Source organism: Endozoicomonas sp. ALB091 (assembly GCF_049310265.1).
In the GTDB taxonomy this organism is placed as follows: Bacteria; Pseudomonadota; Gammaproteobacteria; order Pseudomonadales; family Endozoicomonadaceae; genus Endozoicomonas.
The window spans coordinates 775,346-833,016 of the sequence record NZ_JBLYNQ010000006.1 but is presented as its reverse complement, the minus strand read 5'-3'; the positions used below and the strand labels follow the sequence as shown (position 1 = coordinate 833,016).

The 57,671-nt window shown below is 49.1% G+C and carries 39 protein-coding genes, 2 tRNA genes, 3 rRNA genes and 1 pseudogene (2 of these 45 running past the window's edge); 28 read left to right on the top strand and 17 right to left on the bottom strand.

What is annotated here, in order from left to right:
- Nucleotides 1-369: the 5' portion of a hypothetical protein gene (locus ACO6UX_RS10620; RefSeq protein ID WP_422447401.1), read on the bottom strand. The gene continues 987 nt to the left of window position 1, outside the view; 369 of the gene's 1,356 nt are visible here — the first part of the coding sequence; the start codon lies at nucleotides 367-369; the stop codon falls past the left edge of the window.
- A gap of 185 nt (nucleotides 370-554) precedes the next feature.
- Here ACO6UX_RS10620 and ACO6UX_RS10615 point away from each other — a divergent pair, with 185 nt between their 5' ends.
- Entirely contained in the window at nucleotides 555-1,895 is a 1,341-nt protein-coding gene (locus tag ACO6UX_RS10615; protein ID WP_422447399.1) for a hypothetical protein, read from the top strand.
- A 287-nt stretch (nucleotides 1,896-2,182) separates the two neighbouring features.
- Nucleotides 2,183-4,870 (top strand): hypothetical protein, encoded by a 2,688-nt coding sequence (locus ACO6UX_RS10610; RefSeq protein WP_422447397.1) that lies wholly within the window; start codon nucleotides 2,183-2,185, stop codon nucleotides 4,868-4,870.
- A 337-nt stretch (nucleotides 4,871-5,207) separates the two neighbouring features.
- On the opposite strand, the gene ACO6UX_RS10605 is transcribed toward ACO6UX_RS10610, so the two are convergent.
- Nucleotides 5,208-5,672 carry a hypothetical protein gene (locus ACO6UX_RS10605; RefSeq protein ID WP_101746581.1) on the bottom strand — a complete coding sequence of 155 codons (465 nt, stop codon included), beginning with the start codon at nucleotides 5,670-5,672 and terminating at the stop codon, nucleotides 5,208-5,210.
- A gap of 367 nt (nucleotides 5,673-6,039) precedes the next feature.
- Here ACO6UX_RS10605 and ACO6UX_RS10600 point away from each other — a divergent pair, with 367 nt between their 5' ends.
- Entirely contained in the window at nucleotides 6,040-6,999 is a 960-nt protein-coding gene (locus ACO6UX_RS10600) for a LysR family transcriptional regulator (protein ID WP_422447395.1), read from the top strand.
- A gap of 47 nt (nucleotides 7,000-7,046) precedes the next feature.
- On the opposite strand, the gene ilvM is transcribed toward ACO6UX_RS10600, so the two are convergent.
- A complete protein-coding gene (gene ilvM, locus ACO6UX_RS10595; protein WP_422447393.1) occupies nucleotides 7,047-7,307 on the bottom strand; it encodes an acetolactate synthase 2 small subunit in 261 nt (86 codons plus the stop codon).
- On the bottom strand, nucleotides 7,304-8,959 hold the full coding sequence (gene ilvG, locus ACO6UX_RS10590) for an acetolactate synthase 2 catalytic subunit (RefSeq protein WP_422447391.1): 1,656 nt from the start codon (nucleotides 8,957-8,959) through the stop codon (nucleotides 7,304-7,306). Before ilvG ends, ilvM begins: the two co-directional genes overlap by 4 nt.
- A 321-nt stretch (nucleotides 8,960-9,280) precedes the next feature.
- Here ilvG and ACO6UX_RS10585 point away from each other — a divergent pair, with 321 nt between their 5' ends.
- The gene (locus ACO6UX_RS10585; protein WP_422447389.1) at nucleotides 9,281-11,062 is read left to right on the top strand and encodes a SufS family cysteine desulfurase; all 1,782 of its coding nucleotides are present in this window, start codon (nucleotides 9,281-9,283) and stop codon (nucleotides 11,060-11,062) included.
- A 10-nt stretch (nucleotides 11,063-11,072) separates the two neighbouring features.
- Here ACO6UX_RS10585 and tcdA read toward each other — a convergent pair whose 3' ends face one another.
- Entirely contained in the window at nucleotides 11,073-11,897 is an 825-nt protein-coding gene (gene tcdA / locus ACO6UX_RS10580) for a tRNA cyclic N6-threonylcarbamoyladenosine(37) synthase TcdA (protein WP_422447387.1), read from the bottom strand.
- A gap of 467 nt (nucleotides 11,898-12,364) precedes the next feature.
- On the opposite strand from tcdA, the gene ACO6UX_RS10575 reads away from it, so the two are divergent.
- Nucleotides 12,365-16,087, top strand: coding sequence for a hypothetical protein (locus tag ACO6UX_RS10575; protein ID WP_422447385.1), 3,723 nt, complete (start codon nucleotides 12,365-12,367; stop codon nucleotides 16,085-16,087).
- Nucleotides 16,088-16,145: 58 nt separating this feature from the next.
- Here the strand turns inward: ACO6UX_RS10575 and ACO6UX_RS10570 are convergent, their stop codons facing one another.
- On the bottom strand, nucleotides 16,146-18,479 hold the full coding sequence (locus ACO6UX_RS10570) for an ATP-binding protein (RefSeq protein ID WP_338063476.1): 2,334 nt from the start codon (nucleotides 18,477-18,479) through the stop codon (nucleotides 16,146-16,148).
- Nucleotides 18,480-18,764: 285 nt separating this feature from the next.
- On the opposite strand from ACO6UX_RS10570, the gene dacB reads away from it, so the two are divergent.
- The 6 genes from dacB to rrf all read left to right on the top strand — a co-directional run bounded on the left by dacB (nucleotide 18,765) and on the right by rrf (nucleotide 26,539).
- Nucleotides 18,765-20,174 (top strand): D-alanyl-D-alanine carboxypeptidase/D-alanyl-D-alanine endopeptidase, encoded by a 1,410-nt coding sequence (gene dacB, locus ACO6UX_RS10565; RefSeq protein WP_422447383.1) that lies wholly within the window; start codon nucleotides 18,765-18,767, stop codon nucleotides 20,172-20,174.
- Between the two features lie 588 nt (nucleotides 20,175-20,762).
- Nucleotides 20,763-22,331, top strand: a 16S ribosomal RNA gene (locus ACO6UX_RS10560).
- 138 nt (nucleotides 22,332-22,469) lie between these two features.
- Nucleotides 22,470-22,546: transfer RNA gene (locus tag ACO6UX_RS10555), tRNA-Ile, on the top strand.
- A gap of 40 nt (nucleotides 22,547-22,586) precedes the next feature.
- Nucleotides 22,587-22,662, top strand: a tRNA-Ala gene (locus tag ACO6UX_RS10550).
- 303 nt (nucleotides 22,663-22,965) lie between these two features.
- Nucleotides 22,966-26,268, top strand: a 23S ribosomal RNA gene (locus tag ACO6UX_RS10545).
- Nucleotides 26,269-26,423: 155 nt separating this feature from the next.
- A 5S ribosomal RNA gene (gene rrf / locus ACO6UX_RS10540) occupies nucleotides 26,424-26,539 on the top strand.
- The 16S, 23S and 5S rRNA genes sit together here with 2 tRNA genes alongside, the layout of an rRNA operon.
- 166 nt (nucleotides 26,540-26,705) lie before the next feature.
- On the opposite strand, the gene ACO6UX_RS10535 is transcribed toward rrf, so the two are convergent.
- Together ACO6UX_RS10535 and tenA are read right to left on the bottom strand one after the other, a co-directional pair.
- On the bottom strand, nucleotides 26,706-27,011 hold the full coding sequence (locus tag ACO6UX_RS10535) for a hypothetical protein (protein ID WP_422447381.1): 306 nt from the start codon (nucleotides 27,009-27,011) through the stop codon (nucleotides 26,706-26,708).
- A 68-nt stretch (nucleotides 27,012-27,079) separates the two neighbouring features.
- A complete protein-coding gene (gene tenA, locus ACO6UX_RS10530; protein WP_422447379.1) occupies nucleotides 27,080-27,775 on the bottom strand; it encodes a thiaminase II in 696 nt (231 codons plus the stop codon).
- Between the two features lie 297 nt (nucleotides 27,776-28,072).
- Here tenA and ACO6UX_RS10525 point away from each other — a divergent pair, with 297 nt between their 5' ends.
- The 3 genes from ACO6UX_RS10525 (at nucleotide 28,073) to ACO6UX_RS10515 (ending at nucleotide 30,687) form a co-directional block, all read left to right on the top strand.
- Nucleotides 28,073-29,035: a sulfotransferase domain-containing protein gene (locus tag ACO6UX_RS10525; RefSeq protein ID WP_422447377.1), complete on the top strand. Its 963-nt coding sequence runs from the start codon at nucleotides 28,073-28,075 to the stop codon at nucleotides 29,033-29,035.
- 143 nt (nucleotides 29,036-29,178) lie between these two features.
- On the top strand, nucleotides 29,179-29,880 hold the full coding sequence (locus ACO6UX_RS10520) for an IclR family transcriptional regulator (protein ID WP_422447375.1): 702 nt from the start codon (nucleotides 29,179-29,181) through the stop codon (nucleotides 29,878-29,880).
- A 114-nt stretch (nucleotides 29,881-29,994) separates the two neighbouring features.
- Nucleotides 29,995-30,687 carry an SDR family oxidoreductase gene (locus ACO6UX_RS10515; protein ID WP_422447373.1) on the top strand — a complete coding sequence of 231 codons (693 nt, stop codon included), beginning with the start codon at nucleotides 29,995-29,997 and terminating at the stop codon, nucleotides 30,685-30,687.
- Nucleotides 30,688-31,238: 551 nt separating this feature from the next.
- On the opposite strand, the gene ACO6UX_RS10510 is transcribed toward ACO6UX_RS10515, so the two are convergent.
- Genes ACO6UX_RS10510 through ACO6UX_RS10490 form a run of 5 tightly spaced genes read right to left on the bottom strand, consistent with a single transcriptional unit; the run spans nucleotide 31,239 to nucleotide 35,903 of the window.
- Nucleotides 31,239-32,021 (bottom strand): SDR family oxidoreductase, encoded by a 783-nt coding sequence (locus tag ACO6UX_RS10510; protein ID WP_422447371.1) that lies wholly within the window; start codon nucleotides 32,019-32,021, stop codon nucleotides 31,239-31,241.
- A 20-nt stretch (nucleotides 32,022-32,041) separates the two neighbouring features.
- On the bottom strand, nucleotides 32,042-32,755 hold the full coding sequence (locus ACO6UX_RS10505; RefSeq protein ID WP_422447369.1) for a histidine phosphatase family protein: 714 nt from the start codon (nucleotides 32,753-32,755) through the stop codon (nucleotides 32,042-32,044).
- Between the two features lie 13 nt (nucleotides 32,756-32,768).
- Nucleotides 32,769-33,845, bottom strand: coding sequence for a phosphotransferase family protein (locus ACO6UX_RS10500; protein WP_422447367.1), 1,077 nt, complete (start codon nucleotides 33,843-33,845; stop codon nucleotides 32,769-32,771).
- Nucleotides 33,842-34,663 (bottom strand): SDR family oxidoreductase, encoded by an 822-nt coding sequence (locus tag ACO6UX_RS10495; protein WP_422447365.1) that lies wholly within the window; start codon nucleotides 34,661-34,663, stop codon nucleotides 33,842-33,844. The genes ACO6UX_RS10500 and ACO6UX_RS10495 overlap by 4 nt, the downstream gene beginning before the upstream one ends.
- Before the next feature lie 28 nt (nucleotides 34,664-34,691).
- The gene (locus ACO6UX_RS10490; protein WP_422447363.1) at nucleotides 34,692-35,903 is read right to left on the bottom strand and encodes an acyl-CoA dehydrogenase family protein; all 1,212 of its coding nucleotides are present in this window, start codon (nucleotides 35,901-35,903) and stop codon (nucleotides 34,692-34,694) included.
- Between the two features lie 92 nt (nucleotides 35,904-35,995).
- Between ACO6UX_RS10490 and ACO6UX_RS10485 the strand changes: the two genes are divergently transcribed.
- The 10 genes from ACO6UX_RS10485 to ACO6UX_RS10440 all read left to right on the top strand — a co-directional run bounded on the left by ACO6UX_RS10485 (nucleotide 35,996) and on the right by ACO6UX_RS10440 (nucleotide 48,523).
- A complete protein-coding gene (locus ACO6UX_RS10485) occupies nucleotides 35,996-36,895 on the top strand; it encodes a LysR family transcriptional regulator (RefSeq protein WP_422447361.1) in 900 nt (299 codons plus the stop codon).
- 125 nt (nucleotides 36,896-37,020) lie between these two features.
- On the top strand, nucleotides 37,021-37,332 hold the full coding sequence (locus ACO6UX_RS10480; RefSeq protein WP_422447359.1) for a hypothetical protein: 312 nt from the start codon (nucleotides 37,021-37,023) through the stop codon (nucleotides 37,330-37,332).
- Entirely contained in the window at nucleotides 37,319-37,828 is a 510-nt protein-coding gene (locus ACO6UX_RS10475) for a hypothetical protein (protein ID WP_422447357.1), read from the top strand. Before ACO6UX_RS10480 ends, ACO6UX_RS10475 begins: the two co-directional genes overlap by 14 nt.
- A 5-nt stretch (nucleotides 37,829-37,833) precedes the next feature.
- The gene (locus ACO6UX_RS10470; protein WP_422447355.1) at nucleotides 37,834-38,823 is read left to right on the top strand and encodes an OmpA family protein; all 990 of its coding nucleotides are present in this window, start codon (nucleotides 37,834-37,836) and stop codon (nucleotides 38,821-38,823) included.
- Nucleotides 38,824-38,879: 56 nt separating this feature from the next.
- Nucleotides 38,880-40,871: a DUF6531 domain-containing protein gene (locus tag ACO6UX_RS10465; RefSeq protein WP_422447353.1), complete on the top strand. Its 1,992-nt coding sequence runs from the start codon at nucleotides 38,880-38,882 to the stop codon at nucleotides 40,869-40,871.
- A gap of 110 nt (nucleotides 40,872-40,981) precedes the next feature.
- A complete protein-coding gene (locus tag ACO6UX_RS10460) occupies nucleotides 40,982-43,180 on the top strand; it encodes an RHS repeat-associated core domain-containing protein (protein ID WP_422447351.1) in 2,199 nt (732 codons plus the stop codon).
- Complete coding sequence (locus ACO6UX_RS10455; protein ID WP_422447933.1) at nucleotides 43,078-44,076, top strand: phospholipase effector Tle1 domain-containing protein; 999 nt, start codon at nucleotides 43,078-43,080, stop codon at nucleotides 44,074-44,076. Before ACO6UX_RS10460 ends, ACO6UX_RS10455 begins: the two co-directional genes overlap by 103 nt.
- Complete coding sequence (locus ACO6UX_RS10450) at nucleotides 44,069-44,704, top strand: hypothetical protein (protein WP_422447341.1); 636 nt, start codon at nucleotides 44,069-44,071, stop codon at nucleotides 44,702-44,704. Before ACO6UX_RS10455 ends, ACO6UX_RS10450 begins: the two co-directional genes overlap by 8 nt.
- A gap of 649 nt (nucleotides 44,705-45,353) precedes the next feature.
- Nucleotides 45,354-47,909, top strand: coding sequence for a phospholipase effector Tle1 domain-containing protein (locus tag ACO6UX_RS10445; RefSeq protein WP_422447349.1), 2,556 nt, complete (start codon nucleotides 45,354-45,356; stop codon nucleotides 47,907-47,909).
- Nucleotides 47,910-47,911: 2 nt separating this feature from the next.
- Nucleotides 47,912-48,523 (top strand): hypothetical protein, encoded by a 612-nt coding sequence (locus ACO6UX_RS10440; RefSeq protein WP_422447347.1) that lies wholly within the window; start codon nucleotides 47,912-47,914, stop codon nucleotides 48,521-48,523.
- Nucleotides 48,524-48,573: 50 nt separating this feature from the next.
- On the opposite strand, the gene ACO6UX_RS10435 is transcribed toward ACO6UX_RS10440, so the two are convergent.
- On the bottom strand, nucleotides 48,574-49,293 hold the full coding sequence (locus ACO6UX_RS10435) for a complement resistance protein TraT (RefSeq protein WP_422447345.1): 720 nt from the start codon (nucleotides 49,291-49,293) through the stop codon (nucleotides 48,574-48,576).
- Between ACO6UX_RS10435 and ACO6UX_RS10430 the strand changes: the two genes are divergently transcribed.
- Nucleotides 49,293-52,190 carry a phospholipase effector Tle1 domain-containing protein gene (locus tag ACO6UX_RS10430; protein ID WP_422447343.1) on the top strand — a complete coding sequence of 966 codons (2,898 nt, stop codon included), beginning with the start codon at nucleotides 49,293-49,295 and terminating at the stop codon, nucleotides 52,188-52,190. The two genes, ACO6UX_RS10435 and ACO6UX_RS10430, sit on opposite strands and share 1 nt — an antisense overlap.
- Entirely contained in the window at nucleotides 52,183-52,818 is a 636-nt protein-coding gene (locus tag ACO6UX_RS10425; protein WP_422447341.1) for a hypothetical protein, read from the top strand. The genes ACO6UX_RS10430 and ACO6UX_RS10425 overlap by 8 nt, the downstream gene beginning before the upstream one ends.
- Nucleotides 52,819-53,443: 625 nt before the next feature.
- Here ACO6UX_RS10425 and ACO6UX_RS10420 read toward each other — a convergent pair.
- Nucleotides 53,444-54,283 carry an IS110 family transposase gene (locus ACO6UX_RS10420; RefSeq protein ID WP_422447339.1) on the bottom strand — a complete coding sequence of 280 codons (840 nt, stop codon included), beginning with the start codon at nucleotides 54,281-54,283 and terminating at the stop codon, nucleotides 53,444-53,446.
- On the opposite strand from ACO6UX_RS10420, the gene ACO6UX_RS10415 reads away from it, so the two are divergent.
- Complete coding sequence (locus ACO6UX_RS10415; RefSeq protein ID WP_422445567.1) at nucleotides 54,269-55,903, top strand: IS1634 family transposase; 1,635 nt, start codon at nucleotides 54,269-54,271, stop codon at nucleotides 55,901-55,903. The two genes, ACO6UX_RS10420 and ACO6UX_RS10415, sit on opposite strands and share 15 nt — an antisense overlap.
- Nucleotides 55,904-55,924: 21 nt before the next feature.
- Here the strand turns inward: ACO6UX_RS10415 and ACO6UX_RS10410 are convergent.
- Nucleotides 55,925-56,194: pseudogene (locus ACO6UX_RS10410) on the bottom strand (IS110 family transposase); the annotation flags it as partial.
- Nucleotides 56,195-56,481: 287 nt separating this feature from the next.
- On the opposite strand from ACO6UX_RS10410, the gene ACO6UX_RS10405 reads away from it, so the two are divergent.
- A complete protein-coding gene (locus ACO6UX_RS10405) occupies nucleotides 56,482-57,000 on the top strand; it encodes a hypothetical protein (RefSeq protein ID WP_422447337.1) in 519 nt (172 codons plus the stop codon).
- Between the two features lie 131 nt (nucleotides 57,001-57,131).
- Here the strand turns inward: ACO6UX_RS10405 and ACO6UX_RS10400 are convergent, their stop codons facing one another.
- Nucleotides 57,132-57,671: the 3' portion of a tetratricopeptide repeat protein gene (locus ACO6UX_RS10400; protein WP_422447335.1), read on the bottom strand. The gene runs 333 nt beyond the window's last position; the window shows 540 of its 873 coding nt (coding positions 334-873); the start codon falls outside the window, past its right edge — the gene reads right to left on this strand; it ends in the stop codon at nucleotides 57,132-57,134.

Here is a 57,671-nt window from a genome sequence, read left to right as displayed (position 1 = left end):
TACCAGTCTGTCCCCATCTTTCATTTCACTTCTGAACATGGGGAAAACGCTTGAGGGAATGATTATCTTGGCATTTTTAGCGATGTGGTAATCATAGGGATTATTGCTACTGGCACCGTCATAGATGACTGAATTTAAAGTACCCGTTTTAGTCATATACAGGTGAGGGGGGTGATAGATCGCCCGAACGGATACACCGTTGAGGGTGGTTTTAAGGCCTGTTATATCCGGGATGAATTCACTGCCGTCGGATGCTAATGGCTCAAGGTCATGATGTTTTTGATGTACCCCATAAACCCTGTCAACAGAGTCAGAGAGGAATATGGGGTTGGTTAAGTACATACTGGTAACTGGGGATTTTTCGGCCATTCAGTGATTGATCAGATAATGCCATATATATCCAATCACTGAATATCTTAGGCCATAAAACTGTTTTAAAGTTCCGTATTTTTTTCCTATTGTGTTGTTGATAGCTGATTGCCATCAACCCGTCATTATCGTTATGGTATACGCGCAATAAATTTAATAAAAACGTTACTTTACCGAGCCTGCCTATGCGTACCTTATGTTTTCTGCTGTCTTTGCTGATCTCTGCCCAGGCGTTTTCCTGGTCCAACCACACTCTGGTCACTCACCAGATGCTGGCGACACTGCCGCCGGTTCGGGATGCAGCCCCGGTGACAGTGGAAAGTCTGGAAAGCTTTCTGCTGGCTAATGAAGAGGCGCTGGAAGCGTTTCTGGATCAGCAGGAGCAGTGGATGCAGGAAAATTTATGGCACTATGCGCCCCGTCCGCAAGATCTGGCCTTCAGGGCGACGGGCAGCAAAGACGATATTCGTACCCGCTTTGCCCATGCCATTCGTGTTAACCCAAATACCAGATGGCCTCTGTATTTACAGCTTCTTCCCGGGGAAAAACGATTGTCTCCACCCATTAAGCCGCAGTCAGTGAGCACTCTGAAGAATTTTGATCATCTGGTGTCTGTGCAGTTGGTTCAGCTGCAACCGGGGGATAAGGCCTCAGCCATCGATATCGTCACAACGGCCACGGACGAACCGGATCACGGGCTGGATATAGGCCTGTTTACCGACAGCAATACCGACTACGGCAAGATCTATGGGTTTGGTAAGCAGCCGTTTGGTAATCCAAACCTGGAATATGGTACACAGGCACCTTTCCACATGGGCTTTTACCATGAGTCATCGTTGCTTTATGCCCTGGGTGGTTTTTTAAAGCAGACGTATCCGGAGTATCGCATCCAGTCTTTTAAGCAGCTATCCGAGTTTGCCTTCAGTCAGGGGCATGATTACTGGGGATGGCGTTTTATGGGATGGGGGCTCCACTATCTCAGTGATTTTTCCAACCCGTATCATGTGATGCCGGTACCGGGCAATAATACCGTGGCAACCCTGTGGGTTGGCTTAATGAACCTTGTGGGTTTTCCACAAGGGCAGAAAGAGGCGATCCAACTGGCATCCAACCGGCACACAGTCCTTGAAGACTTTCAAAGCCAGGTGATGAGTCAGGCTTATGCAGAGAAAAACCAGCAACACCCGACCATTCAGGCACTAACGAGACAAACAACCGCCAGAGTTTATGAGGATGATCATATTGTTACGGTCATTTCCAGGCAGGCTTATGAGAAAGCTCATGATATTCACGAGGTGCTGGAACAGACCATGCCGGAACACTACGTTGATGATCCCATGGTGGAATATTCTGAACTGAATACCAGGTCTTCGTTGCAGGCAACGGTGTTAAAGACTTCCGGGGAGGATGGCTATAACCGGTTGATAGCGGTTATCACCGATTTGCTGGGTGGGTTTTCTGAAAATGGCGCTTCTTATGTGGAGGCTATTCTGTCTGCCCAGAATGATCAGGCCAGGTTGGATTGAGTCGGCAGATATTTATCCCTATCACATCGGTGAGTTTTATACCGTTGCCACCTCCGGGGCCGCTGTCCTTCCATTGAGCCATTCAATTGGAAGGACAGACTTCATCAGAAATGCTGCAAAGATTTCAAATAATGTGAAAATCACGGAACGTTCTTGCAAAGTCATAGTCCAACCTGACTAACCGATCAGAAATTTTTGAAACATCTGTTCCACTACTTAACAAGAATTGAGTAAAGCTGCCTGACTCAGTGTGCAAGCCTGGCTGACCTCTCTAGTTGGATTTTATTATGATACCCGCTTCATTTGAAAATTCCCTTTCGACACACTATACAGAACAGCAAGAAGAACAAACGGCCAGCCCTACGCTCCCCCTTGTGAACATTGATTCATCGGAATTAATACCAGCACCACAAGGTATCGAGCTGTATAGACGCTCCAAAATAGAAGTGGTTAACAAATTTCCCTTGCGATACCTGCTTACCAAACCTTATCGATTGGATTTACTTCTCAGTGACAATAATCGCAAGATTGATACCTGTCGCCGTGAATTTGCAAATTATGCTGATCAGAATAATCCGTTAGATACTTATAGTAGCAACAAATCCAGGTTCAGATATCTGGAGTCCAAAACCAATAAAAACCTTCGGTTACCCATACTCAGGCATAATAACACAAGATACGAAGCGCTAAAGACCAGGGTTGTAGAGCAAACACAGAGAATAAATGCTCTTCTGGAAGATAATTTAAAGCGTGCCATTCAATCATTTTCCAATATTGTTCCCTTGCTTGACTTCGTCAAATCAGAGTTGTCTGAATTTATGGTATTGCCCAATACGTTCAGTTCGTTACAGGAGTCATTAATAACGTTATTTGACAAGGACCAGCACCCCGGTAATGCCGAGACTCTTCGGTTGATATACATTCTTTACTGGCGGATCAATCAGGAATCAGTGCGGGAACACAGCGAGTCAGGTGCTCCTCAGGGATTGAAGGAAGTACTGAGTGTCATGGTCGTCAAGACTATGGGCTGTGATCTTGATTCACTCGATACTACGGAGTCATTAAAAAAATTCGTTGAAAATAATCACTGTTATATCAGCATTCTGTCAACTTCAGGTCACAAAGCACTTATCCAGCATTTGATAAACAGAGTAGAGCGTTTACCCAAAGAGAAGGTGCGTGCTGATTCACTATTTTTACTTAATGAAAAAATGGAAAACCTTGTTAAAGATGATGAAAACGCAATACTCAAAAAGGCATTTTCTGTACTGTGCAATGAGGCCCAAACATTAGTTGATAGTAAGGCGGCTTTTTACAGAGTAAATATCGCTGGACTGGGTCAGGATGAGGTAGCTGAAAGAATATTCAGCAAAATGCATGCATCTATTAACAACTTTGATGATGCTCTGGAGGCATTTAAGCAATTCAGTCAATTAAGCCCCGGGATTCGTAAGGAGTTCTTTGATGGCTTATATGAAAAAGTGATGTCCTGTGTTGTCAGTGCCGATCATTTTTATCAGCTCGCCTTGAACCCAGCTTTTGATAAAGATCATAGCAAGTTATGCCTGGAAGGTTTAGCAAAGTATCCATGTCATATTGAGCTCAAAAAACTTCACAAGAATCTTATTGAAAAGAAAATCTTCCAGCAGTTTGATAAAGCTGCTGAGAAATCAGCAAATGATTTTATTGAAAAGTGTCAGTCACAGATTCAGGGGATTGTTGAATTGCACGAAACCGAGTACCACAATCAATATTGCGAAACAATCCATGAGTCAATTAAACTCTATGATGAAAAAATTATGAATGCTATTACTGCATTTGAAAATGCTAATTATTATTTCGGAGGTGTTATCGTTAGCAGTCGTGATGATAGCAGGCGTAATGATAATTGCATTCGTATGAAGGAAAAATTTCAAGAAAATTTAAAAAAAGCTGTTCGGCTTGTCATGGAGGCTATGATCTTAGCGCCCAAAGACGAAATGAGAGATAAAGGCGAAAAACTGATCAACTCATATTTTGATAAACCTCACAGGGCATGGGGTGGTTATAAAAAAAAGATCCGCAAGCCAATTGAAATAGTTGAAATCATTAATAAAATCAAAGATAGTCAAACTATAGAATGCAAATATCAGAATATAAAAACCACTGCTATTGGTAATCTTGAGGCCCAGTTAAACTCTGAGGTGTCAAATAAATTATGCGAAATCCATGAAAATGCGAAACGGAAAAAGGAAGAACTAAGTCTCTCATTACCGTTGTTCCACCAGCAACTTGACAGTTATTACTCTGACTTGACTCAAATAAAGCCCACCGAAAGATATTTTCTGGTAGACGGCTTTTGGATGCCGTATCTGTATGTTGCTTTATTCCTCACTCCGGAACGTATATTCAATACGGCTTGTGGATCTGAATCTGGTGAATTGCGTTTAGATCTTCCTCCGTCTACGTGTACAGAAAATTTATCCATACCCGCTTCCAGCTTTTCAGGTGATATTGATATTGGGGATTTTGCCCGCCTGCCACTTGATATAGGTGCAGGCTTATCATTAGACAACGTTGATATCTTTTCTGAATTAGTCGCTTCTTCGCCAGACATTGGAGACGTTGTAAATGATGTTGCTGGTTTCGATTCAGGAGGTGGTCTCGGTATAAGTAGTCTCAGCATAAGAAGTCTCGATAGAGATGGGAACAGTGGAGGTGGGCACAGTAGAGGTGAGTACAGTGGAGGTGGGTACAGTGGAGATGGGTACAGTGGAGATGGGTACAGTGGAGGTGGGCACAGTGGAGGTGGATACAGTAGAAGTGAGTACAGTGGAGGTGAGTACAGTGGAGGTGAGTACAGTGGAGGTGGTTACAGTGAAGATGAGTACAGTGGAGGTGGGTACAGTGGAGGTGGGCACAGTCGAAGTGATTATGATGGAGGTGATTACGGTGGCAGCAGTTTTGGTGGAGGCGGTTTCGGCGGGGATGATTGATTGCTGAGGTGATTAGAACGTAACCCTATAAGACCCCTTACTTTGAGATCAATAGCTATTTTAAGCGAACGGGTTACGGAGTTTTTCAGGGAAATCGCTGATCAATTTGGCTGCGCTGTACAAAAAATAACCAGAGGTTTGTGAGGCTTGAAAATAGTGCGGTGCAGTCAGTTATCCACAGGTCATTCAATGGTTTGATCAATGAATCTGTTGATGACTAAAGATTGAGCTATATAACCAGGAATAGTTATTCACTTTTATCCATCAAAAAATAAGCCCGGAACTTGCCGGGCTTATTCTTTCAAGTGTTGAGAGGGCAGGGTGAACCGCTTCCTTATCAGTGACGGGTTTCACTGGCGGGGAGAATATTGGGGTGATCCAGCCAGTCTTCAGGGTTGTCATCAATGGTATCTATGGCTTCTGCTTCTTCAAGCTCTCCTCGTGTCGCCAGCACAGCCAGCTCTTTGGCAAATTTTTGCAACAGGTTAATAACATCATCACGATTACTGTTCAGGCTTTCATCGATTTCAATACTGAACAGAGGAGAGGCGTCATCCGCAAGCTCATCCTCTTCCTTGCGAACAAGGACCATGTGCAGGCCGGAAAATTCGTCATCACTGACTTCGGCCAGTTTAAAGGTAATAGACTGTGCTTCTCGAAGAATAGACAGCAGTTTCAGGGCTTCGGCAGCACTAAGATCTCCGGCATCTACACGGGCTTCGACGTACTCTCTGGCAGAAAGGCCAGAGGCAATGTAGTTATCTACCAGATCTTGAATACTCTTGTACTTGTTTTGGCTCATAGACCCTCCTGAAAGCTGTTTCAGCGGATGCCTGACCCGTAGTTTGTCAGGCGCCAAGGCCAGATTCACCAGAGCCGGGGGGCGTTCTCAATTAGCCATGAGACCAGTACTTCAAACGTGTATTCAGACATGGCCATTTGCCTGATTGAGAATGTCCTCTGACACTGATTCCTGTTTCCAGTGTACCTGATTAGCGATGAATGTATAGGGAATAATACTGATGAAGTTAAAGTGGTATAACTATAGTCTCGTGGTCAAATTGGCCTGGGCTTTTCCAGGTCAGCTGTTTTTTTCTCTCTGAGCTGATTGATCAGGCTCTTTTGTTTTAGATGGTGCTTTCAATCTTTGGGGTGCCTGTTACCAAAGTATGAACTTGTACAGACTTAACCTGAACCTTTTGCCGGGCCTCAAGGCGTTACTCGATACTCAAAGTGTTTCCCTGGCTGCGAAGCAGATGCATGTGACCCAGTCCGCCATGAGCCGGACCCTGGCTCAGTTGCGTGAGGCACTGAATGATCCGATTCTGGTCAGGCAGGGCAATCGTATTTTTCTCTCCGAAAAAGCGCTGGCGTTGAAAGACGACGTGAACCGTGTGGTGACGGAAGCCAGCACCATATTTGAGAACCAGCAGTTTGATCCCTGGATTACCGAAAAAAACTTTACCATTGCCGGGACTTATATTGTTCTTGAGCAAATCCTGCCGCAAATCCTGCACCAGTTCTGGAAACAGGCACCGCATTTTAATTTTGAACTGTTACAGTTCAGCCCGCAGCTGGATAAAAAGCTGGAGGCCGGTCAGGTCGATCTGGTGCTTGGGTATGTTGGCAAGCCACCTGCCGGTTTCAGTTATGAGCTGTTAATGGAGGATAGTATCTGTGCCCTGGTGCATGAGGATCATCCTCTCGTTGATCAGGAGATGACCATTGAAGACCTTGAGCAGTACCCGGTGATTCGTCACTCTTCGTGGATGGGAAGTCCTCATTTCATCAGGGACTACCTGGAAGGCCTCAGTGAGAATATCCGGGTGGTTGCGAAAACACCCAATCTACCCATTGGTTTGCAGCTGGTAAAGGACACCCATCATATTCTGATCACAATGGAGAGAGCAGCTCGTTACAACACTTATGTCCAGGATATGACGATGAAAACCCTGCCCGGTAAACCTCCCAGAGTCAGCTACTACGTAGTGTGGCCGGAGTACTGGGAGCATAACCGGGCGCATCGCTGGTTCAGGGAGTTCATCATTAATCGCTTCCGTCTCAAGTTGAAAGAGATGGAACGACAGGAGGCTATTATCAATGGTGAAGTGGATGATCTAACTCACTGAACTCACCGGTAAGGGCATGATTCATCCGGCCAGGCTGGCCGGGTGTATCAATAGCTGCCGACATCAGTATTGGACGTTGTATCAATGCATCTCAGTGCCAGCACATCATGGAGTTTCTCAACCTGGGTAATCAGAAGATGCACAGGTCGTGAGCTGGAAACAGTCATGGATAACTCAATTCTGCCACCGCAACGGGAAGGCGTCATGCTCATGGTGTTCACAGTAAAGCCCCGGTGTCTGATAACTCTGAGTATCCGCTCCACGACATCAGGCTGTTGATGGCATTGCAGGTATAACTGAAAGCTCATGAGTGTTGCTCCAACATTTCATGGTTAGCGGCTCCTGGTGGCACCAGGGGCCATACGTTTTCCATGGCATCAATGCACACATGAAGCAACCATGGGCCACTCACACTCAACATCTCATCCAGGGCTGACGTTACCTCATTCCGATGGGTGATGGTTCTGCCGCCAATACCAAAGGCCTTGGCCAGCGCAATAAAGTCCGGGTTATCGGAAAGATCGGTTTCGCTGTAACGGCCCTGATAAAACAGCGCCTGCCACTGGCGAACCATGCCCAGCTTCTGGTTATCCAGCAGGACTATTTTAATCGGCAGCTGTCTTCTTTTTATGGTGTTCAGCTCTTGAACATTCATCATAAATGAGCCATCACCGGATACCAGAATAACGGTATCATCCGGACGTGCCATGGCAGCGCCGATGGCGGCAGGCAGGCCAAAGCCCATGGTGCCCAGGCCGCCACTGGTCAAATGGTTTCGAGTGTGGTGAAAAGCCATATGCTGGGCAACCCACATTTGATGCTGCCCGACATCACAGCTGATAATGGCATTATCAGGCAGCTGTCGGGATAGCTGGTTGAGCAGCAGGGGCGCATAAATCGCCTCACCGGGTTTGTCGTATCGCCATTGATGTTCTTCTTTGAGTTGCTGACAGTCGCCTGGCCAATCGTTGACGGGTAAAGCGATGGACAGTTCTTTCAGTACCCAGGGCATGGGCTGATGAAAGACGACATGTGCCGCTCTGCGTTTGTGCACTTCTGCCGGGTCAATGTCGATGTGGATAACTTTTGCATCAGGGGCAAACGTGTCCAGCTTGCCGGTCACCCGGTCATCGAAACGGGCACCCACAACAACCAATAAGTCACACAGTTGTACTGCCGTGTTCGCCGCCCGGTTGCCATGCATCCCCAGCATGCCAAGATAGGCCTCGTTGTCCGGAGGTACAGTACCAAGCCCTTTTAATGTGCAGACACTGGGCAGGCCGGTCATTTGCAGAAAATGGCGCAACGCCGGTGTAGCACCAGCCATATTCACCCCTCCACCGATATAGGCGATGGGGCGGGATGCTGAGCGCATAAGTTGCAGCGCTTGATCAACGCTGTTATGGGCTGCCTGATCAGGGTGGAAACCGTTCTCAGCCAGGTCCAGCGGTGGCTGCCAGCTGGCGGGAGCCTGTTGTATATCTTTGGGAATATCCACCAGGACAGGGCCCGGTCGTCCGGAATTGGCCAGAGTAAATGCCTGATGAAGGGTTTGGCAGAGCAGGTCCGGCTCTGTCACCAGGAAACTGTGCTTGGTGCAGGCCATGGAAAGCCCCAGCATATCCATCTCCTGAAAGGCATCGGTACCCATGGCACTGGTGGGTACCTGGCCGGTAATGGCAACAATGGGGACAGAGTCCATCATGGCATCTGCCAGAGCCGTGATCAGGTTGGTTGCGCCAGGGCCTGAGGTGGCAATACAGACACCGGTTCGCTGGCTTGAGCGAGCATAGCCAATAGCGGCGAAACCGGCTCCCTGCTCATGGCGGCAGAGCAGATGCTCAACAGGGGCGTCAAGCAGGGCGTCATACACCGGCATAATGGTGCCGCCGGGATAACCAAAAACGGTGTCAACACCGTGGTGAACCAGGGTTTGGACAATTGCTTCAGCACCATTCATATCGATGATCCCCCGACTGCCAGATGTTGAGGGTAATCGCTGCAGATAGAATGACAGGCAGGATAATGACAGATAGCACGATCAGGTTAAGCATGACTTTTCTCCTTTATCAGGTATAAAAAAACCCCCGGACCTTTCGGTGCGGGGGTTTTGTAACAGCTGTTTATTCAGCCCACAAAGCCACCCGCGGTGATAATAATCACCACGTTAAGAATGACTGGTTGGTTCAGGGCTGAAGGCATCATAGGTTTATCAGTTTTAAATGTTTAATGTACAGGTTTTATAGCACAGCATTATTTGCAGTGCCAGAAACCCAGAGGCATGATCACCATGGAGGTCACTATGAAAGGCCAGGCCGACACTCAATCCACTGTGCTGGATGTTGATAACCTCCGGCAGCAGTTTCCCCTGTTGTCACAGACCGTGCATGGCCATCCGCTGGTCTACCTGGACAATGCGGCAACCACACAGAAGCCGGTGTCGGTTATTGAGTCGCTAAACCGCTATTATCGGGAGCAGAATGCCAATGTGCATCGGGCAGCGCACTTCCTGAGTGCCTGCACGACCCATGGGTTTGAAGCCGCCAGAGAAACCACCCGCCACTTTATTAATGCCCGTTTTACGGAAGAGATTATCTGGACCCGGGGCGCGACTGAAGCCATCAATCTGGTGGCCAGCAGCTGGGGACGAAGCCAGCTGAAGGCTGGCGATGAGATTATCCTGAGCCGCCTTGAGCACCATGCCAATATCGTTCCCTGGCAACTGCTGACTGAAGTCACCGGGGCCACCATCAGGGTGGTTGAGCTGGATGATGCTGGCAATCTGGATATGCAACAGTTCCGGCAATTGCTGTCGGATAAGAGCAGGCTGGTGGCAATGACCCATACCTCCAATGCCATTGGTACGATCACCCCCATTAAAGAGGTTATTGAGCTTGCCCATCAGGCCGGTGCCCTGGTCCTGGTGGACGGTTCTCAGGCTGTTGCTCACCAGAAAGTGGATGTTCAGGCGCTGGGGGCCGACTTTTATGTGTTTTCCGGCCATAAGGTCTACGGCCCTACGGGAATCGGTGTGCTGTACGGGCGAAGGGGACTGTTGGAAAACATGCCTCCCTGGCAGGGCGGTGGTGAGATGATCGAGCATGTCAGTTTTTCCGGCACCCGCTTTAATCGCCTGCCGTTCAAATTTGAGGCAGGAACCCCCAATATTGCCGGTGCCATTGGTTTAGGCAAAGCGCTGGAGTTTTTAGCGGATATTGATGTTGCCGCCATGCAGGCCCATGAACATCAGCTGCGCCTGCTGGTGGAGGAGGGATTAAGCCAGATAAGCGGTATCCGTCTGATTGGTCTGGCAGAGTGGAAAGCGCCCGTCGTGTCGTTTGTCTCCAGCGAACATCATAATCAGGACATCGGGCTGATGCTTGACCAACAGGGGATTGCCGTGAGAACCGGGCATCATTGTGCCATGCCCCTGATGGAGGGCCTGAATCTCAATGGAACGGTCAGAGCTTCTTTTGCCCTCTATAACACCGTCGATGAGGCCGTGGCTTTTGTGGATGCCATGAACAAGCTCCACCATTCTCCGCTGTATATTGCTCACCCTGAAATGAACAGTGATCAGGATGAAGAGCAGGGCAAGACGCAGGCAATGATCAGTGAAGCAACTAACCTGCCAGAGGTTTTTCGTCAGCAGGCTCCGAACCTTGCCACGATAACAGAACGGTTGAATGGGCTTTCAGGCTGGCAGGAACGTTACCGCCAGATCATGCTGCTGGGCAAAGAGCTGCCTGTGCTGTCGTGGGAATGGAGAAGTGATGCTGCCCGACTTCATGGTTGCGAGAGCAGCGTCTGGCTGCATCATCACTATGACGATGAAACCATGCGCCTGTACTTTATCGCTGACTCCGATGCGAGAGTGATCCGGGGGCTGATAGCCATTGTTCTGGCGGTATTCTCAGGGAAAACACCGGCAGAGATTGAACGGGAAGATATTGACCTGTGGTTCCGTGAGTTGGATCTGTTCAATCATTTAAGCCCATCCAGGGGCAATGGGCTTAAGGCGATTGTCCGGGAGATTCAGGCGGTTGCCCATCGTTATCGATAGCACCAACCGACTATTCAGGCAGAATGGCTCGGACAGCCTCCTTTCTGGTCAACTTCTCGATAATTCGCGCAGCCGCAGCAAAACCGAAGGTTGCAGTCACTGCGGTGGCCGCGCCAAAACCACTGGCACAGTCCATTTTCATTGAGCCTTCACCGGTTGGTTTGGTCTGGCAGATGGTGCCATCAGCCTGTGGATAAACCGCCTGCTCGGTGGAAAACACACAGTCTACCCCAAACTTTCGTTTGGTATTCTTGCTGAAGCCATGACGGTCACGAAGCTGGTTGCGCACTTTTCTTGCCAGAGGGTCGTGCCAGGTTTTGGTCAGATCGGTGATCTGAATCTGGGTAGGATCCATCTGTCCGCCAGCGCCGCCAGTGGTGATGATTTTGATTTTGTGACGTTTGCAGTGAGCGATCAGCGCCGCCTTAACCCGGAAGCTGTCGATGGCATCCAGCACATAGTCAAACTCGCTGGTGATCAGTTCCTGAAGATTATCTTCCGTAATAAAGTCTTCAATGGTCTGACATTGACACTCGGGGTTTATCTGGGTGATGCGTTCGGCAATCACCTCAACTTTTGAGCGACCAATGGTGTTCGTAAGCGCATGCAATTGGCGATTGGTGTTGGTTATACAAATGTCGTCCAGATCGATCAGTGTGATGTTACCCACCGCCGTTCTGGCCAGGGCTTCTGCTGCCCAGGAGCCAACACCTCCAATACCGATGACGCAGACATGGGATTGACGAAGCTGTTCAACAGCACTGTTGCCATACAAGCGGCGAATACCGCCGAACCGGTCATTAAAGCTGTTGCTGGGGGAAGAGGCTGCTGGCATTGGAAACGACTGAGATAAAACATTAGTAGCCGATTATACAACCCAAAGTGGCATTGTTTTAATCAAATTTTGCCCTGCTTTGACTCTGACTGACCTGCCATCAATGGAACCTAATAATTATTTCGAGGTCAAACTGCGGTATTTATTGTCCAAGTGCGCGAGGCTTAATTCTGAAAGCAGCATCATCAACCCCTCACCGCTCAGAGTCCGCTCGCCGTGCTGACCGGCATGCCGGGCCACGCGTGGTTTCTGACCGTGCCGGAACCGCATTTAATGGTAAAAGAGTCTCATACAATCGGCCCTGTAGAAGCAAAGACAGCATCCGGGGTAGCAGCAAATCTATAGAGGATGCCTTTTGGGATAAAGAACCATTACATGGACGTCAAATCACCTCGGCTGATGTGCTTTCAGCCTTTGAAAAAGATACAACGTCCCTCAGAAGTGGGTTCTTTCTGCAAAAACTTTGCTTGCAGAACATACTGCTAAACAACAGAAAAGTTACCCCGGATGAGGTCATTCAAGAATTCAATCGAGAGCCGGATCGACATTATAAATACAAATTAGCGATAGTGCGTTTCAAAGAGGAATGCTGTCTGAGGGGGCTGCCGCTGAAGGGCCAGAAAGTCACAACGAATGCCGTGGTTCAGGGGCTTCAGTCAGTCAGTGCAATACTGGAGCTGGCGCGCTTTAAGGAGTTATGTTGCCTGAGAGGCCTGGCGTTGAATGGCCGGCAGGTCACACCGAACGAGGTGATTCAGGATTATCAGGCCGCCAGGGCAACATTGGAGCTGGCGCGCTTCAAAGCGGAATGTTGTCTTAAAGGGGTGTTGTTGAATGGCCAGGGGATCCTTCCGGATGCGGTGGTTAAGGACTTTCCGGATAATCCGAGAGGCAAACTGGGGCTGGCCCGCTTCAAAGCGGACTGTTGCCTGAATGGCTTGGCGTTGAATGGCCAGCAGGTCACTGCGGATGAGGTGGTTAAGGATTTTCAGGCGGTTGGGGTGTTTCTGGAGTTAGCGCACTTTAAGGAACAGTGTTGCCTGGGGGGCCTGGCGTTGAATGGCCGGGAGGTCACACCGGATGAGGTGGTTCAGGGTTTCCCGAATAGTCCGGAAGGCAAACTGGGGATAGCACGCTTTAAGGAAAAATGTTGCCTGAGGGGGCTGGCGTTGAATGGTCGGCAGGTCACGCCGGATGAGGTGGATTTCCCTGATAGTCCGGAAGGACTGCTGGGGATGGCACGCTTCAGGGGGCAATGTTGGCTGAAGAGCCTGGCGTTGAATGGCCAGCGGGTCACGCCGGATGAGGTGGCCAAGGGTTATCAGGCAGTCAGGGCAACCCTGGAGCTAATACGTTTGAAGGAGCAATGTTGCCTGCTGGGCCAGTCTTTGAATGGTCAGCCGGTCACACCGGAGGCGGTGGTCAAGGATTATCAGGAAGCCAGGGCATCATTGGAGCTGGCACGCTTCAAACAGGAATGCTGCCTGAAGAAGCTGCCATTGAATGGCCAGCAGGTCACACCGGATGAGGTGGTCAAGGATTTCCCGGATAGTCTGGATGGTCGGCTGGGAATAGCACACTTCCGGGCAAAATGTTACCTGAATGGCCTGCCATTGAATGGCCAGCCGGTCAGCCCGGATATGGTGATTGAAGGTTATCAGGCCGTCAGGGCAGCACTGGAGGTGGCGCACTTTAAGGAAAATTGTTGTCTGAAGAATCTGGCGGTGAGGGGTGGGCCGGTCACACCGGATGCGGTGGTCAAGGCTTTCCCGGCGAGTCCGGAAGGCAAAACGGGGTGCGCGCGCTTTAAGCAATTATGTTGCCTGAAGGGGCTGGCGTTGAATGGTCAGCCGGTCACACCGGAGGCGGTGGTTAATGGTTTCCCGAATAGTCCGGAAGGCAGGCTGGGAATAGTGCGCTTCAAAGCGGAATGTTGCCTGAGGGGGCTGCTGTTGAAGGGGCGGCGCGTCACAACGGATGAGGTAGTGAAAGATTTTCAGGCCATCAGGGCAACGCTGGAGCTGGTGCGCTTTAAGGAGCAATGTTGCCTGAAGGGCCTGGCCTTGAATGGCCACCAGATCGCGCCCTATACGGTGGTTAAGGGTTTTCAGTTGGTCGGGGCAACTCTGGAACTGGCTCACTTTAAAGCCGAGTGCTGCCTGAGAGGGCTGGTGGTGGATGATCGGCAAGTCACACCGGCTGAGGTGGTTAAGGGTTTCCCGGAGAGTCCGGAAGGCAAACTGGGGATAGCGCGCTTCAAAGCGGAATGTTGCCTGAAGGGGCGGCTGTTGAATGGCCAGCAGGTGACAGCGGATGCGGTGGTTAATGCTTTTCCGGAGAGTCCGGAAGGCAGACTGGGGATAGCGCGCTTTAAGGAACAATGTTGCCTGAGGGGCTTGCTGTTGAATAACCAGCAGGTGACACCGGACGCGGTGATTAAGGGTTTTCCCGATAGTCCGGAGGGCAAACTGGGCATAGCGCGTTTTAAGTCACAATGTTGCCTGATGGGGCTGCTGTTGAACGGTCAGCAAGTCACACCGCAAGCGGTAATCAAGGAGTATGAACGCGGTGGCTGGTGGCTCGAACGCGCTATTTTTTATGCCCAGCTGGCGTTGAATGCAAGAGAATTGAATGGCAGCCTTCTGGATAACCAGAAAGTATTGGAAGCATTTAATAAAGTACCCGGGGATAATTCTTCAAGGCAGGTCAGGTATCTGATACAAAGGTTGAAACACCCTCAGCAATACCATGAAACCAATCAAGCCCGGAAGATACTGCAAACGGCCTGGCAAATCTTAAACAACGTATCAATCAAAGACGATGAGCAACATCGACTGCAAAGCCTTTTGCAATTCATGGCTATGTACCATGAGCTGCCAATTGACCGTCAGAGAGTATCAACAGAACAGGTATATCAATCCCTCACACTGCTGCGGAGTTCATTTCAGAATTCACGCCTGCATTTCTTCTTCCTGTCGCACTGCCATATCACGAGACAGTCTGTTAATGGGCGGCATATCCATCAGGGGCAGGTGCTGGACTGCCTGCAGAGTTTTCCAGCAGGAACCGCTTTGCGCCATGCTTTAGGCTTCTGGTTTGAACAAAGCATCTGTGAAGCCAATTTAATGGAAAATATACTCCACAACCTGAAAGCTATCGTTCCCGCAAGATGGGACAGTGATGGTGTTTACCGATACGCAACCTCTGCCAGTCAGCACAGCTCCTCCGCCGCGGCAGTTGCTGGCAGTAGGGCTCAGCAATCTTCGTCAAAACAATGGTTAAGTGTCGGCGAACCGGGGCTCCCCGACATTCAGCTGCCCCGGTTACATGCGTTAAAGTTGAAAACATTTGAGATTATTGCGGAAGTTAATCGTTTTTATACTGATCCACCCCTCCTGATTACCGGTTCATACGCACGCTTTTTGCAGAACCGCTGCTCATTATTTATTGATATTGACATTCAATGCACGTCAGACGAGTCTGCCAGAAAATTCCTGGAAAAATTGCAGGTACTCAACACCGACAGTGATTCAGTCATTCCCCAAAGCATGGTCATTTGGGCAACTCCGGGGTGTCAGGCGACTAAGCAGCCAAAAGTCTACAATGTTCATCTTAATTACGGTGATCTGGGTGCCAAATTAATGGGGCTTCACATCAGTGTTGATACCGGGGTGGCCGATGAGAAGGCAACACAATTGGCTGCTCCTGGTGTTGAGAGAACGTTCAGCGATTTGTCGTTTCCTGAACAAACCAGATCACTGAACGATATGCTGGGATTCCTGGTTGATAACCTTGATCTGCTGACCGTGGAATTCCAAAAAGGAGCGGTATTTGAATTACCTGAAACCCTTCTTTTTAATAACCCCAAAAACCCTGATGAGCGTATTTATGGCTTGCTTACCTGTGCACTGATTTCCCTGAGTAAAGCCAGGGAGTTTATTGCCCGGCACTCTTCTGGAGGCAAACCCGACCTGGTGCCTGACTCGCTTCAAGAAGCATATCAACGCCTGCATACACTCACGGCAACTCTGCAAACGCAACTGAATAGCCACGATTACCGTGTTGATTTTGAGCAAATAGTGAAGGGCTTGCTATCGACCATTCAGAATGAAAGTGATGACGATATCGAGCGGAAGGACTTGATCAAAGTAATGCTGGCAATGTTGCAGCCTCCCGGGGAGGCACAATGAATTTTACAATAAAAAAGCCAGACAACTGTCTGGCTTGAGTGTGTAACAGTTCGTACGATTAACTTTGGTTTTCTTTGGTCAGATCAGCGATTTCTTTCAGGCGTTCCAGTACTTTCTGGTTGATGGAGCCTTTTGGATAATTGCCTTTGCTGTTCATAACACCCGGACGATGGCCGGTCAGCAGTTCAAGTGCCTCTTCAACATGAGAAACCGCATAAACATTAAACTTCTTGGCTTTTACCGCATCCACTACCTTGCTGTGCAACATCAGGTTCCGAACGTTCGCCTGAGGGATAATTACCCCCTGCTCACCGGTCAGACCCCTGGCATTACAGAGATCAAAGAAACCTTCGATTTTCTCGTTAACACCACCAATGGCCTGAACTTCACCGTGCTGGTTCATGGAGCCGGTGACGGCATAGCATTGCTTGATCGGAGTATTGGTCAATGCTGAGAGCAGACAGCAGAGCTCAGCCATGGAGGCACTGTCGCCGTCGATATAACCGTAGGATTGTTCCATCGCCAGACTGGCGGAAATCGCCAGTGGGAATTTTTGCGCATAACGGCTGCCAAGATAACCGGTCAGGATCATAACCCCTTTCGAGTGAATGGCCTGACCCAGGGCGACCTCCCGCTCAATATCCACAATACCCTGGCTGCCGGGATAAACCGCTGCGGTAATCCGGGCGGGAGAGCCAAAACAGGCATCTCCCACAGAGAGCACAGTTAAACCATTGATCTTACCAATCTGCTCACCGTCAGTATCAATCAGAATGCTGCCTTCCAGCATATCATCCAGAATCTGCTTACTGACCCGGCCAGTCCGCTCGGCCTTGGCATCCAGCGCCCGGTCAATGTGCTCGTGGTTGATTTTACGGCCATTGCCGGTGCGTCGGATAAAGTCAGCCTCGGCCAGCAAGTCGAAGAGTTCGCCGATTTTTGCCGACAGTTGAGTCTGGTTTTCGGTCATCCGGGAGCTTTGTTCGATCATCCGGGCAACCGCTGATGCAGACAGTGGTGGATAGTTTTCATCGTCTGCCCGGTTTTTCAACAGCTGGGCAAAGGCCTGAACAGTTTCAGGAGAGCGTGGCAGCTGGTCATCAAAGTCCACCAGTACCCGGAACATTTCGTGGAAATCCGGGTCGAGCTGCTGAAGGATGTAATAAATATCCCGGGAGCCAACCAGAATCACCTTCACGTGCAGTGGAATAATTTCCGGGGTGAGGGTAATGGTGTTCATCAACCCCATCTCGGAGTAGGGGGATTCAATTTTCAACTGCCGCTCTTTCAGCGCCCGTTTCAGGGCTTCCCAGACGAAAGGCTCTTCCAGCAGCTTGTTGGCTTCCAGCAATAGATAACCGCCATTGGCCTGGTGCAGAGAGCCGGGGCAGATCTGACGGAAGTTGGTTACCAGGGCTCCCATCTCACTGGCGTATTCGATGCGGCCAAAGAGGTTCTTATAGTTGGGATGAGACTCATAAATAACCGGCGCAGCGGCATCGTTCTTATGGCCGACCACCAGGTTGGGGGCGTAGAGTTCTTCTAATGCTGATCGTTTGCTGGCGTCTTCTTTGGACTCCATTGCCCGTTCATCCGCCAGGTATTCAATTACTGTTCTGTGCAGGTGCTGTTTGACGGCTTCCAGGTAATCCAGAACATTCTGCTCTTTGCTGTATTTTTTCAGCATAGGCTTCATCAGGGGAGCCAGAGCCTGGTCAATGGTGTCCTGATTCAGATCCTGCAGCTTTTCGTTGGATTCCCGTTTCCACTGGGGCAGTTCCACCAGAGACTCATTGAGTTTGGTTTCCAGTTCACTGATGTCGTTATTGAACTTTTCCCGCTTTTTATCCGGCAATTGCGCGAACTCGGTTTCGTCCATCGCCTTACCGCTGGACATTGGCGTGAAGCTCAAGGCACCGGTATCCCGGTACAAGGCGATATCCCGTTTCAGCGCTTCCTGTTCAATTTGATCAATGGCCTGGTCATAACGCTTATTAAAGCTGCGCTCGATGGCGCTTTTCTTTTGTTGATAAGTGGGGTTTTCAAACGCCGCCGGGAAGGTCATCAGCAGTTTATCAATAAAACTCTCAAAATCCTTCTGCAGGTCACTGCCCAGACCGGCGGGTAACTTCAGGGCTTTCGGCTCACGGGGGTTATCAAAGTTATTGACATAGGCCCAGTCATCCGAGGAGCTCTGTCGCTTGGCTTCTGTTTCAAGGTATTTACGGAGGTAGGACATTCGGCCTGTTCCGGACTCGCCCATGACATAGATGTTATAGCCCGAGCGGTGCATGGCGACACCAAACTGAATCGCACTGGTAGCTCGCTCCTGACCCAGGATGCCGACGTAATTTTCCAGCTCTTCTGTGGACTTGAAACCCAAATCCTTCACTGGTTGCTTAGCAATAAGCTGATTCGCTGTTAGTTTGAGTTTTTTCACAAGTCTTGCCATTTCCCGCAAATTGCTTACACCATAAGAGTGGAGTGAAGCTTTTGTTATATATATGACACTTTTTTGAGCCATACTACACGTCCCGCTGAGCTCACAACGAAACGTCAACAGGCCCTATAGTACTCTCATTAAAAAGGTTTGTCGGCCTTGAGACCAGTGTGTTGAACTGAGAATCTATAAATTAAACGGTGATTTTAGTGTGGTCAGAGGCTGCAGAGCTTTTTTATGAACGTCTGGAAAAAATGGCTGTCTATTACCTTTATAGCTTTTGGAATTAACCAGGTTTTTGCGTCCATCAATGATGACCTGGATCGACTGATCGCCACATTACCGCCCGGGCATATTCATTCCATTAAAGTTATTGAAGCTGAAACCGGAAAGGTGCTGTTTGACCGGAACAGTCGCTTTAACTTGCTTCCAGCAAGCACGGTCAAAGCCATCACGGCTATCTCGGCTTATCGGGTGTTGGGAGAAGAGTATCGGTACCAAACCCGCTTGCTGGGTAACAAACCCTTGGCAGAGGGAAAGGAATATGCCGGAGACCTGATATTAACCTTTTCAGGTGACCCATCGCTGACCAGGCATGACCTTTCTGAGCTACTGGGAAAACTGATTAATAAAGGTGTAAAAGTAATACGCGGCAATATCTGGCTTGATGGTTCTATATATAGTGGTTATCCAAGAGCCGGTGGTGCAAGTTGGGATGATCACAATATCTGCTTTGCCGCACCAGTCAGTGCCATGATACTGGATCGTAACTGTTTTTTTGGCTGGCTGGTGCCTTCTGGAACAGAGGGGCAGTTGTCAAAGATGGTTTACGATGAGCCACACTGGCAGCTCTCTGTTGATAATCGCATAGCGATTAGAAAACCTCAGGCCCATGAGCCAGACGGGTGTGTTCAGGAAGTGTGGCCATCATCAAACCATGAGTACCGCCTGGAAGGGTGTATTGCCCCTGATGCCAAACCCATGCGCATGGCATTTTCAGTGCGTGATCCGGAGCGGGCTGCCGCAAGGTTTGTTGAGTCTTTTTTGCAGGCAAACAACATCAGGCTTGAAGGCAGGGTTGTGGTTGAGAAACCACAGGGGGATTTTACCTGGCTTGTGGCCAGTCATCATTCTGCGCCGGTGCCTGATCTTTTACAGCGAGTGCTGGATAAGTCAGACAACCTGTACGCTGATAGCCTGCTGAAAACCATAGGGTCGTCGGTAAAGGGTGAAAAGGGTTCTTATTCTTCAGGCACAGAGGCGGTTCTGGCTATGTTACGGGAAGAGGGCGTTGACTTGACCAGGGGGCGATTGGTGGATGGTTCAGGATTGTCCCGATATAACATGCTCAGTGCTGATGACTTTACTGAAGTGTTGCAAACCGGTTGGAAAAGCTGGGGGGAGAATGCTCCCTGGCTGGCCTCACGGGATGATGAACGTCGCTGGCTAAAGACTGGTTATATGAGTGGGGTAAACAGTATGGTGGGTTATGCCTTTCCGGAAAATAACTCACCTTTGATATTCGCTGTACTGCTGAATGGGCTGAGACCTGTTCAGCCAGCGACGAATGAAGAGGTAAGAGCCTTTCATCATGAAATCAGGCTGTTCCACCGGGCATTTCTTGAGCGACTGACGGGCACACAATAAAGAAGGCATCAGCTTGTTGGAGGGTTGTCGTATATTGTTCTGAAAATTAACGGATGAAGTATTGCCTTCGTTCGTTTTCTCTTTATAATACGCGGCTCTTCCCAGGGCATTCCCAAAAGATTGTCAGAGATCAGCAGAATAAATGTTCATTGCTGACCGGGAAGTGCGGTTTGAAAATGGGTTGTTTGGAGATGAACGAAAAACAACCGGTTGACAAATCAAACTGGCGCGGTAAGATGCGCCTCCGCTGACAGGGCTTTGGGCAACGTCAGTGAGTTGGAAAGCTTCTGAAAATGATCGCTTGACAACGAAAGTCGCCACGGTAAGATAGGCGGCCTTGCTGATCGGCACTGACTGCTGAATCAGCGATTAAATCACCACGATTTAATCAGTTCTTTAACAAGATATCAGACAATTCGTGTGGGCGCTTGTGCGATTGCATCGGTTAATCAGTTCTCTTAATAAAGAGCGCTGAAAGCACTTTAAGATGCTTAATTGATCAAGCGAACATACCTGTAAATTCATGTACGTTTAATTGTGACATTGAGCCGTTGCCTTGCTTTTCGGGGTAAAGCAACAAAACGATTTAAACTGAAGAGTTTGATCATGGCTCAGATTTAACGCTGGCGGCAGGCCTAACACATGCAAGTCGAGCGGTAGCGGGAAGAGCTTGCTCTTTGCCGACGAGCGGCGGACGGGTGCGTAACACGTAGGAATCTGCCTGGTAGTGGGGGATAGCCCGGAGAAATCCGGATTAATACCGCATACGCACTAGCTCTTCAAGAGCGGTGGAAAGGAGGGGACCCGTTTCTTTTATTAGAAGCGAGCCTTTCGCTATCAGATGAGCCTGCGTCGGATTAGCTTGTTGGTGGGGTAAAGGCCTACCAAGGCGACGATCCGTAGCTGGTCTGAGAGGATGATCAGCCACACTGGGACTGAGACACGGCCCAGACTCCTACGGGAGGCAGCAGTGGGGAATATTGCACAATGGGCGAAAGCCTGATGCAGCCATGCCGCGTGTGTGAAGAAGGCCCTAGGGTTGTAAAGCACTTTCAGTGGGGAGGAAAGGTTGAAGGTTAATACCCTTCAGCTGTGACGTTACCCACAGAAGAAGCACCGGCTAACTCCGTGCCAGCAGCCGCGGTAATACGGAGGGTGCGAGCGTTAATCGGAATTACTGGGCGTAAAGCGTGCGTAGGCGGCCACCTAAGTTGGATGTGAAAGCCCCGGGCTCAACCTGGGAACTGCATCCAAAACTGGGTGGCTGGAGTACGGGAGAGGAGTGTGGAATTTCCTGTGTAGCGGTGAAATGCGTAGATATAGGAAGGAACACCAGTGGCGAAGGCGACACTCTGGCCTGATACTGACGCTGAGGTACGAAAGCGTGGGGAGCAAACAGGATTAGATACCCTGGTAGTCCACGCCGTAAACGATGTCTACTAGTTGTCGGTTGTCTTGTACGACGGGTAACGCAGCTAACGCGATAAGTAGACCGCCTGGGGAGTACGGCCGCAAGGTTAAAACTCAAATGAATTGACGGGGGCCCGCACAAGCGGTGGAGCATGTGGTTTAATTCGAAGCAACGCGAAGAACCTTACCTGGCCTTGACATCCTGCGAATCTCTTGGAGACAAGAGAGTGCCTTCGGGAACGCAGAGACAGGTGCTGCATGGCTGTCGTCAGCTCGTGTCGTGAGATGTTGGGTTAAGTCCCGCAACGAGCGCAACCCTTGTCCTCAGTTACCAGCACGTGATGGTGGGCACTCTGGGGAGACTGCCGGTGACAAACCGGAGGAAGGTGGGGACGACGTCAAGTCATCATGGCCCTTACGGCCAGGGCTACACACGTGCTACAATGGTGCATACAGACGGTTGCCAAGCCGCGAGGTGGAGCTAATCTGAGAAAGTGCATCGTAGTCCGGATTGGAGTCTGCAACTCGACTCCATGAAGTCGGAATCGCTAGTAATCGTGAATCAGAATGTCACGGTGAATACGTTCCCGGGCCTTGTACACACCGCCCGTCACACCATGGGAGTGGGTTGCTCCAGAAGTAGTTAGTCTAACCGCAAGGAGGACGATTACCACGGAGTGATTCATGACTGGGGTGAAGTCGTAACAAGGTAGCCCTAGGGGAACCTGGGGCTGGATCACCTCCTTAAACGAAAACCGACGTCCATAAGCGTTCACACGAATTGTTTGATAAATCAGTTGTCAGTTGGCAGTAGCCAGTGGGCAGTTGATTTTCTTTGTTCTTTAAAAGTGTGTTTAATGAATCCGTTATCTTGATTAAGATGCCGGGTCTGTAGCTCAGTCGGTTAGAGCGCACCCCTGATAAGGGTGAGGTCGGCAGTTCGAATCTGCCCAGACCCACCAAGCTTTCAAGAGATGAAAGCCTGGTTCAACGGAAAGATAGGGGGCTATAGCTCAGCTGGGAGAGCGCCTGCTTTGCACGCAGGAGGTCTGCGGTTCGATCCCGCATAGCTCCACCAATTTCTCGTCTTTTACTTGTAAGAGACAGCAGAAAACTGATTCATTAAGCATATTTTGCTCTTCTTTCGTAACGAAAGAATGTTCTTTAACAATGTGGAATCCAAATTAAGCTGAATTGATTTAGACAACTTCGGTTGTTTAATGAAAATTCTTGCTGAGACACTCTCAAGTTAATTACCGAAAGGTAATAGCTAATGTGTATGGCGATGAATTTGAATAACTTCAAATTCATTTGATCGTTTAAGGTAGTTGTATTGACTGACCTCTAATGATTTACGAAGGTAAATCGTTTCGGGTTATATGGTCAAGTGACTAAGCGTACACGGTGGATGCCTTGGCAGTCAGAGGCGATGAAGGACGTGGTAATCTGCGATAAGTCTTGGGGAGCTGATAAACAAGCTGTGATCCAGGAATTTCCGAATGGGGAAACCCAACGGCATAAGCCGTTATTCCTTACCTGAATACATAGGGTCTGGAAGGCGAACCCGGGGAACTGAAACATCTAAGTACCCGGAGGAAAAGAAATCAATTGAGATTCCCCCAGTAGCGGCGAGCGAACGGGGACCAGCCCTTAAGCAATTTTTGGTTTAGTGGAAGACTCTGGAAAGTGTCGCCATAGTGGGTGATAGCCCCGTACACGAAAGGCCAATCATTGTGAAATCGAGTAGGACGGGACACGTGAAATCCTGTTTGAACATGGGGGGACCATCCTCCAAGGCTAAATACTCCTGACTGACCGATAGTGAACCAGTACCGTGAGGGAAAGGCGAAAAGAACCCCGTTGAGGGGAGTGAAATAGAACCTGAATCCGTGTACGTACAAGCAGTGGGAGTCGGTGGTCAGTTGTCAGTTGTCAGTTGCCGGTAGGCAAGCGACAACCGGCGACTGATTACCCGGTCGTCAACGTCGGAAATACTGGCAGATTTGCACAAGAGTAAAATACCACTCGGAGCAAAACTGACCACCGACAACTGACAACTGACCACCGATGACTGCGTACCTTTTGTATAATGGGTCAGCGACTTACTTTCAGTGGCAAGGTTAACCGTTTAGGGGAGCCGTAGAGAAATCGAGTCTTAATAGGGCGTCGAGTCGCTGGGAGTAGACCCGAAACCGGGCGATCTATCCATGGGCAGGTTGAAGGTTGAGTAACATCAACTGGAGGACCGAACCGACTATCGTTGAAAAGCTAGCGGATGACCTGTGGATAGGAGTGAAAGGCTAATCAAGCCCGGAGATAGCTGGTTCTCCTCGAAAGCTATTTAGGTAGCGCCTCGTGTCTCACCATCGGGGGTAGAGCACTGTTTGGGCTAGGGGGTCATCCCGACTTACCAACCCCATGCAAACTCCGAATACCGATGAGTGCAATCACGGGAGACACACGGCGGGTGCTAACGTCCGTCGTGGAAAGGGAAACAACCCAGACCGTCAGCTAAGGTCCCAAAGTAACAGTTAAGTGGGAAACGATGTGAGAAGGCCCAGACAGCCAGGAGGTTGGCTTAGAAGCAGCCACCCTTTAAAGAAAGCGTAATAGCTCACTGGTCGAGTCGGCTCGCGCGGAAGATTTAACGGGGCTCAAACTGTTCACCGAAGCTACGGAATTCAGTGGTCAGTTGTCTGTTGTCAGTAATCAGTTGATGAGGCAATGCATGCAGGGTTTCGAAGAGCTTGAGGTATTCCAGGCGACGTATCGACTTTCGTTGAAAGTACATGCGATGAGTCTTGAATTTCCAAAGCACGAACAAATGCGTGGACTGGCAGATCAAATGCGCAGGGCCAGTAAAGGCATCTGTGCCAAAGTTGCAAGAATGTTGGTGAATTTGCACAAGAGTTTCCAATAACTCGGAGCAAAACCGATCACCGACAACAGACAACTGATCACTGGATTGGTAGAGGAGCGTTCTGTAAGCCGTTGAAGGTGTACCGGGAGGTATGCTGGAGGTATCAGAAGTGCGAATGCTGACATGAGTAACGACAAGGGGAGTGAGAAGCTCCCCCGCCGGAAGACCAAGGGTTCCTGCGCAACGCTAATCGGCGCAGGGTGAGTCGGCCCCTAAGGTGAGGTCGAAAGACGTAATCGATGGGAAACAGGTCAATATTCCTGTACCCCTTCTGACTGCGATGGAGTGACGGAGAAGGCTAGGTCAGCGCAGCGTTGGTTGTCTGCGTTTAAGATCGTAGGCTGGGGTTTTAGGCAAATCCGAAACCTCAAGGCCGAGAATTGATGACGAGGTTCTACGGAACTGAAGTGATTGATGCCATGCTTCCAGGAAAAACTTCTAAGCTTCAGGTCAGAAGGGACCGTACCCCAAACCGACACAGGTGGTCAGGTAGAGAATACCAAGGCGCTTGAGAGAACTCGGGTGAAGGAACTAGGCAAAATGGCACCGTAACTTCGGGAGAAGGTGCGCCGGCTTTGGTGATCGGACTTGCTCCGTAAGCTGAGGCTGGTCGAAGATACCAGGTGGCTGCGACTGTTTATTAAAAACACAGCACTGTGCAAACACGAAAGTGGACGTATACGGTGTGACGCCTGCCCGGTGCCGGAAGGTTAATTGATGCTGTTATCGCAAGAGAAGCGGTTGATCGAAGCCCCGGTAAACGGCGGCCGTAACTATAACGGTCCTAAGGTAGCGAAATTCCTTGTCGGGTAAGTTCCGACCTGCACGAATGGCGTAACGATGGCCACGCTGTCTCCACCCGAGACTCAGTGAAATTGAAATCGCTGTTAAGATGCAGCGTATCCGCGGCTAGACGGAAAGACCCCGTGAACCTTTACTACAGCTTCACAGTGGATCTTGATGTTGCTTGTGTAGGATAGGTGGGAGGCTTTGAAGCGGTGACGCCAGTCATCGTGGAGCCATCCTTGAAATACCACCCTGGCAATATTGAGGTTCTAACCCGGGTCCCGAAACGGGATCGGGGACATTGTGTGGTGGGTAGTTTGACTGGGGCGGTCTCCTCCCAAAGAGTAACGGAGGAGCACGAAGGTGTGCTAAGTACGGTCGGACATCGTACGGTTAGTGTAAAGGCACAAGCACGCTTGACTGCGAGAGGTACATCTCGAGCAGGTGCGAAAGCAGGTCTTAGTGATCCGGTGGTTCTGCATGGAAGGGCCATCGCTCAACGGATAAAAGGTACTCCGGGGATAACAGGCTGATACCGCCCAAGAGTTCACATCGACGGCGGTGTTTGGCACCTCGATGTCGGCTCATCACATCCTGGGGCTGAAGCCGGTCCCAAGGGTATGGCTGTTCGCCATTTAAAGTGGTACGCGAGCTGGGTTTAGAACGTCGTGAGACAGTTCGGTCCCTATCTGCCGTGGACGTTGGAAGTTTGAGAAGAGCTGCTCCTAGTACGAGAGGACCGGAGTGGACGGACCACTGGTGTTCGGGTTGTGTCGCCAGACGCATTGCCCGGTAGCTATGTTCGGACGGGATAACCGCTGAAAGCATCTAAGCGGGAAGCCCCCTTCAAGATGAGACTTCCCTGACTCCTAGAGAGTCCTGAAGAGCCGTTAAAGACTATGACGTTGATAGGTTGGGTGTGTAAGTGCTGTGAGGCATTGAGCTAACCAATACTAATGACTCGTGCGGCTTGACCATATAACGCCAAAGCGATTTGCGAATCAGTTGACAGTGGTCAGTGGTCAGTGGCCAGTTGTCAGTTGGAGCCATACGCATAGAGTGTGAAGCAAGAAAGCAGCTTAATTAAAGGATTCCATCTAGAGACTGGTTTCTAGTCTCTAGTATCTAATTAGCCTGGCGACCATAGAAGGTTAGAACCACCTGATCCCATCCCGAACTCAGCAGTGAAATGACCGATCGCCGATGGTAGTGTGGGGCTTCCCCATGTGAGAGTAGGTCATCGCCAGGCACCCAACAGAAAAGCCCAGTTGAGCAATCAACTGGGCTTTTTTTGTTTGTGTGCCGGATATGGTGCATATCGTCATCGGCGATTTTCAGCACACTTGGTAGTGGCTGGATGACTTGGTGGTGAGGGCTTTAGCGACACCCTCAAAGCTTTGGAAACAAGATCAGGTTTAAATAGCAGGCTGATCGGGAAGACGACCAATAATCTGTATCAGAATTTCTTCAATCTTGTCTAAACGTTTATCTTGCTGATCAAAGCGTTTGTCCTGTTGATCAAAGCGCTGATCAATCTGTCGGAACTGAGCATTGACCTCTCCCTTGAACTCATTCAGTTCTCTGCGGGTATCCTGCTGCTCTTTGAGAACAAGGGCAACCACTTCTTGGGTTGCACTGACAACTTTCACCAAGTCTCGAAAAGCGTGATCCAGTGCTTCCTGCCCCATCTCCAGTTTCTCAACCCTCGATTCAAGATTCACAAGCTTACCTTTATGAGTTGTTGTTCGAGACCTCAGGATAGCAGAGAATGGCGAACTGCCAACGGACGTTAAAATGAGCAGTCCATACCCATCTGCCAGAAGCCGATTTCCAGGCGGGTCGCTTCCCGGAAAGTCTGGCAGAGAGCATCCATTCGGGCGGCGTTGTAACGGGACCTGGCCAGCTGCTCCAGCTGCTCGACCTGCTTTCTGGCGCCGCCAAGAAATTCTTCCCCCCCGTAAGTTTCTATCCAGGCCCAATAAGGGTTGCCCTCTTTGAGCGTATCCGGGTCGTTCTTTAAACGATACCCGATTTCCGCATAACCTACCGCGCAGGGCGATAACGCCGTGTAAAGATCAAGAATATCACCCGCCATTCCCCGCTCCAGCACATAACGGGTGTATGCCATATTGGCCCGGGCTTCCGGCAGGCTGACCACATCCTTCTCTGTCAGCCCCCACTCCCGACAATAGGCCAGATGCAGCGTCATTTCGCCCAGGATACCGCTTACGGACTCCGATGCAGAACGCATATCTTCCAGGTTATCCGATTTGTAAACCGCCAGTGAGTAAGCCCTGGCAAAGTGAATCAGGAACAGGTAATCCTGCTGAAGATAGTGGCGAAAAGAGGCAATTGGCAACGATCCGTCGGCCATCCCCCGGACAAACGGGTGATGGCAGTAGTTATGCCAGTCCTCCTGGCAGGCCGCTTTCATGCGCCCGTAAAGGGTGTTTTCATCGTTAAGGAACAAGGTATCTGAGCTCATGGCCGGACTCCGGGCATCATTATTGACCCGCATCATAACTCACCGTTGCCCGGTTGCACATTTATACCCTTAACCGTGACTCTGCCAGGCAACACACAATCAATCAGAACTGAGGTAAGGGTTTGATGGAACAGAGTTTCAGTCTGAAAAAGTTAAGGAACATTTTTGCAGTGAACACGATCAAACTAACCAGATGATCTGAAATCCGCTGTTCAGCCGCTTACTTTCCCGGTTCTTCAGGGCCACACCGCCAATTTTGCAGTGCTGCAGCGTCTTGCCACACGAGGTGAATGAATAATGCAAACCAACATGTCTTACGCTTCATCAACGATTACCATGCTTAACCCCGTGCATGTCTCCGATGAAATAAGAAAGGCAGGGCAGGAGGATATTGTTTTTATCCATACGCCGAAAACCGGGGGGACCAACATTGCCTGTCTGATGAAAGCCATCAGTGCTGATTCAGGCAGCGTATTTAATCATCGCTGCTCCGTTATGCGGCAAGAGGGTGTTTCCCCCAATCTTTTCAAGCCCGGAGGAATGGGCGGTTATCCCTCTCCGGAAGCGCTGGAAAACCTTAAAGCACAACATTCACCCCGATTTATCAGTGGCCATATGCCCACGGGCCTGATAGAGGAAGGTGGTTTACAGGGACGATATATCTCATTAGTTCGGGAGCCGGTAGCAAGAGCCGTGTCCTCCATTAATTTTGATTATCAACGGGGTTACCTTGCCAAAGAGGATGTTGAAACTTATGCTGGTTCCACCATGATTGATAATTTACAAACCCGGCTGATCGCCGGGAAAGATCATATGGATGGTGAATGCACAGAAGACACTTATCGTGCAGCCACCCGAAGAATAAACGACGAATTTTTACTGGTAGCACCGACAGAAGCTGTCGACTCAGTGACGTCAGTGGTTGCTCGTCTGTACGGTGAGGAAAAAGTGGCTTCTGCCCGCTTTCAGGTGACCGGCAATAAGCTCTATGATGAAAAATCCCCGCCAGAACACCTTAAGTCCATTTTAATCGGGCGTAATCAGTTTGATACCCGGCTTTATCAGCATGTAGTCAAAGAGTGGGAGAACTTTACTAATCGCCATGTTACCGGGGTACAGGCCGGTAATGAAGAAAGCCCCTACCTGACCTTGCCGCCAGACATGTTAACGACGAAAGCATGGAAAAGACTGACAGCCCATGAGATTAACGAGCACAACCAAAAAGCAGGCGGTTCACTGATGCGTTTTCAACAAAAGTAAGGGTTGTTTGCAAAGCCTCAACAGGTGGCGGATTATGCCCCACCTTGTCGTATATAATTCCCCCGTAAGACGTTCACTGCTGACCATCTTTATCCTTCCGCGTCACCGATGGACAATGCCTGAAAAATGATCAGGAAACTCTGATGTACAAAGAGCCAAAACGAATTCAATCGGTTGAGCGAAGTTTCGCCATTCTTGAGGCCCTGTCCCAACATCCCGGACCATTAACTCTGCAGCAGGTCAGTGAGGCGGTTGAGCTGAACAAGACCACGGTTCATGGCCTGCTGGCGACCATGAGCGAGCTGGGGTATGTCTTGCGCAGCAAACAAGGTTATTCCCTGGGGCTGAGATTTCGTGAGTTGTCCAGACCACTGGAGCAAAAAGACGAAGCCATTCGACGGCATTTCAGTGCCTTGCTGATGAAAATGGCACAGCTCACAGATAACACCGCCTATCTGGCCGTGCCCAGTGGTGCCCAGGAATATCTCTACCTTGATGCGGTTGAAGGCGGCCATTCACTGACCATTCGCAGCCCCCGTGGCAAACGTGAAGGTTTGACCACATCGGCGATCGGCAAGGTGTTTCTCGCGTTTGACCATGAATTACTGCGTCGTCTGCGCCTGCTGGGACAAGTCCCCGGGGCGCTGGAAAAGGAACTCCAGTGGGTAGCACAACACAACTATGCCCTGGATCTGGAAGAGGCGCAGGCCGGATTAAACTGTCTCGCCATCCCCCTCTACCTGAACGGGGAGTTTGTTGCCGTTGCCGGGATCAGCGGCGGTGCCGGGGAGTTAACCAGGGCTCGCCTGATGCATTTTGCCCTTCAGTTTCTGACCACTAAATAGTAGAGGCACTTAATTTGATAATGTCGAATCTTGTGCACTTTCTTGGCAACTTCCACCTTTTTGTCCTTATCAGCGCATACACTTAACAGTTTCATTGAATCTCAGGAACTGCTTATGTCTGTTGTTTTGATTACCGGTGCCAATCGTGGTCTGGGTCTGGAGTTTGTCCGCCAGTACGCGTCGAAAGGCTGGCAGGTATTGGCAACTTGTCGTTCACCACAGTCAGCAAGTGCACTGAATGAACTGGCGACTGCGCACGCTACTGTCCAGGTATTACCGCTGGATGTGACCAAAGAGGCAGATATCAACGCCCTGGCTACCAGCCTGAATGGTCAGGCTATCGATCACCTTATCCTCAACGCCGGTGTACTGGGGTCAGACTGCGCGACACTGGGTGAGATGACCCAGGCGAAATGGCTGGAAGTACTCACCATCAACACCGTTGCTCCGGCACTGCTTATTCAGGCGCTGCAGGACAATGTGGCGGCCAGTGAACATAAGACCATTGTCGGTATTTCTACCCGGGTTGCCAGTCTGGGGGATAATAGCTCCGGCAATATGTACAGTTATCGCGCATCAAAAGCAGCCTTGAACCAGATTCTGGTATCGGCGGCACAAAACCTGCGCAACCAGCAGGTGAAAACCCTGGCCATTCATCCGGGCTGGGTACAAACCGATATGGGCGGTAAGGATGCCACGTTCCCCGCTGAGCAGAGTGTTGCCGGTATTATCAAGGTCACTGAAAACCTGACCCTGGAAGAATCCGGCAGCTTTCGTGTATTCGATGGTTCCAGTATTGAGTGGTGATCTGCCCCACAACCCGGCACTATTCCCTGTCTTGTCGGCTTAAGCTAACACTGCTGAGTTGATAGCTTTCACGACGGGAGACCTAAAAAGGCCGACAGTTATTGTCGGCCTTTTTATTAATCAGGAACCTTTGACAGGGAAAGCCTGTTGCCTCTCCACTCAGCAGACGATTGCTGACTATATCGAGCAACATTGCCGTGAGGACGACTCTATTGTATTGGCGCAAGCTCCGATGGCACTAGTTCATGGTTTCAATGAGTTTGACGTGTACAATCTCCGTTCACCCTGAGCGGAGTCGAAGGGTGCTTGGCACGATCTATCAGAGTCCGGAGTTTCCGCCCTTCTACAGGCTCAGGACGAACGGAGTGCGGAGGCACAACAACCCGTCAAACTCATTGAAACCATGTACTAGCGGTCAGGTGTTTACCTGAAGCATTGCAGCATAAAGTGCTGACCAGCCCTGCACTGTGCATCCAATATTTAATTGCTCAACTTGCCGGGGAATAAATCAATGGCTTTCTTATCGTTTAACTTCAGTGAAAAAAGCAGATTTAAACGGTTAAATACCCGCCATCCACATTTATGCAGGCACCCGTTGTGTAACTGGAAGCGTTAGACACCAGGTAAAGAACAGTTCCTGCCATTTCTTCAGGTGCGGCGCTGCGATTCATGGGAATATGCGTCAATGCCTGTTTCAGGATTGCCGGATTGCCCGTCAGTGCTGAGGCAAACTTTGTTTCAGTCAAACCCGGCAATAAGGCGTTTACCCGGATATTCAGCCCGGCACACTCTTTGGCAAAGGCTTTGGTCATGGAGATAACCGCTGCTTTGGTAACCGAGTAAATACCTTGCATATGCCCGGGCACAACACCATTGACAGAAGCAACATTAACAATACTACCACCGTCATTTTTGCGCATGATTTTTCCGGCCTCTGCGCACATAAAGAAGTAGCCACGAATATTAACGTCTACTGTCTTTTGAAAGGCCGCCAGATCAGTATCAAGAATATGACCGAAGTAAGGGTTGGCTGCTGCATTATTGACCAGAATATCCAGCTGACCATGTTTTGCCTTGATCGTCTCAAACAGGGAGGTGATCTGATCCATATCACCGATATGACAGGGGATAGCTTCGGCAGAGCCGCCGCTGTCACGAATACTGCTACAAACGGCTTCACTGCTATCCAACTTGCGGCTGGAAACAATCACATGGGCACCCTGTTCTGCCAGCAGTCTGGCAATAGCTTCACCAATGCCCCGGCTGGCACCAGTCACCAATGCGATTTTTCCTTTCAGGTTGAACAGATCTTTTTGGGGTTCGTTGGTTGTCATAAGAAGTCTCTTTATTGTTTTTATATGCGGGTGAGCAACGCTTTTTCACCTTTTACTTCAAGGTGTGAATAATTGTTGAAACCATGCAGGCTCAGTTTACCGTTGCGCTCAGAGATAGCTGTAATGGATGTATTGTGAATCTGTCGGTTAATACGAAACATCTCAGTATCCGGACAGTTCAACAGTTGCAGTATAATCACGGAGATCACACCACCTGAGCTGACCAGCACAGCGGAATCATTTTGTGCCATCTGACGGGTCGACTGATGAAGTACCTCTATCGTCCGGGATTTAAAGGTATGCCAGGACTCCTGGTATTCATTGTCATAATCACCAGACATCCAGCGAAACAGTGCCGCACGATAGGCGTCAAAGAAAGCCTGCTTAGGATTAGCCGCCTGGGCAAAAGCCAGGTCCATTTGTACCCGATCAGTAAAATCGGGGTTCGCCGCCAGCATCAAGTCACCGGAATCCAGCTCATCCAGTCCGGGAAAGGTGATATCCGCGCACAACGAACGGTACCCGCTTTTCGACATCCCTTTATGGATACCAGCCAGCGTCTGCTGTTGTCGCAGCAAGGTGCCGGAGCCTGACAATTGAAATGACTTGCCCAGTGTTTGTGCCAACCACTCGCCAGTAATAACAGCCTGACGTTCACCCAGCGGGGAAAGACAGTCATAGTCGGGCTGCCCAAATGATGCCTGACCGTGTCGAGTCAAATAAATGGTAGCCATTGTTCTTTTTGTCCTAGAGTGATGACTGGCTGATCAACCGCAGGCAGCGTTGCTCCAGATACGCTATCGCCATAGGAAACATGGCAAAACGTTGATCCCTGGTCTGGCCATGATGAAAGCGGTAGTATATCTGCTGCATAATCACTGCCAGCCGGAATAAGCCGTAAACTTCGTAGAAATCAAACGTCTTCAGTTCAATATTATTCTGCTCACAGTACCAATCGACCACTTCTTTGCGCGTCAGCATACCCGCAATATTCGTTGGCTGACGGCGGAACATTTGCATTTGTGGTTCATCATCCGCTTCGATCCAGTAGGCAAGGCTATTACCCAGATCCATCAATGGGTCACCCAGTGTGCACATCTCCCAGTCCAACACACCAATAACTTCAGTTGGGTTGTCCGGGTTCAAGACCACATTGTCGAACCGGAAGTCATTGTGAATCAGACAGGTGCCAGCATCTTCAGGTTGCTTACTGTCGAGCCAGCTCATCACTTGTTCAAAGTCGGGTACATTGTCGGTGATCGCCTTACGATAACGGCCGCTCCAACCGTTGATCTGACGTTGCACGTATCCGGAGCCTTTACCCAGACTGGTCAGACCGGCTTTTTCAATATCGATGTTATGCAATTCACTGAACTTTTGCAGAACATTGATACACAACTGTCGACCTTCCTGCTCAGATAGTGCCATCCCTTTTGGCAGGTTATTGCGTGGAATAATGCCATTCAGGCGCTCCATCAAATAGAAATCACACCCCAGAACACTCTGTTCTTCGCAAAAGGCCACCATTTTGGGTACCGGGTAATGATCCTGCAAAGCAGACATCACACGATATTCACGACTCATATCGTGGGCAGAAGCCGCTTTTACACCAAAAGGCGGGCGTCTGAGAATCCATTCTTTCTCACCTTTGGAAACCCGGTAAGTCAGATTGGAAGCACCGCCGGGGTATTGCTCAACCTTAAGGTCACCGGCAATATCAGGAAGCATCCTATTCAGATAGGCATCCAGTGCCGCTCTATCCAGCTCCTCTCCGGATCGAACCGTTCCCGGCTGATCAACAAATCCTGCACTTTCAGTGGTCATAGCTTCACACCCTGTTTTTTTAAATTCTTCTTATATCCTTTGCTCACCAGTGCTTTGAACAGTGATGGCAGGTAACGCTTGATGCGCCACAGTATGCGCCCCTCGCGATGGGGCAAGACATAAAATGTCTTATTCTGAACCGCATTGAAGATATCATTGGCCACATCTTCAGCGGTGATGTTGGAACTGGCCAGTAGCTTATCCACCACCTTTTTCATTTCAGCATCACCGGATCGAAAAGACTCGGCAAGGTTGGTCTGAAAAAATCCCGGGCAAACCACTGACGTATGAATACCAAAAGGTTCCAACTCGATCCTGATGGTTTCTGACAGGCCCACCACTGCACTTTTGGTGGCATTATAACTGGACATCATCGGCGCGTTCACCAAACCGGCAAGCGAAGCAATATTGACAATATGGCCGGAGCGCTGCTGCTTAAACAGTGGCGTAATGGTTTTACAACCTCTGGCAACACCCAGCAGGTTAATGTCCAGAATCCACTGCCAATCTTCCATAGAGGACGTTTCGATACGACCACCGGCTGCCACACCGGCATTATTCACCAGCACACCGATATAGCCCCAGCGCTGCATGGCGCTGGCAATCATGGCTTCTACATCCTGGTCACTGGTGACATCACAGCGGGTGAAATAGGCATCGGCACCCAGGGCTTTCAGGGCTTCGACCGTTTTATTGCCTGGCTCCTGATTGATATCAGCGACACAAACCGAATAACCTGCACGGGCAAAGCGCTCACAGGTTGCACGGCCAAGGCCACTGGCACCGCCGGTCACAATTATTGTTTTTATAAACGACATGCCTTGATCCTATTTATTATTTTTCGTGTTATCGATACTTCATCAGTTCAAACCTGGCAATCAACCCACGATGCACTTCATCTGGCCCATCCGCTAAACGCAGCACCCTTGCCATTGCCAGCATACGGGTTAACGGGAAATCATCGGAAAGACCACCACCGCCGTGCATCTGAATAGCCGCATCAACCACCTGCTGGGCAACGTTGGGGGCCACCACCTTGATCTGGGACACTTCACTCATTGCGCCCATAATGCCTTTTGTATCCATGAGCCATGCCGCTTTCAGAGTGAGCAACCGGGCCTGTTCAATACCGATCCGGGCATTGGCAATCACATCAGGATTGCCATTCAACTTCACCAGAGGCTTACCAAACGCCTTGCGGCTCAGGCCCCGCTCACACAATAGTTTGAGTGCTTTTTCCGCAGAGCCAATCAAACGCATGCAATGATGGATACGACCCGGTCCGAGACGTCCCTGGGCAATTTCAAACCCCCGGCCCGGGCCACCAATAAAGGCAGACAGCGGTAACCGTACATCAGTAAACGACACTTCACCATGACCAAATGGTGCATCGTAGTCTCCCATGACACTTAACATGCGCTCGATTTTTATACCGGGCATATCCAAAGGCACCAAAACCATAGCGTGACGGTGATGACGATCTGCCTCAGGGTTCGAAATGCCCATAAAGATAACGAACTTGCAGTTAGGGTGGCCTATACCACTGCTCCACCATTTACGACCATTCAATACTATCTCATCACCCTCAATGACACAGGTGGCACCCATATTTGTTGCATCACTGGATGCAACCTCTGGCTCGGTCATACAGAACGCAGAACGAATTTCCCCGGCCAGCAACGGTTTAAGCCATTGTTCTTTTTGCTCCTCACTGCCGTATTTCCAGAGCACTTCGGCATTGCCGGTATCCGGCGCATTACAGTTAAAGACCTCCGGTGCCATCAAGCTCCAGCCAGTGGCCTCGGCGATAGGTGCATACTCAGTATTGGTAAGTCCTGCGCCCCATTCATCACAGGGCAGAAACATATTCCAGAGCCCTGCACTGCGAGCCTGTCTTTTTAACTCTTCAACGATTTCCGGTTGCTGCCACTCAGAGTGGTCTGCGGAGGTGGACAACGCCTGATGATACGCTTCTTCTGCTGGCAGTACTTTGTCGTTCATGAATGCCTGAGTGCGCTGGAGAAAATCCTGCGCTTTGGCAGAATGGGAAAAATCCATGAAAGCCTCGCTGTTATTGTTATTGCCCTCTATGCTGCTGTAGATGATAATCACGATCAAATGAATAGTTTTGATGAATAACTATAAATATTATGCATATATCAAGACTTGACCTTAATCTTCTGAGAGTGCTCGAAGCCATTGCCATTGCCGGCTCAATTACCGGTGCCGCAGGACGGCTCAACCTTACCCAGCCCGCCGTCAGCCACGCCTTAAACCGGCTTCGGGAGCAGTTGGACGATCCACTGTTTATCCGTGAAGGACGGGGCCTCCAGCCTTCTTCATACACCCGGGAAATTCTACCGGAATTGCGCACCGTCCTTGGCGACCTGGAGCGCGTGCTGGCACCGAGAGATGACTTTGTTCCAGCCACCAGTAAGTTGTCATTTACTCTGGCCATTCATAAGGCGATGGAAACTGTTGTGCTGCCACCATTAATGATGGCATTACAGCAGCAGGCTCCGGGTATCTCGATCCATAGTGTGAAACTTGATCGTCACCATGTGGAAAAGGAGTTAAGAGCAGGCAGTATTGACCTTGCCATTGACGTGCTTCTGCCGGTGGGCCGCCAAATCGAATATACCTTACTGCAGAAAACCCCAATGGTTGTCGTTGCCCGAAAAAATCACAGCCGGATAACCAAACAGCTGACCATGGAAGAGTATTTGAAGGAGAAACACATTCTGGTGTCCTCCCGCCGGGAAGGGCCTGGTTATGAAGATCAGCAATTGGCCAGCCTGGAAAAACGACGCTCAATCGCCCTTCGTTTGAGGGACTACCAGGTAGGCTGTCAGGTGGCTTCCTGCTCAGACTTATTGCTGACCCTGCCGCAGGATTACGCTCAACAATTGTCTCAGGATATGGGACTGCAAATTCTTCCACTGCCCTATGAACTGCCATCGGTCAGTGCCTATCTTTACTGGTACTCCATCAGAAGTGCATCACCCTCACTGCAATGGCTCAGAGGGCTATTAAATGAGCCTCGTCAGTAAAATCTGTGAGCTAATTCTGGTTCAATGAGCTGGAGCCCTGTTCGGGCAGCAGTTGTCCGTTCTCCCGGTACGGTGGAAAATTTCGACTGGCACAGGAGTCTGTTTATCAGATTCCGGTAGAGAATATGGATGCCCGGGACCAGACCATGCAGGACATTGATGGGGTCGATGTGGATTTGCAGGACGCCAACCTGTTGGGTATTCGCAGTCGTTACTGCTATGACATGGAGGTGCCTGTGGCGAACTTTATCATATGGCGGACTCTGCAGGTGAGCCAGGGGGCTTCACAAGATTGGTTGGCCTGCCAGGCATTAGCAAGGCTTTTTGGGGAAAATCGTTTTATGATTCCCTTGACCGGGCGCAGTGTGGTGCGAATGCAGACCGACTTTCGATGTGAAAAGAATGAAACCAAATGTGTCGATTGTGAGAATTTATAAAACCGCTTGTCTTCTGTTTTTACTGTCGTCCACTGCTGTGATGGCCTTTGATGTGGATAAGGTTATAGAGCATCAGGATGCGCTCTTGAATGAGCTAGAGCCTTTTCAGGAATTGCAGAACCAGCATATTGATAAAGAGACCGAGAAAATGATAGCCAGTCCCGGTTACCGACCCAATATGGATCTGGGATCAGTCAGGGAAGCCACTATCAGAATTGTTGGACAAATGATTACCACTCGTGAGCAGGCTGTGGCCGATGCCATGGCTTCAGTGGACCGGTCATCTTGCAGGGAAGCTATTACTGACTATAGGAATACGACACTGGCTAATTTGAAATCGGTCTATCAGGACTATGTCGACAACAAGGAAAAGGCGAAGGTGTCGGGTAATCTCAATGTCGTCCAGGCTCATGCTGTGGATTCGGGCAAACTGCATGCCGGGCCACTACTGGGATGTGGTGAGTATTGGATACCCGCTCCGCCGACCGGGGGGTAATCAGGATGAAATCACTTTATAAAAAACTGGGAAGTGTAGCCCTGGGGGGATTGGCTGCTTTAACATTTGCAGCTATTTCCCCTGTTATGGCCTCTCCTGCAACGCACCCTCTGGTTAAGGCATTTCCAGAGTCCACAGTGTTCCAGAAGGACGTCAAAAAATATGACCGGGTCGAACTGGTCGCCGGGCCGGTGGATTATCTCAAAGGGGACAATGAAGGTTATCTGGCTTCCCTGAAACTGGAGGCTCTGGGTGAATCACGGGTCTGGATCAATGACCACAGTATGAGTGACTCGGCGGTGCATCTGTACCAGGAGATGCTGGATCGTTTGGCAAAAGACCGCTTTGAAGTTGTTTATCGGTGCGAACAGATACAATGCGGTGACCTGACTGCCTGGCAACTTTATCTTTCTGAACAGCTTGAGGGTGACGAGTCCAGTCAGCACTATGTTCTGGCCAGGCAGGCGGGTAGCAAGGGGAACCAGTGGCTGGTTCAGTTTTATGTCATCGACCTGGATGGGGAGCCCAGGAGCTACCTTCGGATACTGGATGCCAGCACCCGACCGCAGCTGAAACTGGCCTTTAACCATCGTCTTCTGACACTGGATAAGCAATATCCCACAGTAGCCCTGCTGGATAATATCCCCGACATCCTGTTCGAGTCAGGGATGGCTGAATTGAATGAGAACGCTAACGATTACCTGCTCAGGCTGAAGCATGAGCTGATTGAGTCAGGCGCTACCCGGCTCACCATAGCAGGTCACACCGACAGTGTGGGCACAGAGGAAGACAATGAACGGCTTTCTGAGTCACGTGCCAGAGCAGTGGAACAAGTACTGACACGTGATAACGCCCTGGCAGGTTTAACGATTAATGTTGAGCACTACGGAGAAGAGGAGCCTGTTGCAGATAACCGCCAGACTGAAGGGCGAAAACAGAATCGGCGGGTGACCATTGAGTACCAGCAGCCCTTGAAAACGTCAGCTATCAATTAGTTTGGGCGCTTAAAAATAACAGAAGAATCATAAAAAGATAATACAGGGATGTAGAGATGTCAGGTCATCAGTTTTTAAAGAAACCTAACCCTCGTCGAATGATTGGCGCGGCTATGGCGGAGTATATGCCAATCCTTGGTATTGGCCTGATCACTGCGATGGCCGGTTACCAGCAGTACGGCGATGTCATCACTGACCATATAGGTGATATGGCGCAGGAGATGGCTTCCAACTATTACCAGGGCTGGTTCTATCCGGAAGGAACTCCGGGACTGGCAGCTCCCGGGGGCAGTGGCAGGCATAAAGATAGCGGTGGGCCGGATGATTCTGATGGTAGTGGCGGTGATGGTTCCGACGGGGATGGTGGTGATACTCAGCCTGGTGACGGAAATGTACCACCCATAGACGATCTGTTTCCTGACCCGGGTGGAGGCGGTGGTGGCGGTATGTGTCTTGGGCCAGGGGGCGGTGATCCGGGTTACTTTTATCCTCTGGGAGGTTCTTCACAAGGGGGTGTGTCCACCGCGCCCACTTATACGGTGGCGGGCAACCCTATTGACTTTGGTACGGGTAACAAGTTCCAGGTTGAGTCTGACTTTCAGCATTATGGCGAAACGCCCCTTAAATTCGAGCACTATTACAACAGCCGACAAAGTAATAAGTTAACCAGTCTGGGCCATGGCTGGCGACACAGTTACCAGCGGCAGCTTTCAGATCTGGTTGATCTGGAAGGGCAAATATCCGATACCTACCGCAAGATAGTTCGTGACGACGGCTCTGTCTATCTGTTCCGTCTTGAGCAGGATCGCTGGATCGGTCAGGGGGTCGTGGATCAGCTGGAAAAAACAGAAAGCGGCTGGCGTTACATCACCTTGAACCAGGTCATTGAAACCTATAATGAAGCTGGCCAGCTACAATCTGTCAAATACCCTAACGGCGTTATTCATCAACTGACATATAAAAATAACCAGCTGGTTTCAGTATCAGACAGCCGTGGCGACCAACTGACGTTTAATTACGAAGGCCATAGCGAAAAACCATGGCTCAGCCGGGTTGAACTGCCCAATAATACTGTTCTGCGTTTTCAGTACAGTGAAAAAGGCAACCTCAAGGGATTCCAACGACTGGGCGACAGCATCTGGTCACAAGTTGCAGCGCTCTGGCAGCACAATACCGCAACCTATCATTACGAGAATCAACAGCTCAACCATGCCCTGACCGGCATTACCGACGCGGAAGGTAAGCGCTATGCCACCTGGGGCTATGATGATCTCGGTCGTGCAAATCTTAGTGAACATGGTAATGGCGTTGAACGACTGACCTTTGACTACAGAAGTGACGGCACGGTAGCCATGACCAATGCAGCCGGTCTGGTGACTGTTTTTCATTTGGAAGCAGCACGGCCCGGTTATCGCAGGTTGGTCAGGGTGGACGGTAAGGCAACACCGACCTGTCCGGAAGTTCGCCAGGATCATCAATATAATGAACAGGGCTACCTGCGTCTGGCGGTAGATGCCGAAGGCAGTGCCACAGAATACCAGCGCAACCAGAGAGGCCTGGTGACCCGGCAGGATAACGGACTGACTCGTCAGCAAGGGCAGTGGTTACCCGTAGAAGGCACTTCCCGCGTTGAAAGACGCTGGCATAACACTTTACCACTGGTGACCGAAGAAATCCTGAGTCGTTACCACCAGGGACGTTGGCAGAGTTATCGCAAGGCCGACTTTCAATACAACGACGCGGGAAGGCTGCTGAGTCGTATTGAAACCGACCTGACACAACAGACCCTGCCCTATTCCACCTATGGTGATCAGCGCCACTGGGCATATAGCTATACCTTCGTAAGCAAAATGTCGGACAGATTGCCACTCTGGCGATCAACGGCCCCAGAAAGCCTCTGGCTGATGGCTCGGACGATATCACCACCTACCGCTTTAACGACCGTGGACTGCTGGAGAAAGTCGTCAACCCGCTGGGGCATACCATCACCATTGACCAGTACAACAGTGATGGCCAGCCCACCCAGGCGACACTGGCCAATGGTCTGAAAGTCAGCCTGGACTATAACAAAGCAGGACTGGCCACCCGAATCACCCGCAAGAGCAAAACTGGCGAGCTGTCAGAAGCCACAGAGATCGATTACGACCGCAACGGGCTGGTGACCCGACTCACACTGCCCGACGGCAGCTGGCAGTCATTCGACTATAACGACGCTCGACAAATCATTGAAATCCGCAATAACTGGGGCGAGCGCATTAACCTGGAGCCATCCAGAGTCAGTGGTGAATGGACTGCCCAACTGGTATACGACAGCAAAGGAAACCTGATCCGTCAGAGTGAGCGGGCGCTGGATTCCCTGGGCAGAGTGATCAAACTGCTCGGACAGCATGGGCAGGAAGTGGTGCTTGCCTATAACAAACTGGGGAATGTTCTGACCACAACCGAAGCAGGGAAAGACGAAAAGCGCATCACTCGCAATGATTACAATGCCATCAGTCAATTGACCCAGGTGATAGACGCCATGAACGGCTCTACCCGGTTTGAATATGGTCAGACGGGTGGCATCAGTGAAGTGGTGGCGGCCAACGGTGCGGTTACCCGTTATCGTTACAATGGCTTTGGTGACACCATTCAGGTAGATAGCCCGGATACCGGAGTGATCGTCTACGACTATGACAGCGCCGGGAACAAGATCCGGGCGGGTTCTGGCCATCTGAGACGTTCCATCGTTGCTGAAAATGCTGCTGAACATGCGACAGGAACGAGCATTCAGTTTGAATACGACCTGCTGAATCGTCTGGTGGCTATCGATTATCCAGGCACAGGGTCGGATATCCGCTACCAGTACGACCAGACAGACGGTGTTCATGGTAATGGTACAGGGCAGTTGACCTCTATTGAGGATGGCAGTGGCAAGATTGAATACGGCTACGATGACTTTGGCAATACCATCACTGATCGCCGCAGCTTTGAGTTGAATGATCAGTCTTACGTCTACACACTGAGCTATCAGTATGGCAAGGCGAGTAAGTTGCTGGGAGTCACCTATCCCAACGGGCAACAGTTGAACTACCGCTATGATGCAAATCGTCTGAAGGGTATTGAGACACAACTGGCAGGAGTCCAAAAGACTTTAGTAGATAAGGTAAAGCATCAGTCATTCAGTGGTGTCAGTGGCTGGCGGTACGGCAATGGCCTGTGGATGGACAGAAGCTTTGATGCCGACGGTCGGCTCTCGGCCTTGATGCTGGCATCATCCAGCCAGCCCAAACCAGGTCAGACACTTTGGGAACAGGTCTATGGCTACGATGCCTTTGACAGTATTGAAAGCATCCAGCTGGATGATGGCAGTGAACGACATTTTAAGTACGATGCACTGTCACGCTTGACTGCCGAACTGGATAGCCGGGTCAGCGACGAGCAGTTTTACCAATACGACAAAGCTGGAAACCGGACCGAACACAGAATGGGAGAACCAGGACAAAAACCCGCCATCTGGAGCGCAGACTACCTGGCCAATAGCAACCGATTGCAATCTTATGGCAGCACCCAGGTCTTGCTCAGTGGGTCAGGCAGTACCCTGGTCGAAACCTCAGCGGCCAGGGATCGAAGGCATATCTATAACCGCCGGAACCAGATAGTAGCGACCTACATCAACTTCCAGCTAACAGGCACTTACGCCTATAACGCACTGGGTCAGCGTACCCACAAGATGATTCCATCTACTGATGGCCCGGTACATACCGTTTACCATTACGGCCTCAGTGGCCAGTTGATGGCGGAAACCCGGATCGATAGCCAGACAGGGAAAGAGATCCATAAAAACTACCTGTGGTTGAACCGGGTGCCAGTAGCGATGGCGGATGACTCCAAAGGTCAGCAGATCACCTACCTTCATACGGATCATCTGAATACTCCCAGAAAAGCGACCAATGACCAGCAAACTATTGTCTGGCAATGGAACAGCGATGCTTTTGGGATGGGTCTGGCCAACCAAGACCCGGACGGTGATGGCAAGGAGACGGAAATCAACCTGCGCTTCGCAGGCCAGTACTACGATCATGAAAGCGGTTTGTTCTACAACTACCACCGTTACTACGACCCGGAAACCGGGCGCTACAGCCAGAGTGACCCCATAGGGTTGAGAGGCGGCATCAATACCTATGCCTATGTGAACAGTAATCCGCTGGTCAGCACAGATCCATTGGGACTGTTTTTGTTTGCTTTTGATGGGACGGGGAATGATCAGATGATCTGGGTGGTCTTAATGCGGAAGCAGAAACAAATGTTTCACTCTTCAGGCGGTATTATCAAGATGCCTATTCCCGAGATGATGTGCTTTATCAACCAGGTGTAGGAACTGATGGCTGGCTGGACTATATCATTGGCGGTGCGACTGGCCTGGGCTCTCGTGAGAGGGTAAACGACGCTCTTTATATGCTCGATGTTCTTTTAAGGCGGGACTCATGGGATCGAACTATTGACATTGTAGGGTTCAGTCGTGGGGCTGCAGCTGCCAGGGAGTTCTCTAACGAGATCTTTGAACGCATTGATAATAATCATTGGGCTAATGTCAGTGAATGCAATCCCCTGAATGTTCGCTTTATGGGGCTGTTTGATACAGTCGGTTCAATGGGACTGGCAGGGAATAGCACAGATATTGGCTATGACTTCTCCGTTGATAGCCGTATTGGCCATGTAGCTCATGCTGTAGCACTCAATGAACATAGAGCTTTATTTCCTCTTTCCTCAGTATCGCCCAATGAGGGAGCCGATATTTCTTCCGGCGGCAATATTGTTGAACAGGGCTTTGTTGGTGCACATTCTGATATAGGTGGTGGTTATGGCGATAGTGACCTTTCAGATATAGCTTTGCAGTGGATGTATCATCAAGCATTGAGCGCAGGTGTTGAGCTGGGTGATTTGAAAGATGAACATAAAGTCGTTGAGAAGCCTGTTATTCATGATGAGAGAGGCTGGCTGGGCAAACTGGGTAATGAGGATAGAGCTATCTATTATCCGAATGATCCTGACTTTAAACCTACCCCTACATCCAAGTGCGAGAGGAAAGTGGATAACCGGTGTGTTCAGTATCAGGCTGCCCGAGAGTCAGAACGGCAGAGAACTGCACCTCAATTTCCTGATCTTGAGCATATGATTCAGAGCAAACCCGACGGTAATTTCCGTGGAACAGTTAATATGGATCTGTATCAGGTCTGGCTGGATGAGAATGGAGTATTTGGCGATGGTTAAAAGTAAGTTCAATACCTATGCTGCTATTTATCTGCTTCTAATGGTGAGTAGTTTGATGAGTGGTTGCAGTGCATTTGGCAGAAACTTTTACAGTATCGGTGTTCATAATGATACTGAGAGTAGTCTCTACTTTACTGAAGTGTTAAATGAACTGGATCAGTATATATTCCATAAAGGAAAAATGATAATACCCTTTAAGTCAAAAGACTTTAGCATTATTGGCTCTGTTCCAATCAAGGATACTCCTGAGTATGGACTGGTTCGCTGGAAGTTTGAAGAGGAAGGGGACTGGATAGAAAAGAAAGTGAAGGTCAAGGAAGGTTTGCCTGATAATTTTCAGGGAGCTATTTATTTTAGTATTTTGAATGAGAATGAGGTTTTTATATCTTGGATTCTTAAAAATGATAAATCTAAAGCAGTTGATTGTGGAGGCTATATATTCGAAAAGTACCACTATCGGGCTAAACCATATGTAGATAAAGATATAGCCATGTGGCAAGACTACATGGAACAGAAAGAGGCTGACCTAAAAGCGGGGTTGACGGATAAATACAAGAAACCCAAATTCTATGATACGGTGACAGAGAAATGGTTTCACTGTAATGTTCGAGCTTACTTGAAGCCGTAGGGCTATTGGCCAAGATGAGTGCAAAAAAGTGTAAATTGGCAATGATGGTTGCTTACTTCATCGTAGTAACCAACTGGCTTATTCTATTGTATTCTCAAGTGCCTTCAATTGTGAATAATGGAGTGCTAAATCCATATGGCTTTTTACTCGGAGGGCTTTATGCAGCAATAACTTTTGTCATATGGCAGGGGTGTATTTGCATCTTGTGGTTTTATCGTTCTGGAGGGGTATTGTCACATGTATTTGGTTTTTTGATCTTTGGGCTGTACTTGGTTGTTTTTTTTTCAAATAGAAAATAGGACACCCTTATATTTGACAAACAAGCTAGCTAGGAGCCTGTCCGAGAATAGACTGCCCTACTGCGGTGGCAGCAAATTGGTCTAAAAATTCCGTTTTGTTCGGCAAATAGCCCCGCTATTCACCTCACAAAACGGAATTTTTATCCTCAATTTTCTGCCATCCTCGCTACGGGCGCTATTCTCGGACAGCCTCTTAGAAGCCATGAAAACTTTTGCTCGGGAAATGGGGCAGCAATGGGTACAGGGGTTGTTTACCTGTAGTCGTTTATTTCATAGCGTAAGCTGATTGTCTGACTTTTCCGTTGTTATTTTTTGCTCCTGTCATCTGGGGAGCTCTGTTATTTCTAACTGTGACAGGAACGAGCATTCAGTTTGAATACGACCTGCTGAATCGTCTGGTGGCTATCGATTATCCAGGCACAGGGTCGGATATCCGCTACCAGTACGACCAGACAGACGGTGTTCATGGTAATGGTACAGGGCAGTTGACCTCTATTGAAGATGGCAGTGGCAAGATTGCATATGGCTACGATGACTTTGGCAATACCCTCACGGATCGTCGCAGCTTTGAGTTGAATGATCAGTCTTACGTCTACACACTGAGCTATCAGTATGGCAAGGCAGGCCAGTTGCTGGGGGTCACCTATCCCAATAGCCAACAGTTAAACTACCGCTATGATACAAATCGTCTGAAGGGTATTGAGACCCAACTGGCAGGAGTCCAAAAGACTTTAGTAGATAAGGTGAAGCATCAGTCATTCAGTGGTGTCAGTAGCTGGCGATACGGCAATGGCCTGTGGATGGACAGAGACTTTGATGCCGACGGGCGGCTCTCGGCCTTGATGCTGGCATCATCCAGCCAGCCCACACCGGATCAGACACTTTGGGAACAGGTTTATGGTTATAATGCCTTTGACAGTATTGAAACCATCTGGCTGGACGATGACAGTGAACGACATTTTAAGTACGATGCACTGTCACGCTTGACTGCCGAACTGGATAGCCGGGTCAGCGACGAGCAGTTTTACCAATACGACAAAGCTGGAAACCGGACCGAACACAGAATGGGAGAACCAGGACAAAAACCCGCCATCTGGAGCGCAGACTACCTGGCCAATAGCAACCGATTGCAATCTTATGGCAGCACCCAGGTCTTGCTCAGTGGGTCAGGCAGTACCCTGGTCGAAACCTCAGCGGCCAGGGATCGAAGGCATATCTATAACCGCCGGAACCAGATAGTAGCGACCTACATCAACTTCCAGCTAACAGGCACTTACGCCTATAACGCACTGGGCCAGCGTACCCACAAGATGATTCCATCTACTGATGGCCCGGTACATACCGTTTACCATTACGGCCTCAGTGGCCAGTTGATGGCGGAAACCCGGATCGATAGCCAGACAGGGAAAGAGATCCATAAAAACTACCTGTGGTTGAACCGGGTGCCAGTAGCGATGGCGGATGACTCCAAAGGTCAGCAGATCACCTACCTTCATACGGATCATCTGAATACTCCCAGAAAAGCGACCAATGACCAGCAAACTATTGTCTGGCAATGGAAAAGCGATGCTTTTGGGATGGGGCAGGCCAACCAAGACCCGGACGGTGATGGCAAGGAGACGGAAATCAACCTGCGTTTCGCAGGCCAGTACTACGATCATGAAAGCGGTTTGTTCTACAACTACCACCGTTACTACGACCCGGAAACCGGGCGCTACAGCCAGAGTGACCCCATAGGGTTGAGAGGCGGCATCAATACCTATGCCTATGTGAACAGTAATCCGCTGGTCAGCACAGATCCATTAGGGCTGTTTTTGTTTGCTTTTGATGGGACGGGGATGGACAGGGATAATATTAAGAAAGGTCAAACCCTGACGAATGTCGCACTGTTTCAGGATTATTATGAAGATACGTATGGTGATGGATCATCATTTTACTTGCGAGGGGTTGGGACAGACGGAGGCGCAGATACAGGCTTAGGTGGGATATTTGGTAAAGGTGCGCGTAGCAGAGTGGATGATGCTTTAGAAGAAGTCGATCGTTTGATTAGGGAAGATAATCCATTCTTTTCAGATGGTATCATTGATATTGTGGGTTTTAGTCGTGGGGCAGCCATAGCTCGTGAGTTCAGTAATGATGTCTATGAGCGCATTGATAGCGGCTATTACGACAATCTGTATACAAAGCAGTCTCCAGACCGAGACTTGTGCTCTCCTCTGCCCACAGTAAAAATTCGTTTTATGGGTATTTTCGATACTGTAGGTTCTTTGGGAGAGCCGGGCGACTCTGATAATGGTGACTTTGATCTTACGACAGATCCACGTATTGAGCATGTTGCTCATGCTGTAGCTCTTAATGAACATCGTAGTTTTTTCTCTTTGTCATCAGTGGAACGAGATGAACATAATGCAGGAAGTGATAATAATATAGTTGAGCAGGGATTTATCGGAGCCCATACAGATGTTGGTGGTGGATATGCGAATGGTGATTTATCTGATGCCCCTCTCCAATGGATGTTAAAGCAGGCAGAAAGAGCTCAGTTACAGCTTGTACCTTTGAAGAAAGAGCATGAACTGATTGATAAACCTGTTCTGCATGATGAGCGAACAGGTGATGAAGGCTTTATTTACCCCAATAATGGTGATCGAAAAATTTTCTATGAAAATGACCCTGATTGGGAAGAAGCATTTTGCAAGCGACCATATAAGGGTGGATGTGTAGGTTGGTTACCACCTGCTACTCAGAGGCAGAAGACAGCCCCGCAATTCCCAAACCTTGACCACATGCTGATCGAAAATCCGGACGGTAATCAGGGCAATATACGTGGCACTGTGGATATGGTCGAGTATCAGAAATGGCTGAAAGAAACCCTCTCCATAAATATTGATTTGCCTGAAGGAGTATAGGTGTGAAGAGGTATGTAAGATGGTGGACAGCTTTAGTGGCTACTTTGATGCTTTTTATTTGGGGCGTGTGGTTTGTGTTTTCAGAACAATCACCGACCTTTAGATTTCAAAACAGTACTAGTGAGTCATTTAGCAGCTTTTCTGTAGTGGATAATAACAGTTATGTTGTTGCAATGCAGAGAACTCGCCCATTCTTGCCAGCAGCTACTAAAAGTATTGGCGCAGCAGTCAGCCGAGTACCTTCTTACTTGACGATTACCCTAGGTGATGAGAGTAATGAGCGAGATATAACGTTGGATATAAGTGATTCATTACCTGACTCAATATCATTTAAACTCACATTCATGCCTTGGCGTTATACTGCAGGGCTTATTGTTAGTATTCTTCCTGAAGATCAGTCTCGTCTAACTTGGTTTCTTAAAGATAAGAGAAAAAGACGTAAGGTCATAGAGTGTGGTGGCTGGCTGGTTGATAAATACTATTCAGATGTGGTTGAAAAGTTCAAGCATATTAATTTTAGTGAAGATGACCCTCGTGAGGCCTATATCTGCAATCCTCTCTCTTATATAAACTTTGAACGTAAGCGAATAGAGGTTGAGCTGAGTAAAAAATGAAATGATAAAAAGCTTGCGCCACTCCATACCTCATGAAGTGGCATGACGGCTTACAACAAACCTGAAATTGAATTCGAAAGCCCTTTCTTAAGCTCAGGCAAGGCTTCTTCAAATTTCAGATTGACCTTGTTAGCGGTAGAAACGACGTGGGTCTGGTATTTCTTCTGCTCGCCCACTTCACTGTACTGAACCTGGGTGGAGCCGCTGTTGCCCTGCTTCAGGCTGTGAGTGCTATTGCTGGAAACACTGCCTCTGGCTTTTTCCGAGAGCTGAATATCGGTGATCAGCGAGTAGGTGACATCCTTGACCAGGCTGTTGGCAATTAACTCCGTTGCACCAAAAAGCAGTCCGCCTGCTGTTGCCGAATTGCCACTACCACCCACCGCATAACCGGCGGCAGCACCCACAACGACACTGCCATAACCTGAGGCCAGGGCACGCTCGGCAGCAGCCGGATCGGTTTTACCCGCTTGCAGAATATTCACCTGCAGAAGGTAATGAGCGGCATCCGGATCATCCAGAAGCTTGTAGCCTTTACTCTGGATATTGCTGGAGATGGCGTCGGTGATTTGCAGCTGTTGCCTGTCAGAGGTATTCCTGATCTGGATAAAGACCGTCTTTTTACTGGCTGATACCGGATCAAGGAAGATGGTGTCAGACATCTGGGTCTGAACATCCAGGTCTTTCTTCTCCAGAGCCACCTGGGGGGCGGCGCAGCCGTACAGGGTAGAGGCGAGAAGTACAGTACTGATTACTTTTACAGCTTTCATTGCAGAGACAACCGCATAATTTTCTTGAGATTTTTAAGGTTATTGATGAGTTTGATGATACTGAGAGCAAGGCTTACATCAACGATGATGGCCTGGATATTCCTAAAATACTATCGGACCAGCAATATTCAGAGTCTAGAGATAAAGTCAATCGTGCACTTAATCGACTGGATAGATTGGTAGCAGATGACACATGGGATAGAAATATTGATATTGTTGGTTTCAGTCGTGGAGCTTCAATAGCACGTGAATTCTCAAATGAAATTTTTGATACTGTAGGATCAATAGGGTTACTTGGGAATCATGTCAATATTGGTTATGCCTTCAGAGTGGATAGCAGAATAGGGCATGTGGCTCACGCAGTAGCATTAAATGAACACAGAGCATTATTCCCACTCACTTCAGTTTCACCAGTCGAAGGTGCTTCTTTGACTTCTGGCCAGATTGTAGAGCAGGGCTTCATAGGAGATCATTCCGATATTGGTGGAGGTTGGAAAGAAGGTGATTTATCCGATATCCCTCTTCAGTGGATGGTTCAGCAGGAAGAGTCTGCTGGTGTTTCAATGGGGGGTCTTGATGATGAGTACAAAACCGTCGAGAATCCATTGATCCATGACAAAAGAGGTATCTTGGCCCGTGGGGACAGGGATATTTATTATCCAAATGATCCAAATTTTATACCAGGGCAGAATTGTTTGGATACGAATCGTCTGGAAGCTATTGAGACCCGGATAGTGGGAACTCAGAATGGCCATAGCGAAAAAAGAACTCTGGTAGACAAGGTGAAACACGAGTCATTCAGTGGCGTCAGTAGCTGGCGGTACGGCAATGGCCTGTGGATGGACAGAAGCTTTGATGCCGACGGTCGGCTCTCGGCCTTGATGCTGGCATCATCCAGCCAGCCCAAACCAGGTCAGACACTTTGGGAACAGGTTTATGGTTATGATGCCTTTGACAGTATTGAAAGCATCCAGCTGGATGATGGCAGTGAACGACATTTTAAGTACGATGCACTGTCACGCTTGACTGCCGAACTGGATAGCCGGGTCAGCGACGAGCAGTTTTACCAATACGACAAAGCTGGAAACCGGACCGAACACAGAATGGGAGAACCAGGACAAAAACCCGCCATCTGGAGCGCAGACTACCTGGCCAATAGCAACCGATTGCAATCTTATGGCAGCACCCAGGTCTTGCTCAGTGGGTCAGGCAGTACCCTGGTCGAAACCTCAGCGGCCAGGGATCGAAGGCATATCTATAACCGCCGGAACCAGATAGTAGCGACCTACATCAACTTCCAGCTAACAGGCACTTACGCCTATAACGCACTGGGCCAGCGCACCCATAAAATGACGCCATCTGCCGATGGCCCGGTACATACCGTTTACCATTACGGCCTCAGTGGCCAGTTGATGGCGGAAACCCGAGTCGACAGCCAGACAGGGAAAGAGACTCACAAAAACTACCTGTGGATGAACCAGGTGCCGGTAGCCATGACAATGACGGATGATTCTAAAGGTCAACAAATCACCTACCTTCATACGGATCATCTGAATACTCCCAGAAAAGCGACCAATGACCAGCAAACCATTGTCTGGCAATGGCAAAGCGATGCTTTTGGGATGGGGCAGGCCAACCAAGACCCGGACGGTGATGGCAAGGAGACGGAAATCAACCTGCGTTTCGCAGGCCAGTACTACGATCATGAAAGCGGTTTGTTCTACAACTACCACCGTTACTACGACCCGGAAACCGGGCGCTACAGCCAGAGTGACCCCATAGGGTTGAGAGGCGGCATCAATACCTATGCCTATGTGAACAGTAATCCGCTGGTCAGCACAGATCCATTGGGACTGTTTTTGTTTGCTTTTGATGGGACGGGGAATGATGCAGATGATCTGGGTGGTCTTAATGCGGAAGCAGAAACAAATGTCTCATACTTCAGGAGGTATTACGAGGAGGCATATTCTGAGGATGATGTGTTGTATCAACCGGGTGTAGGAACTGATGGCTGGCTGGACTATATCATTGGCGGTGCGACTGGCCTGGGCTCTCGTGAGAGGGTAAACGACGCTCTTTATATGCTCGATGTTCTTTTAAGGCGGGACTCATGGGATCGAACTATTGACATTGTAGGGTTCAGTCGTGGGGCTGCAGCTGCCAGGGAGTTCTCTAACGAGATCTTTGAACGCATTGATAATAATCATTGGGCTAATGTCAGTGAATGCAATCCCCTGAATGTTCGCTTTATGGGGCTGTTTGATACAGTCGGTTCAATGGGACTGGCAGGGAATAGCACAGATATTGGCTATGACTTCTCCGTTGATAGCCGTATTGGCCATGTAGCTCATGCTGTAGCACTCAATGAACATAGAGCTTTATTTCCTCTTTCCTCAGTATCGCCCAATGAGGGAGCCGATATTTCTTCCGGCGGCAATATTGTTGAACAGGGCTTTGTTGGTGCACATTCTGATATAGGTGGTGGTTATGGCGATAGTGACCTTTCAGATATAGCTTTGCAGTGGATGTATCATCAAGCATTGAGCGCAGGTGTTGAGCTGGGTGATTTGAAAGATGAACATAAAGTCGTTGAGAAGCCTGTTATTCATGATGAGAGAGGCTGGCTGGGCAAACTGGGTAATGAGGATAGAGCTATCTATTATCCGAATGATCCTGACTTTAAACCTACCCCTACATCCAAGTGCGAGAGGAAAGTGGATAACCGGTGTGTTCAGTATCAGGCTGCCCGAGAGTCAGAACGGCAGAGAACTGCACCTCAATTTCCTGATCTTGAGCATATGATTCAGAGCAAACCCGACGGTAATTTCCGTGGAACAGTTAATATGGATCTGTATCAGGTCTGGCTGGATGAGAATGGAGTATTTGGCGATGGTTAAAAGTAAGTTCAATACCTATGCTGCTATTTATCTGCTTCTAATGGTGAGTAGTTTGATGAGTGGTTGCAGTGCATTTGGCAGAAACTTTTACAGTATCGGTGTTCATAATGATACTGAGAGTAGTCTCTACTTTACTGAAGTGTTAAATGAACTGGATCAGTATATATTCCATAAAGGAAAAATGATAATACCCTTTAAGTCAAAAGACTTTAGCATTATTGGCTCTGTTCCAATCAAGGATACTCCTGAGTATGGACTGGTTCGCTGGAAGTTTGAAGAGGAAGGGGACTGGATAGAAAAGAAAGTGAAGGTCAAGGAAGGTTTGCCTGATAATTTTCAGGGAGCTATTTATTTTAGTATTTTGAATGAGAATGAGGTTTTTATATCTTGGATTCTTAAAAATGATAAATCTAAAGCAGTTGATTGTGGAGGTTATATATTCGAAAAGTACCACTATCGGGCTAAACCATATGTAGATAAGGATATAGCGATGTGGCAAGACTACATGGAACAGAAAGAGGCTGACCTAAAAGCGGGGTTGACGGATAAATACAAGAAACCCAAATTCTATGATACGGTGACAGAGAAATGGTTTCACTGTAATGTTCGAGCTTACTTGAAGCCGTAGGGCTATTGGCCAAGATGAGTGCAAAAAAGTGTAAATTGGCAATGATGGTTGCTTACTTCATCGTAGTAACCAACTGGCTTATTCTATTGTATTCTCAAGTGCCTTCAATTGTGAATAATGGAGTGCTAAATCCATATGGCTTTTTACTCGGAGGGCTTTATGCAGCAATAACTTTTGTCATATGGCAGGGGTGTATTTGCATCTTGTGGTTTTATCGTTCTGGAGGGGTATTGTCACATGTATTTGGTTTTTTGATCTTTGGGCTGTACTTGGTTGGTTGTTTGTTTTTCAAATAGAAAATAGGACACCCTTATATTTGACAAACAAGCTAGGAGGCTTATATGGTCCGCCCCGTTTTGCAAGAGCCTGTTTTGTTAATTTGCAAACAAAGATAACTGCAATCATATATACGGCCTATTAACGAGGTCTAACCCTCTGGCCCTGATGGGTATCCGCGCAACCTGGCCTTATCAGTCCGACGGCCTCAAGGGCCAAGTCTCCTATCAGGTTTCAGGTTGCCGGTTTTTACCTGTTCGCCATCAACTGTACATGCTCATCGCAATCTGCGGGTGTTTCTCCTTTGACTAAACTTATGCTTTACTTTGCTGCTGACGCCTTTACTTCATCATGCAGCCTTGTAAACTTCATTGCGAGTCATGATGACCCATACAATCCGAGCCATTTTATTGGCCAGTCCAACGGTGGCAACGTTGTGGTTACTACGCTCATTAAGCTGGCTAACCCACTTTTTACAACGGTCATCCTGATTTTTCAGGCAGTGGAGTACCGAACGTGCGCCGTGTATCAGTAATGTGCGCAAGTATTTATCACCCCGTTTACTGATCCCCAGCAAGACCGACTTACCACCCGTGGAGTGCTGTCTTGGAACTAATCCCATCCATGCGGCAAGGTGTCGACCAGAGTGAAAATAAGTTGCATCACCAATGGCGGCTCTCAATGCCGTGGCAATAATGGCTCCGATACCCGGCATGGTCATTAATCTACGACAAATGTTGTCATTACAAGCCAGTTCCTGAATTTTCTGGTCATACTGTTGAATACGCTGGTCAAGTCTGACCAACTCTTCTGATAAACCATGCAACAGCTCACGGGTCAGTGAATGGAGTCCATTTTCAGCATCTTCCAGAATACGTGGAAGTTGGGCACGAACTTTACCGATACCCTGGGCAACCACAATACCTTCTTCCAATAGCGAACCCCGGATCTGGTTAACCAGGGCAGTCCTCTGATCAACTGCTTGTTGACGATAGCGGTGCAGAAGTTGCCAGGCCTGCTGCTCTGACGTCTTAACAGGTACAAAACGCATACTGGGCCGTGAAGCTGCTTCTGTAATCGCTTCAGCATCGTTGTAGCTGCCTTTCACCACCCCGATTGATATTTTCCTGAAATCTGTTGTCAAAGGATTGATCAGATATTCAGGAACGTCGACATGTTGCCAGTTCAATACCAGTTTAAGAACCTGAACCACCTTGGCTTGGTTGCCGCTATGTGTCGGGAGCTAAGGATAGCCGAATACATCGATGCGCGTATAACTAATGACTCCGATGTGCGTCATGTCACTATAGGACAAGCGGTGGTCGCAATGATCATCAATGGGTTGGGGTTTACAGGGCAAACTCTGTATATGTTCCCTGAGTTTTTTGAGGACAAGCCGATTGATCGCCTCATCGGGGAAGGCATACAGCCCGAACACTTGAACGACAAGGTACTTGGTCGGGCCCTTGATAGCCTGTACGACGCTGGCGTCAGTGACTTGTACCTGAACCTTGCCGTTAAGGTTGTCAATCATCTGAAGCTGCCCTGCAAGGCATTGAATCTGGATGGCACCAGCTTTCATGTGGATGGAATCTATAACAGTCATGAAAATCCTGATGACTTGAATTGTATCCATATCTGCCGCGGTTACAGCCGTGACCACCGACCTGACCTGAATCAGGTGGTCTTGCAGTTAATGACCGAAAATGAGGCAGGTATTCCAGTGTTTATGGCACCTGCGAGCGGTAATGTAAACGACAAAACTTGTTTTCAGGAAATTATCAAAAATCATCTGTCGTGTTTCAAGGAGACTTTGAATAGCCGCTATCTGGTCGCTGATGCCGCCATGTACGTTGCTGAAACCCTTCAGTTGCTTGACGAGCAAAAGCAGCTGTTTATCTCCCGTGTGCCCCTGAATATCAAGGGTGCAAAGGAGTTGGTCGGCAAAGCGCCAGCCATGTCATTGGAGCCGGTTGAAGGCTATGAAGATTATTACTCTGCTGAAGTGCCTTCCTGCTATGGAGATGTTAAACAACGATGGTTCTTGTTTCTCAACAAAAAGCGCAGGCTGGTTGAACAGAAAACACTGACCCGAAAGATGCAGAAGCAGTCACTGAAAGAAGCCCGTGATCTGGAAAAGCTGGGAAAAAAGGCCTTTCTGTGTCGGGACGATGCATTGAAGGCTTTTGCCTTATGGCAGAAACAATCGAAACTCTGCCAGAGTGCAACGGAGCCTGAGGTTACCGGTAAACCCTGTTATTCGGGCAGGGGACGGCCATCGCCGGATAGCAAGCCTGATCACTTCGAGTACTTTGTGCAGGCTGAATGCTTTGTTCCCTGTCAGAAAAGGGAGAATGCACAGGCCTCACTGGGTTGCTTTATCCTGGGCACCAATGAATTGGATCAGAATTGCATGAGTGCGACGGAGCTATTGTCTACCTACAAGTCACAACAACAGGTTGAGGGCGGCTTTCGATTCCTGAAAAGCCCGGACTTTCTGGTCTCTTCACTCTATCTGAAGAAAGCTGAGCGCATTGAAGCTCTGTTAATGGTGATGACACTGTGCCTGATGGTCTATGCTGCTATCCAGCACAAAATAAGGCACGAGCTGAAGAAACAGAGCCGAGTATTTCCAAACCAGAAAAAGAAGCCCTGCCAGAACCCAACGGCGAGATGGGTGTTTTTCTGTTTCCAGGGAATAAATGTCTTAACGGTCAATAATCAGGAGGAACATGTGATCGGTTTGAAGGAAAGACAATGGACGATCATGCAGATTTTGGGCAATTTTTACGAGTCGGTGTATTCCTGATAGGGGTGGTGAAAGGCAGTTGTAGTCGTTTTTGTTGGTTTTGACATAAGGCTTGACAAACTGAGGTGAAATCAGCTTGACAGTATGTCCATAGCTCATGAATAACCGGGCCAAATAGTGAGCACCACCACAAGCTTCCATAGCGATAATGCAAGGCTCCAGATTTGCCACGTACTCCAGTAGATTCTTCCTGGACAACTTCTTTCTGATGACTTTCCTGCCCTTCTCATCAACACCAAACAGGTGAAAGTTGTTCTTGCCAATATCGATACCAAGTACTGAAATAGTCATGGGTGGTTCGCTCCGGTTAATCCTGTTTAAATGGTTAACTCCATTTTGGCTCATTTGAAGCCGTTTAGGAGGGGCGGACCATCCCATTAGTCCGAGAATAGACTGCCCTACTGCGGTGGCAGCAAATTGGTCTAAAAATTCCGTTTTGTTCGGCAAATAGCCCCGCTATTCACCTCAAAAAACCGAATTTTTATCCTCAATTTTCTGTCGTCCTCGCTACGGGGTCGCCTAGAGGGGCTGATCTCACCCCCTTTCTGGGTATCATTTATACCCTTGAAAACTGGCGTTTGATTACCGAGATACTGGAAAAAAATGTAAAGCAACCAAAGAGAACCAGGCATGAGGCTGACGAGTTAATATGGCTGGTACCCAATAATCCTTTCTGGGGAAAATCCGAAAAAGTTCTTAGTTGCTTACAATATGTACGGGATAGCGCAAAAACCACGGGGAAAAAAGCCAAAAAGCTGTACCAGCCAAAATTGTATTTGCCGCTGGCAGAAAATCATGACCGGCTACGGCGGGTTTGTGGAATAGAGTTTGAGGATTTCGATAAAGATAGCCTGTTTGGCTACACAGGAGACTTCTGCAACGGCAACGTTGAGGTGATTGTTAACAGCGATTTATTTGCTGTCGTTATATATCATTTATCAGCACCGGATACTTCTCCCATACCTATTCCGTTTGGCTTTATGACAACGGATAAAAGTCATATTGCTCATATCCGATCGCGGGTAAAGGCTTTCTTGAATGATATCGATATGGCAACAGGTAAGCCTCATGATATAGGTCAGTTAAGGCCAAAATAGTTACGGTTCGAATAGGGTTCCATGTTTTACATGAAGCCTTTCCTACCTGATATGGAAAAATAGAAGGGCTTCACTTATTTTTCAGAATAAAATACTCATGTCCTCAGTTGGTTGGTTTTTTTGGACGAGAACTAACTCATTTCTACATCGGACATCTCTGGCTGTAACAACTTCTTAAACGACAGATGGCCATGCAGAACCTCAAAAGCCGTCTCACTGACGACTTCATCCTTTAATGCGGGAGATTGCAGTATGGCGGTTTCAAGGTCCCGTACTGCTTCATCATGCTGCCCAAGTGCCGCTTCTGCACAGGCCCTTTGCCAGTAGGCAAGCGCATATTCGTGATCATGATCAATCGCCTGATTGGTCAGTGATAGCGCCCATCGGGCCTCACCAAGATCCAGCAACGAGTCAGCCTTATAGGTCAGTGCCTCAACATCATCCGGGTTGATTTCCAGAATCTGGTCATAGATGTTGATCTGCTCATGGAGGTTTGTCTCAAGCCCTGCACGCATCCATAATGAATGAACCTGATTGGTTTGCGATATCTTTTCCTGGGCAGAAATAATCTGCTCCGAGCGCACGACCAGCTTCGTCTCAAGCTCATTCAGTCTTTTCTCATATTCCAGTGTCATCTGAGAAACCTGGCTTTCAACCTGTGCCTTAATGGT

What these genes read in the sequence shown, in the direction of transcription:
- ACO6UX_RS10615 (WP_422447399.1), top strand. Translation starts at nt 555, where the DNA reads ATGCGTACCTTATGTTTTCTGCTGTCTTTGCTGATCTCTGCCCAGGCG.
- ACO6UX_RS10610 (WP_422447397.1), top strand. Translation starts at nt 2,183, where the DNA reads ATGATACCCGCTTCATTTGAAAATTCCCTTTCGACACACTATACAGAA.
- ACO6UX_RS10605 (WP_101746581.1), bottom strand. Translation starts at nt 5,672, where the DNA reads ATGAGCCAAAACAAGTACAAGAGTATTCAAGATCTGGTAGATAACTAC.
- ACO6UX_RS10600 (WP_422447395.1), top strand. Translation starts at nt 6,040, where the DNA reads ATGAACTTGTACAGACTTAACCTGAACCTTTTGCCGGGCCTCAAGGCG.
- ilvM (WP_422447393.1), bottom strand. Translation starts at nt 7,307, where the DNA reads ATGAGCTTTCAGTTATACCTGCAATGCCATCAACAGCCTGATGTCGTG.
- ilvG (WP_422447391.1), bottom strand. Translation starts at nt 8,959, where the DNA reads ATGAATGGTGCTGAAGCAATTGTCCAAACCCTGGTTCACCACGGTGTT.
- ACO6UX_RS10585 (WP_422447389.1), top strand. Translation starts at nt 9,281, where the DNA reads ATGATCACCATGGAGGTCACTATGAAAGGCCAGGCCGACACTCAATCC.
- tcdA (WP_422447387.1), bottom strand. Translation starts at nt 11,897, where the DNA reads ATGCCAGCAGCCTCTTCCCCCAGCAACAGCTTTAATGACCGGTTCGGC.
- dacB (WP_422447383.1), top strand. Translation starts at nt 18,765, where the DNA reads ATGAACGTCTGGAAAAAATGGCTGTCTATTACCTTTATAGCTTTTGGA.
- tenA (WP_422447379.1), bottom strand. Translation starts at nt 27,775, where the DNA reads ATGAGCTCAGATACCTTGTTCCTTAACGATGAAAACACCCTTTACGGG.
- ACO6UX_RS10525 (WP_422447377.1), top strand. Translation starts at nt 28,073, where the DNA reads ATGCAAACCAACATGTCTTACGCTTCATCAACGATTACCATGCTTAAC.
- ACO6UX_RS10520 (WP_422447375.1), top strand. Translation starts at nt 29,179, where the DNA reads ATGTACAAAGAGCCAAAACGAATTCAATCGGTTGAGCGAAGTTTCGCC.
- ACO6UX_RS10515 (WP_422447373.1), top strand. Translation starts at nt 29,995, where the DNA reads ATGTCTGTTGTTTTGATTACCGGTGCCAATCGTGGTCTGGGTCTGGAG.
- ACO6UX_RS10510 (WP_422447371.1), bottom strand. Translation starts at nt 32,021, where the DNA reads ATGACAACCAACGAACCCCAAAAAGATCTGTTCAACCTGAAAGGAAAA.
- ACO6UX_RS10505 (WP_422447369.1), bottom strand. Translation starts at nt 32,755, where the DNA reads ATGGCTACCATTTATTTGACTCGACACGGTCAGGCATCATTTGGGCAG.
- ACO6UX_RS10500 (WP_422447367.1), bottom strand. Translation starts at nt 33,845, where the DNA reads ATGACCACTGAAAGTGCAGGATTTGTTGATCAGCCGGGAACGGTTCGA.
- ACO6UX_RS10495 (WP_422447365.1), bottom strand. Translation starts at nt 34,663, where the DNA reads ATGTCGTTTATAAAAACAATAATTGTGACCGGCGGTGCCAGTGGCCTT.
- ACO6UX_RS10490 (WP_422447363.1), bottom strand. Translation starts at nt 35,903, where the DNA reads ATGGATTTTTCCCATTCTGCCAAAGCGCAGGATTTTCTCCAGCGCACT.
- ACO6UX_RS10485 (WP_422447361.1), top strand. Translation starts at nt 35,996, where the DNA reads ATGCATATATCAAGACTTGACCTTAATCTTCTGAGAGTGCTCGAAGCC.
- ACO6UX_RS10480 (WP_422447359.1), top strand. Translation starts at nt 37,021, where the DNA reads ATGGATGCCCGGGACCAGACCATGCAGGACATTGATGGGGTCGATGTG.
- ACO6UX_RS10470 (WP_422447355.1), top strand. Translation starts at nt 37,834, where the DNA reads ATGAAATCACTTTATAAAAAACTGGGAAGTGTAGCCCTGGGGGGATTG.
- ACO6UX_RS10465 (WP_422447353.1), top strand. Translation starts at nt 38,880, where the DNA reads ATGTCAGGTCATCAGTTTTTAAAGAAACCTAACCCTCGTCGAATGATT.
- ACO6UX_RS10450 (WP_422447341.1), top strand. Translation starts at nt 44,069, where the DNA reads ATGGTTAAAAGTAAGTTCAATACCTATGCTGCTATTTATCTGCTTCTA.
- ACO6UX_RS10435 (WP_422447345.1), bottom strand. Translation starts at nt 49,293, where the DNA reads ATGAAAGCTGTAAAAGTAATCAGTACTGTACTTCTCGCCTCTACCCTG.
- ACO6UX_RS10425 (WP_422447341.1), top strand. Translation starts at nt 52,183, where the DNA reads ATGGTTAAAAGTAAGTTCAATACCTATGCTGCTATTTATCTGCTTCTA.
- ACO6UX_RS10415 (WP_422445567.1), top strand. Translation starts at nt 54,269, where the DNA reads ATGTTGCCAGTTCAATACCAGTTTAAGAACCTGAACCACCTTGGCTTG.